Source organism: Streptomyces sp. NBC_01471, assembly GCF_041438865.1.
GTDB lineage: Bacteria > Actinomycetota > Actinomycetes > Streptomycetales > Streptomycetaceae > Streptomyces.
The window spans coordinates 4,230,225-4,284,258 of sequence record NZ_CP109450.1 but is presented as its reverse complement, the minus strand read 5'-3'; the positions used below and the strand labels follow the sequence as shown (position 1 = coordinate 4,284,258).

60 protein-coding genes and 3 pseudogenes (2 of these 63 only partly in view) are annotated in these 54,034 nt (G+C 71.0%); 24 read left to right on the top strand and 39 right to left on the bottom strand.

Features of this window, described 5'->3' with window-relative positions; all coding sequences use genetic code 11:
- Nucleotides 1-680, bottom strand: the 5' portion of a protein-coding gene (locus OG285_RS19000) for a phosphoglyceromutase (protein ID WP_356827645.1). 82 nt of this gene lie to the left of the window's left edge; the window shows 680 of its 762 coding nt (coding positions 1-680); it begins with the start codon at nt 678-680; the stop codon falls past the left edge of the window.
- Nucleotides 681-863: 183 nt separating this feature from the next.
- On the opposite strand from OG285_RS19000, the gene OG285_RS18995 reads away from it, so the two are divergent.
- Nucleotides 864-2,297, top strand: a complete 1,434-nt coding sequence (locus OG285_RS18995) for an MDR family MFS transporter (RefSeq protein WP_371791639.1) — start codon at nt 864-866, stop codon at nt 2,295-2,297.
- Here OG285_RS18995 and OG285_RS18990 read toward each other — a convergent pair.
- The 4 genes from OG285_RS18990 to mshA all read right to left on the bottom strand — a co-directional run bounded on the left by OG285_RS18990 (nt 2,197) and on the right by mshA (nt 7,734).
- Nucleotides 2,197-3,837, bottom strand: a complete 1,641-nt coding sequence (locus OG285_RS18990; protein ID WP_356827643.1) for an MFS transporter — start codon at nt 3,835-3,837, stop codon at nt 2,197-2,199. The two genes, OG285_RS18995 and OG285_RS18990, sit on opposite strands and share 101 nt — an antisense overlap.
- Before the next feature lie 84 nt (nt 3,838-3,921).
- Entirely contained in the window at nt 3,922-5,634 is a 1,713-nt protein-coding gene (locus OG285_RS18985; protein ID WP_371791638.1) for a glycosyl hydrolase family 28-related protein, read from the bottom strand.
- 248 nt (nt 5,635-5,882) lie between these two features.
- Nucleotides 5,883-6,392, bottom strand: a complete 510-nt coding sequence (locus OG285_RS18980) for a YbjN domain-containing protein (protein ID WP_371791637.1) — start codon at nt 6,390-6,392, stop codon at nt 5,883-5,885.
- Complete coding sequence (gene mshA, locus OG285_RS18975) at nt 6,385-7,734, bottom strand: D-inositol-3-phosphate glycosyltransferase (protein ID WP_356827637.1); 1,350 nt, start codon at nt 7,732-7,734, stop codon at nt 6,385-6,387. Before mshA ends, OG285_RS18980 begins: the two co-directional genes overlap by 8 nt.
- Nucleotides 7,735-8,006: 272 nt before the next feature.
- On the opposite strand from mshA, the gene OG285_RS18970 reads away from it, so the two are divergent.
- The 3 genes from OG285_RS18970 (at nt 8,007) to OG285_RS18960 (ending at nt 11,614) form a co-directional block, all read left to right on the top strand.
- A complete protein-coding gene (locus OG285_RS18970) occupies nt 8,007-8,741 on the top strand; it encodes a class I SAM-dependent methyltransferase (protein WP_371793566.1) in 735 nt (244 codons plus the stop codon).
- A gap of 163 nt (nt 8,742-8,904) precedes the next feature.
- On the top strand, nt 8,905-10,059 hold the full coding sequence (locus OG285_RS18965) for an NlpC/P60 family protein (protein ID WP_371791636.1): 1,155 nt from the start codon (nt 8,905-8,907) through the stop codon (nt 10,057-10,059).
- Nucleotides 10,060-10,381: 322 nt separating this feature from the next.
- Nucleotides 10,382-11,614, top strand: a complete 1,233-nt coding sequence (locus tag OG285_RS18960; protein WP_356827633.1) for a fused response regulator/phosphatase — start codon at nt 10,382-10,384, stop codon at nt 11,612-11,614.
- Nucleotides 11,615-11,698: 84 nt separating this feature from the next.
- Here OG285_RS18960 and OG285_RS18955 read toward each other — a convergent pair whose 3' ends face one another.
- From OG285_RS18955 to OG285_RS18945, 3 genes are all read right to left on the bottom strand, one after another.
- Nucleotides 11,699-12,043 (bottom strand): DUF2516 family protein, encoded by a 345-nt coding sequence (locus OG285_RS18955; RefSeq protein WP_356827631.1) that lies wholly within the window; start codon nt 12,041-12,043, stop codon nt 11,699-11,701.
- Between the two features lie 180 nt (nt 12,044-12,223).
- A complete protein-coding gene (locus OG285_RS18950; protein ID WP_356827629.1) occupies nt 12,224-12,994 on the bottom strand; it encodes a hypothetical protein in 771 nt (256 codons plus the stop codon).
- Nucleotides 12,995-13,012: 18 nt separating this feature from the next.
- Nucleotides 13,013-13,441: a helix-turn-helix transcriptional regulator gene (locus tag OG285_RS18945; RefSeq protein ID WP_356827627.1), complete on the bottom strand. Its 429-nt coding sequence runs from the start codon at nt 13,439-13,441 to the stop codon at nt 13,013-13,015.
- 142 nt (nt 13,442-13,583) lie between these two features.
- On the opposite strand from OG285_RS18945, the gene OG285_RS18940 reads away from it, so the two are divergent.
- Nucleotides 13,584-13,886: a metalloregulator ArsR/SmtB family transcription factor gene (locus OG285_RS18940; protein WP_356827617.1), complete on the top strand. Its 303-nt coding sequence runs from the start codon at nt 13,584-13,586 to the stop codon at nt 13,884-13,886.
- Nucleotides 13,883-14,275, top strand: coding sequence for a VOC family protein (locus tag OG285_RS18935; protein WP_356827615.1), 393 nt, complete (start codon nt 13,883-13,885; stop codon nt 14,273-14,275). Before OG285_RS18940 ends, OG285_RS18935 begins: the two co-directional genes overlap by 4 nt.
- A 50-nt stretch (nt 14,276-14,325) precedes the next feature.
- Here the strand turns inward: OG285_RS18935 and OG285_RS18930 are convergent, their stop codons facing one another.
- From OG285_RS18930 to OG285_RS18920, 3 genes are all read right to left on the bottom strand, one after another.
- Nucleotides 14,326-14,808: a hypothetical protein gene (locus tag OG285_RS18930; protein WP_371791635.1), complete on the bottom strand. Its 483-nt coding sequence runs from the start codon at nt 14,806-14,808 to the stop codon at nt 14,326-14,328.
- 287 nt (nt 14,809-15,095) lie between these two features.
- Nucleotides 15,096-15,506 (bottom strand): VOC family protein, encoded by a 411-nt coding sequence (locus OG285_RS18925; protein ID WP_356827611.1) that lies wholly within the window; start codon nt 15,504-15,506, stop codon nt 15,096-15,098.
- 110 nt (nt 15,507-15,616) lie between these two features.
- A complete protein-coding gene (locus OG285_RS18920; protein WP_356827609.1) occupies nt 15,617-16,555 on the bottom strand; it encodes an alpha/beta hydrolase in 939 nt (312 codons plus the stop codon).
- Nucleotides 16,556-16,686: 131 nt separating this feature from the next.
- Here OG285_RS18920 and OG285_RS18915 point away from each other — a divergent pair, with 131 nt between their 5' ends.
- Together OG285_RS18915 and OG285_RS18910 are read left to right on the top strand one after the other, a co-directional pair.
- The gene (locus tag OG285_RS18915; RefSeq protein WP_371791634.1) at nt 16,687-17,718 is read left to right on the top strand and encodes a GlxA family transcriptional regulator; all 1,032 of its coding nucleotides are present in this window, start codon (nt 16,687-16,689) and stop codon (nt 17,716-17,718) included.
- 26 nt (nt 17,719-17,744) lie between these two features.
- Nucleotides 17,745-17,893 (top strand): annotated as a pseudogene (locus OG285_RS18910) (IS5/IS1182 family transposase); the annotation flags it as partial.
- A 1-nt stretch (nt 17,894) separates the two neighbouring features.
- Here OG285_RS18910 and OG285_RS18905 read toward each other — a convergent pair.
- Nucleotides 17,895-18,344 (bottom strand): helix-turn-helix transcriptional regulator, encoded by a 450-nt coding sequence (locus tag OG285_RS18905; RefSeq protein ID WP_371791633.1) that lies wholly within the window; start codon nt 18,342-18,344, stop codon nt 17,895-17,897.
- Nucleotides 18,345-18,446: 102 nt separating this feature from the next.
- Nucleotides 18,447-19,439 (bottom strand): GlxA family transcriptional regulator, encoded by a 993-nt coding sequence (locus OG285_RS18900; protein ID WP_371791632.1) that lies wholly within the window; start codon nt 19,437-19,439, stop codon nt 18,447-18,449.
- A gap of 190 nt (nt 19,440-19,629) precedes the next feature.
- Between OG285_RS18900 and OG285_RS18895 the strand changes: the two genes are divergently transcribed.
- Together OG285_RS18895 and OG285_RS18890 are read left to right on the top strand one after the other, a co-directional pair.
- Nucleotides 19,630-20,226, top strand: coding sequence for a cysteine hydrolase family protein (locus tag OG285_RS18895; protein ID WP_371791631.1), 597 nt, complete (start codon nt 19,630-19,632; stop codon nt 20,224-20,226).
- A gap of 126 nt (nt 20,227-20,352) precedes the next feature.
- Entirely contained in the window at nt 20,353-20,904 is a 552-nt protein-coding gene (locus OG285_RS18890; protein WP_371793565.1) for a sugar O-acetyltransferase, read from the top strand.
- Between the two features lie 75 nt (nt 20,905-20,979).
- Here OG285_RS18890 and OG285_RS18885 read toward each other — a convergent pair whose 3' ends face one another.
- From OG285_RS18885 to OG285_RS18865, 5 genes and pseudogenes are all read right to left on the bottom strand, one after another.
- Nucleotides 20,980-21,801 carry a hypothetical protein gene (locus OG285_RS18885; RefSeq protein ID WP_371791630.1) on the bottom strand — a complete coding sequence of 274 codons (822 nt, stop codon included), beginning with the start codon at nt 21,799-21,801 and terminating at the stop codon, nt 20,980-20,982.
- Nucleotides 21,802-22,009: 208 nt separating this feature from the next.
- Nucleotides 22,010-24,255: pseudogene (locus OG285_RS18880) on the bottom strand (AAA family ATPase).
- Between the two features lie 39 nt (nt 24,256-24,294).
- Nucleotides 24,295-25,029: a TetR/AcrR family transcriptional regulator gene (locus tag OG285_RS18875; protein WP_371791629.1), complete on the bottom strand. Its 735-nt coding sequence runs from the start codon at nt 25,027-25,029 to the stop codon at nt 24,295-24,297.
- Between the two features lie 71 nt (nt 25,030-25,100).
- Entirely contained in the window at nt 25,101-25,805 is a 705-nt protein-coding gene (locus tag OG285_RS18870) for an HAD family hydrolase (protein WP_371791628.1), read from the bottom strand.
- 346 nt (nt 25,806-26,151) lie between these two features.
- Nucleotides 26,152-26,430: a muconolactone Delta-isomerase family protein gene (locus tag OG285_RS18865; protein ID WP_371791627.1), complete on the bottom strand. Its 279-nt coding sequence runs from the start codon at nt 26,428-26,430 to the stop codon at nt 26,152-26,154.
- A 76-nt stretch (nt 26,431-26,506) separates the two neighbouring features.
- Here OG285_RS18865 and OG285_RS18860 point away from each other — a divergent pair, with 76 nt between their 5' ends.
- Nucleotides 26,507-26,824, top strand: a complete 318-nt coding sequence (locus OG285_RS18860) for an ArsR/SmtB family transcription factor (protein ID WP_371791626.1) — start codon at nt 26,507-26,509, stop codon at nt 26,822-26,824.
- A 579-nt stretch (nt 26,825-27,403) separates the two neighbouring features.
- Nucleotides 27,404-28,196, top strand: a pseudogene (locus OG285_RS18855) (IS5 family transposase).
- Nucleotides 28,197-28,215: 19 nt separating this feature from the next.
- Here the strand turns inward: OG285_RS18855 and OG285_RS18850 are convergent.
- From OG285_RS18850 to OG285_RS18840, 3 genes are all read right to left on the bottom strand, one after another.
- The gene (locus tag OG285_RS18850) at nt 28,216-29,466 is read right to left on the bottom strand and encodes a GNAT family N-acetyltransferase (protein ID WP_371791625.1); all 1,251 of its coding nucleotides are present in this window, start codon (nt 29,464-29,466) and stop codon (nt 28,216-28,218) included.
- A 128-nt stretch (nt 29,467-29,594) separates the two neighbouring features.
- A complete protein-coding gene (locus OG285_RS18845) occupies nt 29,595-30,557 on the bottom strand; it encodes an asparaginase (RefSeq protein ID WP_371791624.1) in 963 nt (320 codons plus the stop codon).
- 45 nt (nt 30,558-30,602) lie between these two features.
- Nucleotides 30,603-31,190 (bottom strand): ABC transporter substrate-binding protein, encoded by a 588-nt coding sequence (locus tag OG285_RS18840; protein WP_356827587.1) that lies wholly within the window; start codon nt 31,188-31,190, stop codon nt 30,603-30,605.
- 116 nt (nt 31,191-31,306) lie between these two features.
- Here OG285_RS18840 and dtd point away from each other — a divergent pair, with 116 nt between their 5' ends.
- Entirely contained in the window at nt 31,307-31,732 is a 426-nt protein-coding gene (gene dtd / locus OG285_RS18835) for a D-aminoacyl-tRNA deacylase (RefSeq protein ID WP_356827585.1), read from the top strand.
- Nucleotides 31,733-31,826: 94 nt separating this feature from the next.
- Here dtd and OG285_RS18830 read toward each other — a convergent pair whose 3' ends face one another.
- From OG285_RS18830 to OG285_RS18805, 6 genes are all read right to left on the bottom strand, one after another.
- Nucleotides 31,827-32,792: a folate-binding protein gene (locus OG285_RS18830; protein WP_356827583.1), complete on the bottom strand. Its 966-nt coding sequence runs from the start codon at nt 32,790-32,792 to the stop codon at nt 31,827-31,829.
- 31 nt (nt 32,793-32,823) lie between these two features.
- Nucleotides 32,824-33,276, bottom strand: a complete 453-nt coding sequence (locus tag OG285_RS18825; protein WP_356827581.1) for a transcriptional repressor — start codon at nt 33,274-33,276, stop codon at nt 32,824-32,826.
- A 20-nt stretch (nt 33,277-33,296) separates the two neighbouring features.
- Complete coding sequence (locus tag OG285_RS18820) at nt 33,297-33,860, bottom strand: FABP family protein (RefSeq protein ID WP_356827579.1); 564 nt, start codon at nt 33,858-33,860, stop codon at nt 33,297-33,299.
- Between the two features lie 301 nt (nt 33,861-34,161).
- Nucleotides 34,162-35,004: a hypothetical protein gene (locus OG285_RS18815; RefSeq protein ID WP_356827577.1), complete on the bottom strand. Its 843-nt coding sequence runs from the start codon at nt 35,002-35,004 to the stop codon at nt 34,162-34,164.
- Nucleotides 35,001-35,885: a hypothetical protein gene (locus OG285_RS18810; RefSeq protein ID WP_371791623.1), complete on the bottom strand. Its 885-nt coding sequence runs from the start codon at nt 35,883-35,885 to the stop codon at nt 35,001-35,003. Before OG285_RS18810 ends, OG285_RS18815 begins: the two co-directional genes overlap by 4 nt.
- Entirely contained in the window at nt 35,882-36,754 is an 873-nt protein-coding gene (locus OG285_RS18805; protein WP_371791622.1) for a hypothetical protein, read from the bottom strand. Before OG285_RS18805 ends, OG285_RS18810 begins: the two co-directional genes overlap by 4 nt.
- Before the next feature lie 103 nt (nt 36,755-36,857).
- Between OG285_RS18805 and OG285_RS18800 the strand changes: the two genes are divergently transcribed.
- Nucleotides 36,858-37,223, top strand: a complete 366-nt coding sequence (locus tag OG285_RS18800; protein WP_164259682.1) for a DsrE family protein — start codon at nt 36,858-36,860, stop codon at nt 37,221-37,223.
- Between the two features lie 37 nt (nt 37,224-37,260).
- On the opposite strand, the gene OG285_RS18795 is transcribed toward OG285_RS18800, so the two are convergent.
- The 8 genes from OG285_RS18795 to OG285_RS18760 form a co-directional block, all read right to left on the bottom strand.
- Nucleotides 37,261-37,578: a DUF3099 domain-containing protein gene (locus tag OG285_RS18795; protein WP_356827571.1), complete on the bottom strand. Its 318-nt coding sequence runs from the start codon at nt 37,576-37,578 to the stop codon at nt 37,261-37,263.
- Between the two features lie 150 nt (nt 37,579-37,728).
- Entirely contained in the window at nt 37,729-38,016 is a 288-nt protein-coding gene (locus tag OG285_RS18790) for a DUF1416 domain-containing protein (protein WP_164259678.1), read from the bottom strand.
- 42 nt (nt 38,017-38,058) lie between these two features.
- Nucleotides 38,059-38,898 carry a sulfurtransferase gene (locus tag OG285_RS18785; RefSeq protein ID WP_266855492.1) on the bottom strand — a complete coding sequence of 280 codons (840 nt, stop codon included), beginning with the start codon at nt 38,896-38,898 and terminating at the stop codon, nt 38,059-38,061.
- Between the two features lie 190 nt (nt 38,899-39,088).
- Nucleotides 39,089-39,169 carry an Ms5788A family Cys-rich leader peptide gene (locus OG285_RS18780; RefSeq protein ID WP_356828304.1) on the bottom strand — a complete coding sequence of 27 codons (81 nt, stop codon included), beginning with the start codon at nt 39,167-39,169 and terminating at the stop codon, nt 39,089-39,091.
- 242 nt (nt 39,170-39,411) lie between these two features.
- Nucleotides 39,412-40,104, bottom strand: a complete 693-nt coding sequence (locus tag OG285_RS18775; protein WP_371791621.1) for a DUF2993 domain-containing protein — start codon at nt 40,102-40,104, stop codon at nt 39,412-39,414.
- 73 nt (nt 40,105-40,177) lie between these two features.
- Nucleotides 40,178-41,551 (bottom strand): hypothetical protein, encoded by a 1,374-nt coding sequence (locus OG285_RS18770; protein ID WP_371791620.1) that lies wholly within the window; start codon nt 41,549-41,551, stop codon nt 40,178-40,180.
- An 8-nt stretch (nt 41,552-41,559) separates the two neighbouring features.
- Nucleotides 41,560-41,814, bottom strand: a complete 255-nt coding sequence (locus tag OG285_RS18765) for a MoaD/ThiS family protein (protein WP_266855489.1) — start codon at nt 41,812-41,814, stop codon at nt 41,560-41,562.
- Between the two features lie 93 nt (nt 41,815-41,907).
- A complete protein-coding gene (locus OG285_RS18760) occupies nt 41,908-42,738 on the bottom strand; it encodes an alpha/beta fold hydrolase (protein WP_356827564.1) in 831 nt (276 codons plus the stop codon).
- Between the two features lie 262 nt (nt 42,739-43,000).
- Between OG285_RS18760 and OG285_RS18755 the strand changes: the two genes are divergently transcribed.
- The 8 genes from OG285_RS18755 to OG285_RS18720 all read left to right on the top strand — a co-directional run bounded on the left by OG285_RS18755 (nt 43,001) and on the right by OG285_RS18720 (nt 50,610).
- On the top strand, nt 43,001-43,792 hold the full coding sequence (locus OG285_RS18755; RefSeq protein WP_356827562.1) for a response regulator transcription factor: 792 nt from the start codon (nt 43,001-43,003) through the stop codon (nt 43,790-43,792).
- 36 nt (nt 43,793-43,828) lie between these two features.
- Nucleotides 43,829-44,851, top strand: coding sequence for a LacI family DNA-binding transcriptional regulator (locus OG285_RS18750; protein ID WP_356827560.1), 1,023 nt, complete (start codon nt 43,829-43,831; stop codon nt 44,849-44,851).
- A gap of 247 nt (nt 44,852-45,098) precedes the next feature.
- A complete protein-coding gene (locus tag OG285_RS18745; RefSeq protein ID WP_371791619.1) occupies nt 45,099-46,190 on the top strand; it encodes a S1C family serine protease in 1,092 nt (363 codons plus the stop codon).
- Between the two features lie 49 nt (nt 46,191-46,239).
- Nucleotides 46,240-46,464: a hypothetical protein gene (locus OG285_RS18740; RefSeq protein ID WP_356827557.1), complete on the top strand. Its 225-nt coding sequence runs from the start codon at nt 46,240-46,242 to the stop codon at nt 46,462-46,464.
- A gap of 52 nt (nt 46,465-46,516) precedes the next feature.
- On the top strand, nt 46,517-47,248 hold the full coding sequence (locus OG285_RS18735; protein ID WP_356827555.1) for a response regulator transcription factor: 732 nt from the start codon (nt 46,517-46,519) through the stop codon (nt 47,246-47,248).
- A 56-nt stretch (nt 47,249-47,304) separates the two neighbouring features.
- Complete coding sequence (locus OG285_RS18730) at nt 47,305-48,708, top strand: sensor histidine kinase (protein WP_371793564.1); 1,404 nt, start codon at nt 47,305-47,307, stop codon at nt 48,706-48,708.
- 291 nt (nt 48,709-48,999) lie between these two features.
- Nucleotides 49,000-49,779: an SDR family oxidoreductase gene (locus tag OG285_RS18725; RefSeq protein WP_356827553.1), complete on the top strand. Its 780-nt coding sequence runs from the start codon at nt 49,000-49,002 to the stop codon at nt 49,777-49,779.
- Between the two features lie 72 nt (nt 49,780-49,851).
- Nucleotides 49,852-50,610, top strand: a complete 759-nt coding sequence (locus tag OG285_RS18720) for a glucose 1-dehydrogenase (protein ID WP_356827551.1) — start codon at nt 49,852-49,854, stop codon at nt 50,608-50,610.
- A gap of 35 nt (nt 50,611-50,645) precedes the next feature.
- On the opposite strand, the gene OG285_RS18715 is transcribed toward OG285_RS18720, so the two are convergent.
- The 3 genes from OG285_RS18715 to OG285_RS18705 all read right to left on the bottom strand — a co-directional run bounded on the left by OG285_RS18715 (nt 50,646) and on the right by OG285_RS18705 (nt 52,779).
- On the bottom strand, nt 50,646-51,926 hold the full coding sequence (locus OG285_RS18715; RefSeq protein ID WP_371791618.1) for a DUF2993 domain-containing protein: 1,281 nt from the start codon (nt 51,924-51,926) through the stop codon (nt 50,646-50,648).
- Nucleotides 51,927-52,109: 183 nt separating this feature from the next.
- Nucleotides 52,110-52,463, bottom strand: a complete 354-nt coding sequence (locus tag OG285_RS18710) for a PRC-barrel domain-containing protein (RefSeq protein WP_356827547.1) — start codon at nt 52,461-52,463, stop codon at nt 52,110-52,112.
- A 145-nt stretch (nt 52,464-52,608) separates the two neighbouring features.
- On the bottom strand, nt 52,609-52,779 hold the full coding sequence (locus OG285_RS18705; protein ID WP_356827545.1) for a hydrophobic protein: 171 nt from the start codon (nt 52,777-52,779) through the stop codon (nt 52,609-52,611).
- Nucleotides 52,780-52,979: 200 nt separating this feature from the next.
- Here OG285_RS18705 and OG285_RS18700 point away from each other — a divergent pair, with 200 nt between their 5' ends.
- On the top strand, nt 52,980-53,156 hold the full coding sequence (locus tag OG285_RS18700; RefSeq protein ID WP_356827543.1) for a CsbD family protein: 177 nt from the start codon (nt 52,980-52,982) through the stop codon (nt 53,154-53,156).
- A gap of 163 nt (nt 53,157-53,319) precedes the next feature.
- Nucleotides 53,320-53,625, top strand: coding sequence for a DUF5133 domain-containing protein (locus OG285_RS18695; protein WP_371791617.1), 306 nt, complete (start codon nt 53,320-53,322; stop codon nt 53,623-53,625).
- Nucleotides 53,626-53,631: 6 nt separating this feature from the next.
- On the opposite strand, the gene OG285_RS18690 is transcribed toward OG285_RS18695, so the two are convergent.
- Nucleotides 53,632-54,034: the 3' portion of a DUF4190 domain-containing protein gene (locus OG285_RS18690; protein ID WP_371791616.1), read on the bottom strand. Its footprint extends 23 nt past the window's final position; only the last 403 of its 426 coding nucleotides appear in the window; the start codon falls outside the window, past its right edge — the gene reads right to left on this strand; the stop codon is at nt 53,632-53,634.

The following is a 54,034-nucleotide window of genomic DNA, read 5'->3' as shown; positions in this document are numbered from 1 at the left end:
ACCGGCTTGAAGTCGGCGTCCAGCTCGTAGGCGAGCGGGATGCCCGTCGGGATGTTGAGGCCCGCGATGTCCTCGTCCGAGATGCCGTCGAGGTGCTTGACCAGGGCGCGCAGCGAGTTGCCGTGTGCGGCGACCAGCACCGTGTGGCCGGCGAGCAGGTCCGGGACGATGCCGTCGTACCAGTACGGCAGCATGCGGACGACGACGTCCTTGAGGCACTCGGTGCGCGGGCGCAGCTCCGGCGGGATCGTCGCGTACCGCGCGTCGCCGCTCTGCGAGTACGGCGCGCCGTCCTCCAGGACCGGCGGCGGCGTGTCGTACGAACGGCGCCACAGCATGAACTGCTCCTCGCCGAACTCGGCGAGCGTCTGCGCCTTGTCCTTGCCCTGGAGCGCGCCGTAGTGCCGCTCGTTCAGCCGCCAGGAGCGGTGCACGGGGATCCAGTGGCGGTCCGCCGCCTCCAGCGAGAGCTGGGCGGTGCGGATGGCGCGCTTCTGGAGCGAGGTGTGCACGACATCGGGGAGCAGACCGGCGTCCGTGAGCAGCTCACCGCCGCGGACCGCCTCCTTCTCGCCCTTCTGCGTCAGGTTGACGTCCACCCATCCGGTGAACTGATTCGTAGCGTTCCATTCGCTCTCGCCGTGGCGGAGGAGGATCAGCTTGTACGGTGCGTCGGCCATGTCCCCGAGCCTAATCGACGGCGGGACGGCCGCTGATTGACGCCCTCGGTCAATTGAGTGGCGGCCCGGGACCGGCCACCCGTAACGTCCGTGCGTCGGAAGCACCACTTACATTCGGACCACGCGGCGCTCACCCGTACACCCGTCCGCTCGCGTGCGCGCCCGCGCCGGTCCACTTCAGCCATGGGGGAACTCACGATGTCCGCAGCCGGTTCCACTGGGCTCAGACGCGCCGCACGGGAGAGTGTCTCGGGTCTACCCCGGGAGTTCTGGTGGCTGTGGACCAGCACCCTGATCAACCGGCTCGGTGCGTTCGTCGCCACCTTCATGGCGCTCTATCTGACGCTGGACCGCGGGTACTCCGCCTCGTACGCGGGCCTCGTCGCCTCCCTCCACGGCCTCGGCGGTGTCCTCTCCTCGCTCGGCGCCGGTGTCATGACCGACCGCCTCGGCCGGCGGCCCACGCTGCTCGTCGCGCAGGTGTCGACCGCGTGCTCGGTGGCGCTGCTCGGCTTCATGCGGGACCCGGGCGCCATCGCCGCCGTCGCCTTCCTCGTCGGGATGGCCTCCAACGCCTCGCGCCCCGCTGCGCAGGCGATGATGGCCGACATTGTGAAGCCCGAGGACCGGGTGCGTGCCTTCTCCCTCAACTACTGGGCGATCAACCTGGGGTTCGCGGTCTCGTCGGCGGGCGCGGGCTTCGTCGCGCAGTACAGCTATCTCGCGGGCTTCCTGGGCGAGGCGGCCCTGACCCTGGTCTGCGCGGTGGTGGTCTTCCGCAAGCTGCCCGAGTCCCGTCCGGTGCGGACGGCCGTGGAGCAGGCGACCGAATCGGCGGTCCGGCTGGGGACGGTCCTGCGCGACGGCCGGTTCATGAGCGTCGTCGGGCTCTCCTTCGTGGTCGCGCTGATCTTCCAGCAGGCGTCGGTCGGCCTGCCGGTGGCCATGGGCCAGGACGGTTTCAGCAGCGCCGACTACGGCATGGCCGTCGCGGTCAACGGCGTGCTGATCGTCGTGCTCCAGATCCCGGTGACCCGGTTCATCGAGCACCGCGACCCGCGCCGCCTGCTGATCATCTCGTCGGTGGTGGCGGGGTACGGGTTCGGGCTCACGGCGTTCGCCGGTTCGATCGGGCTCTACGCGCTGACGGTCTGTGTCTGGACCCTCGCCGAAATCGTCAACGCACCCACCCAGACGGGGCTGGTGGTCCGCCTCTCACCCGTCCATGGCCGGGGCCGCTACCAGGGGATGTACACGATGTCCTGGGCGGTGGCCGCGCTGGTCGCCCCGCTGATGTCCGGGGTGATCATCGACCGGTTCGGGGCGGAGTGGCTGTGGGGGACGTGCGGGGTGCTGGGCACGGTGGCGGCACTGGGTTACGCGGTGCTGATGCGGGGGCTGCCCCCGCAGGGCGGATCCCTAAACGGACCCGTACACGGACCCGTACGCGGTGCGACACCGTCGTCCGCCGACCAGACGGTGCCGCACCGCCCGTCCGTCACACCCGTCCTGCCCGTCACGCCCTCGCGTCACCCCCGGGCCGCTGTGGCAGCGGGGTCTGCGGGCCCTTCGGTTCCGCCGTCACCCGGGTGCCCGGATGGAAGTACGAGCAGATGAAGGCGATGGCGAGCGCGCCGGCCATCCCGTAGAAGACCGCCCGGTTCGCCTCGGCGAAGTCCAGCCGGATCGAGCCCATCGCGTGCCGGGTCGCGGTCGCGACCGGGCCGCTGCCCGTCGGCCCGCTCGTATCGCCCTGACCGGTCACCGCCTCGGCGATGCTGTGCGCCGTGCTCTTCGCGGCCCGGTCCGGCAGGCCTCTGGCGCGGAGGGTGTCGGCGACCCGGTCGGTGGTGACATGGGTGAGGACCGTGCCGAACACGGCGAGGCCCACGCTCGCCGCGTAGTTGCGCACCGTCTGCGTGATGCCGGTGACCTCGCCGTACGACGCGTCGATCGCGCGGTTCACCGCGTCCGTCGACGCGGGGGCGAGCAGGAATCCGATGCCCGCGCCCGCCAGGGCGGCGTACGGCCACTGGTCGTGCATCGACAGTGTCGTCATCTTGTTCGCCCACAGGGCGAATCCGATGGCGCCCACCGCGCAGCCCAGCTTCAGGGCCGGCCGGGCGCCGCGCCGGTCCAGGATGCGCCCGCCCCACTGGGAGGCGATGGCGAAGCCGATGAAGAAATACAGCAGGTACAGGGCCGCCTGGTTCGGCGACGCGCTCAGCGACACCTGCGCGTACACCGAGGCGAAGAAGAACACCGGTACGAACGCGATCATCGCGAAGAACAGCACCACGACATCGACGGTGAAGGCCCGGTCCCGGAACACCCGGAGCCTGATGAGCGGGGACCCGGTACGGAGTTCGAGTGCGCCGAAGACCACCAGGACGAGCAGGCCGCCCACGATGCAGAGCCAGGTGGCGGCGCTGCCCCAGCCCCATGCGGACGCCTGCTGGAGGCCGAAGACACTCAGCCCCATCCCCACGGCCACCAGCACCGCGCCCGGCACGTCGAGCCGCTCGCGGGTCGCGTTGCGGGGGATGCGGGCCTTCGCGGTCAGAGCCAGGGCGATGACGGCGACGGGCACGTTGACCCAGAAGATCGCCCGCCAGGTCCAGTCGGTGAGCCAGCCGCCCAGCAGCGGACCGACGCACGTCAGACCGCCGGACAGTCCGAAGAACAGCGCCAGGGCGCGTCCCCGGCGCTCCACGGGGAAGACCGCGACCACCACGGCGAGCGCCGCCGGGAACATCAGCGCCGCACCCAAACCCTGGACCGCCCGGAACGCGATCAGCCAGGTCTGGGCGCCGCCGCCCTTGGGCACCGCACCGCACAGCGCCGACGCGATGACGAAGACCAGCGTGCCGATCACCATGATCCGGCGGTGTCCGAAGATGTCGGAGAGCCGTCCGCCCAGCGCGAAGAACGCCGCCAGGGTCAGCAGGTAGGCGTTGACCACCCACTGCATCCCGGACGCGGAGAGCCCGAGCTCACGGATGATGTCCGGTGCCGCGATGGCCACGATCGTCTGGTCGATGAACGTCATCGACACGGCGAACAGCATCGCCGCCAGCGTCACCGTCTGGTTCGGCGCGAATTTGCCGGCGGCGGCCGCAGGAGAGGCAGAAGGACCGGGATCCCCTTTGTCGCTCATGGAGGAAATGTTCCACCGGAGCCGGGGATCCCGCACGCGGGGACGCCCCGGCCCCGGAGGGGGCGCACGGGTCGCTACGGGTCGCTACGGGTTCAGCGCCCGCTGGGCGTCGTGCAGATTGGCGGGGCGTACGGACTCCGGCGCTCCGTACGCCTCAAGGCGCGTGTGCAGATCACCCGGGAAGTCCGGCACGTCGATCTGCCCGAACGGCCTGACCGTGCTGATCCCGACGCTCGCGCTGTACGGGGCGAGGCCGTCGATCTTCATCAGGCCCTCGCGGCCGTTGGTGACCCGGATGTTCCAGTGGGTGAACCGGGCGCCGAAGAGCGGGCCGGCCGAGGCGTCCCCGCCGTGCTGCCCGTCGTTGTTGACGGTGATGTCGGTCCGCACATTGGCGAACGGCAGCCCCCGGTGCGAGTCGAAGGTGCCCATCTCCATCACCCCGCGCGACCAGACGTTGTGGCTGGAGAGCCCCTCGACGTTGATGCCGTGCAGCTGGGTGCCCGCCGGGGCGGGCACGGTGCGCTCGGCGATCGTGAACTCCTCGACGAGGTTGTCGTGCGACCCCTCCCGGCAGAAGTACGGATGGTGCGAGCCCCGGCCCTCGACGCGGGTGCGGCGCAGGGTGGTGGCGGACGCGGCGACCAGTCCGAAGCCGTTGTCGACGTTCCGTACGACGACGTCGTCGGCCCAGCAGTCGTACGCGCACTGGAACGCGACGCCGTTGTACCCCTTGTCGAGCAGGTGCGGCGACTGCGGGGTGAGTACCGCTTCGAGCGTGAGCCCCTCCACGGCGGACCCGGTCAGCGGCGCGACGTGTGTGGTGAGCCGGGGGTCCCATTCGGGGCGGATGTCGAGCGGAAGGGGGCGTTCCAGGGTGAGCCGGCGGCCGCGTACCGCTGTGATGCGTACGGGCCACTCATAGGGGACGTACGAGGTCAGCTTGGTCTTGTCGTCCCACTCGTACGCCTCGGGGCCCGGTCCGCCGCCCGCCATGTGCTCCAGGAGCGTGTGCCCCGCGTCGTCCGCGAGCCGGAGCAGCACGAGATCGCCGGGGTGGAGCTTCGCGGTGTCCGCGACGGTGACCGTGCGGTCGCCCTGCCGGGCCGGGGCGACGGTGGTGAGGGTGTGCCACTCGTCGCGTCTGTTGCCCGTCCACCCCTCGAAGGGCCAGGCAGCGGAGGTGATGGCGGCCGTCAGGCTCGCGAACCGCGCCTCGGGGCAGAGCCAGATGAGCCCGCCCGCCCAGGACCACGAGGACTTGTTGCCGCCGTACCGGGATCCGTAGGGGCCGATCAGCTCGGTGAGGCTCTTCGTCGCGTGGAGGGTGGTGCGCCCGCTGCCCGCGCCGCGCAGTACGACGTCGCTGTGCCCGATACGGATGAGGTCGTCGATACGGAAGGTTCCCGGCGGGACGAGGACCGTGCCACCGCCGCGCCGGCCGGCGGCGGCGATGGCGCGGTTGATCGCGGGCGCCGAGTCGGCGGAGCCGTCCGGGACCGCGCCGTACTCCCGGACGTCGGCCACGACGGGGAGCCGGGGGAAGCGGCGCTCCCCCGTGCGGCGGCCGGCTCCGCCGATGTACGGGATCTGGGGGTGCGTGTACGGGGTCCGCGCGAACTCCCGCCAGAGCGGGGTGGTGGCGGGGGCCCGTCCGCCGGCCCGCTCCGGCGGACGGGCGGCGGGCGTCCGTCCGCGCGGTGCGGCAACGGATCCCCCTCCCGACACGACGACGGCCGCGACGGCCGCGACGGCCGTGGCGCTGCCGAGCAGTGCGCGTCTGCTGATGTTCCCCATGGGACCCGCCCCTTTCATGGGTGGACATGCATATGAACTGCGTTCACGAGTGAGTCGGTCGTGAGCATGCCATGAGGGTCGGTGGGCGGGGAAGAGGCAGGCAGGGAGCCGCACAGAAACGCCGAGACCGGCACCGGCGCCGACACACCCTCGCGGCGGCGTCGGCCGGGGGCACGGGGCCGACCGGGCATGCAGCACCGGCCGGGGGTGCACCCGTCACGGGGGGGGGATCCCTATAGGGGCGGGTGTCAGCTACTCGACTCGCGGGTCAGATGCGTGAACGCGTCCAGGTTCCGGGTCGGTTCGCCCCGCGACACCCGCCACGCGTACTCCCGCTTGATCGCACTGGCGAAGCCCAGTTCGAGCAGCGTGTTGAAGGGCCCGTCGGCCGCCTCCAGGACCGATCCCAGCAGCCGGTCGATCTCGTCCGGCGTGACCACGGACAGCGGCAGCTTCCCGGCGAGATAGATGTCGCCGAGCGAATCGATCGCGTAACTCACCCCGTACAGACGGAGGTTGCGCTCCAGCAGCCATCGGTGCACTGCCGCGTCGTTCTCGTCGGGGTGCCGGATCACGAACGCGTTGACCGAGAGCGAGTGCTTCCCGACGATCAGCGAGCAGGTGGTGGAGAGCTTCCGGGTGCCGGGGAGCTTCACCACGTAGGAGCCGGGTTCCGGGCTCTCCCACTCCAGCTCGGCGTCCTTGAACGCCTGTTCCAGGACCTCGCGTACGTCGGCGTCGCCAGCCTGATCAGCCATGGTGCGAGCGTACGCGACGGCGGTGTTCGTGCACCGCTGCCGTGTAGACGTCCGCGGTCGCCGACGCGGCCGTGTCCCAGCCGAACCGGCCGGCATGGAGCGCGGCGGCCCCGCCCATCTCGTCCACCAGCCGCGGGTTCTCGATGAACCGGCGCAGCGCCTCCGCGTACCGCGCCGGGTCGTGGCCGGGGATGAGGAATCCGGTCGACCCCTCGCGTACGGCGACGGGCAGCCCGCCGACCTCGGCGGCCACCACCGGCGTTCCGGCCGCCTGGGCCTCGATGGCGACCAGCCCGAAGGATTCGTTGTACGAGGGCATGACCAGCACGGACGCGGCCCGGAACCAGTCGGCGAGCTGGTCCTGGCCGACCGGCGGATTGAACCGGACGATGTCCGCGATACCGAGCCGGGCGGCCAGCTTCTGCAGGCCCTCCGGCTTGGCGAGCCCGCTGCCGCTGGGGCCGCCGACCACCGGCACCACCATGCGCTTGCGCAGCGAGGGGTCCTGGTCGAGCAGGACCGCCGCCGCGCGCAGCAGGATGTCGGGCGCCTTGAGCGGCTGGATGCGGCCGGCGAAGAGCGGTACGAAGGCGTCCTGCGGCAGCCCGAGGCGGGCCCGGGCGGCGGACCGCCCGTCCGCGGGCCGGAAGCGGTCGAGATTCACGCCGGGGTGGACGACGGCGACCTTGCCGGAGTCGGCCTCGTAATGGCGTACCAGCTCGTCGGCCTCCTCCTCGGTGTTGGCGATGAGCCGGTCGGACGCCCGCACGATCTGCGTCTCGCCGATGACCCGCGCGGGGGGCTCGGGGGTGTCACCGTCGGCCAGCGCGGCGTTCTTGACCTTCGCCATGGTGTGCATGGCGTGGACGAGCGGCGCGCCCCAGCGCTCGGCGGCGAGCCAGCCGACGTGGCCGGAGAGCCAGTAGTGGGAGTGGACCAGGTCGTAGTAGCCGGGCCGGTGTCCGGCCCAGGCCTGCATCACACCGTGGGTGAAGGCGCAGAGCTGGGCGGGCAGCTCCTCCTTGGCCAGGCCCTCGTAGGGGCCGGCGTCCACATGGCGTACGAGCACGCCGGGCGCCAGCTCGACGAGCGGCGGGAGGCCGCCCGTCGTGGCGCGGGTGAAGATCTCCACCTCGATGTTGATCGCGGCCAGCCGCTTCGCCAGCTCCACGATGTAGACGTTCATGCCGCCCGCGTCGCCGGTGCCCGGCTGGTGCAGGGGCGAGGTGTGCACGCTGAGCATGGCGACCCTGCGCGGCCTGCGGTGCCCGGCGAACTTCAGCCTGGGCGGCCGTGCGGGTCCCGTGATCCGGCCGCCGAGCCGGGACACGTACTGGCTCACGTGGACGGTCCTCTCCTCGCGCGGGCACGCTCGACTCCAGGGCAGGCGTACCCCGTCAGACCTCTGGAACAGCGGGACGCCCTGTCGCATTTCCGCTTTGCCTAATAATTACCTCGACACGCCTCACATACCCTTCGGGCATGGTCCAGCCCTCCCCCCGCCGCCCCGGCGGTGCCCCCTCAGCCGGAGTCCGTACGACGGTCCGTACGACGGGCGCCCGTCCGGTGGGGGCCGTGACCCGCGGGACCACCAACCCGAACCGGCTGCGCCGGATGGACCGCTGGATCGCCGCCGTGCACGGGCCCGCCCTGCGGCGCTCGGCCGACCCCCTCGCGGTGGACCTCGGGTACGGAGCGGCCCCCTGGACCGCCGTGGAGCTGCTCCAGCGGCTGCGTACGGCCGCGCCTGCCGCCGAGGTCGTCGGCATCGAGATCGAGCCGGCCCGGGTCGCGGCCGCGAAGCCGTACGAGCGGCCGGGCCTCGCCTTCCGGCACGGCGGTTTCGAAGTGCCGCTGGACGGCCGCAGCCCCTCGCTGATCCGGGCGGCCAATGTGCTGCGCCAGTACGACGAGGAGCAGGTCGCCGCCGTCTGGCAGCGGCTGTGCGCGCGGCTCGCGCCGGACGGGCTGCTGGTCGAGGGCACCTGCGACGAGATCGGGCGGCGGCATGTGTGGGTCGCGCTGGGGCCCGGCGGGCCGCGCACGGTGACGTTCGCGACCCGGCTCGGCTCGCTGCACCAGCCGTCCGACCTGGCGGAACGGCTGCCGAAGGCACTGATCCACCGGAACGTACCCGGAGAGCCGGTGCACGCCTTTCTGCGGGACTTCGACCGCGCCTGGGCCGCGGCGGCCCCGTACGCCTCGCTCGGCGCCCGGCAGCGCTGGATCAACACCGTGCGCTCGCTCGCGGCCGACTGGCCGCTGGCCGACGACGTCCGCAGGTGGCGGCAGGGTGAAGTCACCGTGAACTGGGCGGCCCTGGCGCCGCTGGCGGGAACTCGGAGCTGATTCCGTTCGTCCGACCGGGCAGGGAGTGACGCGGGGCACGGGTGGGGCCGGGGAGTTGTTGTACACCTCTGTCGCATTCGCGCAGGGCATGGCACTATCGCGCCAACGCCACCTAAGTTACTGACGGTAAATCAGGTCTGTTTCAGCTCTGGAGGGGGAGCTCGTGAACCGACGCCGCTGCGCCGCCGCGATCACGCTGGTCTGCGCACTGACCGTGCTGACCGTGCCGACTGCCGCGTACGCCGATCCCAGGCCGCCGCACTCCGGGGCTGCGGATTCCGGGGCTGCGGACTCCGGGTCCAAGGGGTCCGGATCCAAGGGGTCCGGATCCGACGGCTCGCCAGCCGACGGCTCGGGATCCGACGGCTCACGATCAGCTGATACCGACCGCCTCCAAGCCGTCCGCCAGAAGATCGACGACCTCTACCGTCAGGCCGGCTCCGCCACGGACGCGTACAACCTGGCCAAGGAGCAGTCCGAGAAGCAGTCGTCCGAGATCGTGAAACTGGCCCAGCGCATCGTCAGGGGCCAGTCGAAGATCTCCGCCCTGAAGAAGGCGGCAGGCGCCGAGGCGCGCGCCCAGTACCGGGACAGCGGCCTGCCGCCCGCCGCGCAGCTGATGCTCAGCGGTGACCCGGACAGCTTCCTCGACGGCGCCGACCGGCTGCGCTCGGGCCAGCAGGCACAGAAGAACCTGCTGGCCGAAATGGACCAGACGCAGAAGGACTTGACGGCATACACCCAGGACGCCGCCGACCAGTGGCAGAAGCTGGAGTCCAACCGGAAGAAGCAGGCCAAGAACAAGAAGGACATCGAGCAGAAGATCGAGGCGGCCAAGAAGCTCGAATCGGGCCTGGCCAAGAAGGAACGCGCACGGCTCAAGAAGCTTGAGGAGGAGCAGGAGTTCAAGGCCCAGACGGCCTGGCTCAGCTCCGGAATCCTCAAGGAGATCAACAACAAGGCGAGCGCCGAGGGCAAGAAGGCCGTCAAGTTCGCCACGGACCAGATCGGCAAGCCGTACGTGTGGGGCGCGACGGGGCCGAAGTCGTACGACTGCTCCGGCCTGACCTCCCAGGCGTGGGCGGCGGCGGGGAACCCCATCCCCCGCACCTCGCAGGAGCAGTGGAAGCAGCTGCCGCACGTCCCGGTGAAGGACATGCGCCCCGGGGACCTGATCATCTACTTCTCGGACGCGACCCATGTCGGGATGTACATAGGCGACGGGGCGATGGTGAACGCCCCACGGCCCGGCAGGGACGTCACGATCGGCGGCGCGGGCTCGATGCCGATCCTCGGCGTGGTCCGGCCGGACAAGTAACCGCTCTGTCCTGATCCCGGGCCCGCCAGGTCCGGCCTCTGCCCGGCCCCGCCGCCCGCCCTCGCGCTCTCCCTCCCCGCCGCTCCGCGGGCGGCCGTCCCGTGGCGTGCGTCACCCGGGGTCCGGCGGGCCCCCGAGTGACCTTCGTCATGGGGCCGCACACCGTCAAACCGCCGGATGCGGGCCCGGAGAGGGCATATGACCCCGGCGGTTTCTCCGGTGCCATTCCGCTGGGGCCCCGGCAACCGCTAAGGTCCCCGTCTGGTGGTGCGTCGACTGGCGTTCCACCGCGCCCTCGGGGGGAGGGAAGGAAACCGAAGCGATGGAGAACGGTCAGACCGTTCTGCCCCACCAGACCAGGGGACCGGACTCCACCGGCAGCACCGACCTGACGCTGCTGGTGATCGAGAACGATCCAGCGGGCACTTTCACGGTTCCGGAGCTGCTCGACGCCTCCGGGACGCGGGTACGCGTCCGTACCGCGCGGAACCTCACCGAGGCCGAGCGGCTGCTCACGGACGACGTGCACTGCATCCTGCTCGACCTGGCACTGCCGGGCGCGGACGCGGACGACGAGCTGTCCGTACTCCGCCATGTCCTGAAGCTGGCGCCGGGCCACGCCGTACTGGCGCTGGCCACGTCGGGCCGCGTGGAGAGCGCGGCGGACGCGGTCCGGGTCGGAGCGCAGGACTACCTGCTCCGCGAGGAGCTGGACGGCAGGCTGCTGAACCGTGCCGTCCGGTACGCGGTGGAGCGCAAGCGCGCCGACACCGCGCACTACAAGCTGGCCGAGTCCCGGCTGCGAGCCCAGGAGAACGCCCGCCTGGAGCGCGGCCTGCTCCCGACGCCGCTCCTGGAGGGCTCGGACCTGCGCTTCGCCGCGCGCTACCGCCCGGGCCGCTCGCGCGCGCTGCTCGGGGGCGACTTCTACGACGTGGTGCGGACCCCCGACGGAACCGTGCACGCGATGATCGGCGACGTCTGCGGGCACGGACCCGACGAAGCCGCGCTGGGGGTGGAACTGCGCATCGCCTGGCGGGCGTTGACCTTCGCCGGGCTCTGCGGGGACCAACTGCTCTCCACGCTCCAGCGGGTTCTGGAGCACGAGCGGGAGAGCGAGGAGCTGTTCGCCACGCTCTGCACGGTCGACATCGCCCCGGACGGCCGCCGCGCCGGGCTCTGCCTGGCGGGCCATCCCGCCCCGCTGGTCTCCCGCGACGGCGGGACCGCACAACTCCTCCCGCAGGAGGACGGCGGGCCGGCGCTCGGACTGCTCCCGCAGGCCCGCTGGCCCCGGCGCCAGGTCGAACTCGGCGCTGCCTGGAACCTGTTGATGTACACGGACGGCCTGATCGAGGGCCGGGTCGGCGCGGGTACGCAGCGGCTCGGCCAGGAGGGCATGGTCGAGATGATCGACCGCCAGCTGACGGCGGGCCTGCGCGGCGAGAGCCTGCTGGAAGCGGCGGTGGCAGAGGTCCGCGACCTGAACCGCGGCGAACTGACCGACGACGTGGCGGTGCTTCTGCTGGAGCGCCGACGGGGTAACGGCCAGTAGGCATCCGGGACGGGGAACGCCCCGGATGCCATGGCGTCCGGGGCGTTCCGTGCAGCGTGCCGGTGGTCGGGAGGAGCGGCGGGGCTATCGCCCGCCGTTGTACGGGCCGTACGGTCCGTCGCTGCTGGAGCCGCCGCCTCTGCGGCCGCGGCCCCCGCCCGCGATCTGCCGGACCGCCGGACGCACGTCCACCATGTAGACGATCGTCGCGACCAGCCCGATGACGGGCAGGAACGACATGATCGGGAACAGCAGGTTCACCACGAACGCGATGGCCAGGATGATCAGCCAGAACGGCTTCGTCTGCTTGCTCGCGGCGCGGTAGGCGTCCTCCCGGCGGATCGCCGCGTCCACCACCGCGAAGCCACTGAAGAGGATCAGCGCCAGACTCAACAGCGACATCAACCCTGCGAAACCCTGCATCAACACTGCGCAACACCGCCTGTTCGACCGGCCAACAACACGGCCAAGCTACCGGGAGAACGGGCCGGGCACCCAGGAGGTGCCCGGCCCGGCCTGATCCATCCGAATCCGCCCGCATCCGTACGACGCGAACGGAAGCTCTTGCTTCCCGAGGTTCTGCTTCCCGGGGCCCTGCTTCCCGAGGTGCTACTTCCCGGCCGGCGGCGTGGTCTTCTTCGCCGTCGTGCTGCGCGGGGCGGCGCTCTTCTTCGCGGCGGCCGGCTTGGCCTCGGCCTTCACGTCGGACTTCGAAGCGGACGACGCCGACGACGCGGACGCCGAGGGGGACGCGGGCTTGGCGGCGGTCCGGGGCTGAGCGATCCGCGACTCGGTCCTGGCCCCCGGCTTCGGCGCGGTCTTGGCCTCGGTCTTGGCCTCGGTCTTGGTCTCGGTCCTGGACTTGGGCGTGGTCCTGGGCGTGGCCTTGCCGGCCGTCCTGGTCCCGGACTTCGGCTTGGCCGGGGCGTCCGGCTCGACGACCGTGCCGAACACGACGATGTCGTCGGCGGCCTCGCCCCTCCACTGGCGTACGGACTGCTCACCGCGCTCGGCGACCTTCTCGTACGTCTCACGGGCCCGGACCGCGTACTCCGCGGCCACGCCCACGCTGCGCAGCGCCAGGTCCTGGGCGGTCTCACCGAGCTTCTTCAGGTCGGTGTCGAACGCCCCGATCACCTCGCTGACCTTCGCGGTGACGGTGGCCTGGGCCTCCTTGGCCTGCGTGGTCACGCGGTCCTGGACGTCCTTGGGGTCGGTGTTGCGCACCGCGTCGATACGGGCGGGCGCCTCGGCCTGGAACTTCTCCAGCAGCGCGGGCACCTTCCTGGCCTGCTGCACGGCGAGGTCGGCCGTACCGGCCGCGAAGTAGAGGGGGGTCGGGTCGGTGAGGGTCTTGCGCAGGTCATCGGTGATGGCCATGACTGTGGTCCTCCCGGATCAGTTCTGTTCGTGGTCGTCGCGTACATCGCGTACGTCGCGTACTTCTTTGCCGGTGTCCGCCGTGCGGGGCGCATCCGGTTCGAGCCCGTTCTCCTTGCGGAAGGACTCGTAGATCTGGAGCAGCACCTGCTTCTGGCGCTCGGATATGGAGGGGTCGGCCAGAATGACGGCGCGCGTCTCCAGCTCGTCCCGCTCCCGCTCATCAAGGATCCCGGCCTGGACGTACAGGGTCTCCGCGGAGATCCGGAGCGCCTTCGCCAGCTGCTGGAGAATGTCCGCGCTGGGCTTGCGCAGGCCGCGCTCGATCTGACTCAGATACGGATTCGACACCCCGGCCGCGTCGGCAAGCTGGCGCAGGGAGAGCTGCGCGGTGCGCCGCTGCTCGCGCAGGTACTCCCCGAGATTGCCGACGTTGAGTGATGCCATAGGACGACTCTGCACCCATGTCGCTAACTTTTGCAAGCAGGCGCTTGCAAAAGTGTGCCATGACACTGGCGCGGCCGGTTCGGGCCGGCGCGCCCTCGCCCTTGGCTTGATAGGCAAGTAATGACTTGCCTATCCTGTGGAGGTGGCCGACGACCTTTTCAAAGCCCTGGCCGACTCCACCCGCCGCATCATCCTCGACGAGCTCGCGGAGAAGTCCGGGCAGACACTGTTCGAGATCTGCTCGCGGCTGAGCATGAAGCATGGACTCGGGATCTCGCGCCAGGGGATCTCCCAGCACCTCGCCGTACTGGAGGCCGCCGGACTCGTCGAGACCAGGCGGGAGGGCCGCTACAAGTTCCACGACCTCAGTACAGCCCCGCTGCGGCAGATCGCCGAGCGATGGCCCCTGCCCGACACGTCCGGACCGGAAGAGAGCACCCCATGAAGATCCATCTGACCAGCGTCTTCGTCGACGACCAGGCCAAGGCCCTGCGCTTCTACACCGAGATCCTCGGCTTCGTGAAGAAGCACGACGTCCCGGTGGGCGGGGAGGACCGGTGGCTGACCGTCGTCTCGGCCGCCGAGCCCGGCGGCACCGAACTCCTCCTGGAGCCCGCCGGCCACCCGGCCGTCAAGCCCTACCGCGACGCGCTCGTCACGGACGGCGTCCCGATCCACCAGTTCGCCGTCGACGACGTACAGGCGGAGTACGAGCGGCTGCGCGGCCTCGGCGTCGTCTTCACCCAGGAACCCCTGGAGATGGGCCCCGTCACCACCGCCGTCTTCGACGACACCTGCGGCAATCTGATCCAGATCGCGACGCAGCCGGAGTAGGCGGCCGGCCGCGTGCGGGGCCCGGCCGCGAGTGCTCTCGCGCTTGGGGGTCAACGGCCGGTCCGGCGGCGCTCGCCGCGTTCAAGCGAGCGTTCTCCGCCGACCTCACCGTCCTCAAGGAACGAGTGGTGGAGCGTGTAGCGCTTGAAGGGCGCTGCTCCAAGGGCGGCCTCGTCATGGGATGCGGCATCGGCCCACTCGGCGATCACGATCGCGCGCTCCTCACCGGAGGTCAGGTGGACGTGTGCCCCGAGCAGCCCCGGGGCCGGCCGCACCACGCTCTGTACGTCGGTGGCTGCCATGGTGCTGACCACGAAGATGCCAGTGGGGTGCACCGCGTCATGAACGACGCTGCGGTGGCGGCGGGTCCGGTTGAGTCCGGGGCGCTCGATCCCCGGTACGAGCGTGTCGACGCGGCTGACCATGTCGCCGCGATGGGCGCGGGCCCACGCCAGGTGGTCTTCATCGCTGGTCCACTGAGCGTAGAAGAGCAGGCCCGCGCCGTCCGTGGAGAGGAAGACGTGTTGCGCCAAGCGCCCTGTGGGCGTCTCGGCTGCCGCCCATTCGCCGATCACAGCATCGGCGGCGGTGCGCGAACGCTCGGAGGTACCAGTGAGCCATTCACTGATCAGAGCGGTATGGGCTGCAGGATGAACGAGATCGAGGAAACGTGTCATGGTCGTCGACCCTCGTACATCAACTGCACTTGAGGTCAAGGGGTGCGCACATCGAGGGCGCCCGGACGGCCGGCGACGGCAGCGGCATGGACCGGCCCGCGGGCAGCGCCGCGCCTGACGTCCCGGTGTGGCGTCCCGCGCGGCTACTCCTTCGGCGCCTGGGCGATCCGCACCATGTTGCCGGAGGGGTCACGGAACGCGCAGTCGCGTGGGCCCCAGGGCTGGTCGATGGGCTCCTGGAGCACCTCGGCGCCGGACGCGAGCATCTTCTCGAAGGTCGCGTCGAGATCGTCGGAGCGGAAGACGATGTTCGGCAGGACGCCCTTCGTGAGGAGTTCCTGAAGAGCGTCGCCGTCGGCCTGGGACCGGCCCGCGTGCGGTTCCGAGATCACGATCTCCAGGCCCGGCTGGGACGCGCTGCCGAGGGTGACCCAGCGGAATCCCCCCGACGCCACGTCGTTGCGCACCTCAAGGCCGAGCGCGTCGCGGTAGAAGGTGAGTGCCTCGTCCGGGTCGTTGACGGTGATGTGGCAGTACTGGAGCGCGATGGTCATGGGGCCAACGCTAGGCCCTGTCCGGCCGATCTTCGTGGATCGGCCGGACAGGGCCCAGCCAGGCCGTGCCTGCGACGTGGAGTCCGCCCAGGCAGACGGTCGAGGTCCTCTCAGGGGTGGAGGGCCTGGCGCAGGGTGCGCACCTGGTCGGTGAGGCTGTGTTCGCTGATGCGGGCCTGGGGGAAGAGGAGGTCGAAGCCGTGGACGGCGCCGGGGACCTGGACGAGTTCGGTGGTGACGCCGGCGGCGGACAGGCGTGCGGCGTAGTCGCGGCCCTCGTCGCGCAGCGGGTCGATCTCGGCCACGGCGATGTAGGTGGGCGGCAGGCCGCTGAGATCGGTGGCGCGGATCGGGAAGGCGTACGGGTCGGCGTGGCCGTCCTTCGCGTAGTACTGCACGGCCAGTTCCAGCGCCGCCCGGTTGAAGACCGGGGTATCGGTGAACTCCCGTGCCGAGGCGCTGGTGAGACTGCCGTCCACGCTGGGGTAGGTCAGGGACTGGAAGAGCAGGTGCGGGCCCGCCTGGTCGCGGGCGCGGAGCACGGTGGAGGCTGCGATGTTCCCGCCGGCGCTGCCGCCGGCCACCGCGATGCGTGTGCGGTCTCCGCCGAGTTCGGCCGGGTTGTCGGCGATCCAGGTCAGGGCGGCGTAGGCGTCGTCGGCTGCGGCCGGGTAGGGGTGTTCGGGGGCGAGGCGGTAGTCGACGGAGACGACGACGGCGTGGGCGTCGCGGGCGTAGCGCAGGGAGCGTCCCTCTTCGGCCTCGGGGGATCCGTAGGTGAAGGCGCCGCCGTGTATGTAGAGGATCATCGGCAGGTCTTCGGTGGTGTCGGGGCGGTAGACGCGCAGTCGCAGTTGTCCTGCGGGGCCGGGGATGTACAGGTCTCGCACCTTGACCTGGTCGTCGACGGGGGCGTCGGGGCGTGCGCGCAGCAGTGCGTAGCGCTGGGGGTCGGCGAGGACGGCGTCCAGGCCATGGACGGGGAAGACGCCGGTGTCGGCGGTGTCGAGCAGGGTCTGGATCTCGGGATCTACAGCGGGGACAGTCATGACTGGATGGTCACCTTCCGGGTGATTCGACCGGGTGCTGCCCGGTCTGTTGTGCGGAACTGACCTCAGTCTCTGCCGATCACGAGCGGCACAGAAGTGGCCCGCGAGTCACTATGTGCAACTATTGGGCCATGACTGTTGCAACACCGCATCATGTGGCCGTCCTGGCCCTCGCACCGGTGGTGGCCTTCGACCTGAGCATCCCGGCCCAGATGCTTGCCGCGGTCGAAACCCGCGCGGGCACCGCGGCCTACGAGGTACGCACCCTCACCCCGGACGGCTCCCCAGTACCGACGGTGAACGGGTACGGCGTCACGCCGCAGGGCGACCTGTCCCTGCTGGAGCACGCCGACACGGTGATCGTCGCCGGCACCCGCTGCCCGGAGGTACTGGACGCCGGCGCGGTGGACGCCTCCGTCGCCGAAGCGCTGCGCCGTGCGGTCCGGCGCCGCGCCCGGGTGGTGTCCCTGTGCACCGGCTCGTTCGTACTCGCGGCCGCCGGCCTGCTGGAAAACCGCCGGGCCGCGACCCACTGGCGCTACGCGCAGCAGTTCAGGCGGCTCTTTCCCGCAGTCGACCTCGACACCGACCCGCTCTACATCGCCGATCGCGGGATCCTGACGTCGGCCGGCGGCGCGGCCGCCATCGACCTGTGCCTGCACCTGGTCCGGGAGGACCACGGCAGTTCCGTGGCGAACCGGGTGGCGCGGTACAACGTCGTCGCGCCCATGAGAGACGGAGGGCAGGCACAGTACATCGAGCACCCGGTCCGGGAGGACGCGGGCACCTCGACGACCGGGGCGCGGACGCTGATGACGGAACACCTGGATCGGCGGCTGTCCCTCAGAGACCTCGCGGCCCACTGCCACATGAGCGTACGGACCTTCACCAGGCGCTTCCGGCAGGAGACCGGACTCTCCCCGGCCGAATGGCTCGCCTCGGCCCGCTTGGCACACGTACGCCATCTGCTGGAGTCGACCGAACTGCCTGTTGACGACATCGCCGCCAGGGCCGGCCTGGGCAGCGGCACCAACCTGCGGCAGCATATGCGCACTGCCCTGGACATCACCCCGTCCGCCTACCGGAGGGCATTCCGCTCGGCCGCCACTGCCTTCGCACCGCCCCTCTCCGAGGGCCAGCGGGTCCGGTCCGCAGGCACATGACGCCGTTCGGCGCGGGTGACCCGGGAAAGAGCCGCCTCGCGGCCGACGGCCGGTGCCGACCACTGGCATTCGTCCTCACCGCGGGGGAGGCCGGCGATGCACCCGTCCTCACGGACGTGATGGCCCGCCTGCGCGTTCCCGCCGCCGTGGACGACCCCGCACCAGAACGAAACCGCCTAGGTGGTTCCGGCCGCTGTGTCCTTCGCTGTGTCCTTGGCTCCAGCCGCTGCGCCCCTGGTCGGCCGGGTGCGCACCTTCGCCACGCACGCCGGCATCGCCGTGACGGCGCCGTGTCCGCGGGCGCGGTACGCGGTCGGCGGCTCCCCCACGAGTTCGCTGAACCGCGAGCTGAACGAGCCCAGCGACGTACAGCCGACCTCCATGCACGCGTCGGTCACGCTCGTACCGCCGCGCAGCAGCGCCATCGCCCGCTCGATGCGACGGGTCATGAGGTAGCTGTACGGCGTCTCGCCGTAGGCCGCCCGGAACTGCCGCGAGAAGTGTCCCGGCGACATGAGTGCGTGCCGGGCCATCGTCGGTACGTCGAGTGGACGCGCGTACTCCCGGTCGATCAGATCCCGGGCCCGGCGCAGGTGCGCGAGGTTCTCAAGATCACGCGGTTTCATGGGTTCCAGATTACCGCTCAACGCCGTCCGCACCGCCCGAGAAGCTCTTAAAAAGCGGCTCTGACCTGCCTGAACGTGTTTTCTGGACGGCGCATCCCGCAGTCAGCGCGCCATCGCGCGGAACCGGAGCCGGTACTCCGTCGGTGTCGTGTCGAGCCTCCGGCGGAACGCCCGTACCAAGGTGTCGGTCGTGCCGAAGCCGCACAGGGACACGATGCGTTCGAGGGTCGCATCGGTGGATTCGAGCTGGTTGCGCGCCACCTCGACGCGGGCCGACTCGACGTAGGCGCTCGGGGTCATGCCGAGTTCGGCCTTGAAGATCCGGGTGAGCTGGCGCTCGCCGACATGGGCGTACGCGGCGAGGTCCGCGACGGTGAGCTGTTCGCCGATGTTGCGCATGATGTGGTGACGGAGGTCTTCCACGCGCCGTGTCGTGGAGACGGGTTCGAGGGGAACGCTGAACTGGCTCTGCCCGCCCGGCCGTTTGAGATACATCACGAGCTGGCGGGCGACGCGGAGCGCGACGGCCTCGCCGAAGTCGTCGGCGACCAGGGCGAGCGCCAGGTCCAGGCAGGCGCTGATGCCCGCGCCGGTCCACACGTCGCCTTCGCGGATGAAGATCGGGTCGGCGTCGACCTCGACCCCGGGGTGATCGGCGGCCAGTTGCTGCGCGGTCGACCAGTGGGTGGTGGCACGCCTGCCGTCCAGCAGACCGGCCGCGGCGAGGAGATGCGCCCCGACACACACGGACGTGACCCGCCGCGTCCTGGCCGCGAGCGTCCGCACCCAGCCGACCACCACGGGGTCGGCGAGTGCGTGGACACGGCGGTGGCTGTCGACTTCGACCGCGCCGGGCACCAGAAGAGTGTCGATGCTCCTCGTGGACACCTCGTGGAAGGTGCGGTCGGGGAGGACGCGCACACCGGCCGAGGTGGTGACGGGGTCCATGGTCTCGGCCGCGAGGACGACCTCGTACCCCGTCGCACCGTCCGTCTCCCGCCGCACGAGGGAGAACACCTCCGGTGGCCCGGTGATGTCGAGCAGGTCGACGCCCTCGAAGAGCACGATGACGACGAGCCGTTCGACGGTACTCATGGGTCTCCCCCCCCCCCGGTCAGCCGGCCCAGCCCGTGACGGCGACGGCAATGGCAATGGCGGACGCGATGTCTGGATCTGCATGTTAGACGACATTGCCGACACGCTCCGGCGGCCATAGCTTTCTGGAGGCAGCTCACCGAGCGTGCGACATCCGATCCGACATGACGACACCTGAGGCGGCACTTCCATGGCTACGACGACCCTGCGCGAGCTCAACGGCTTCGACGAGACCCCCGCGTCGCTCGCCGGCGCGACCCTGATCCTCGTCGACTACCAGAACACCTACGTCGGTGGCGTGATGGAGCTGGACGGCTGGCAGGCCGCGCTCGACTCCGCCTCCGCACTGCTGGGACGGGCCAGGGAGGCCGGGGCCAAGGTCATCCACGTCATCAACGACGGCGGCGAGGGCACCCCGTACGACATCCGAGCGGAGATCGGCCGGATCCACCCGTCCGTGGCGGCGATCGAGGGCGAGCCCGTCGTCGTCAAGACGGCCCCGAACGCCTTCGTCGGCACCGATCTGGGCGAGCACGTCGACGCCGCGGGCCACAAGGACGTCATCATCGCCGGGTTCATGACACACATGTGCGTGACGTTCACCGCGGAGGGCGCCTTCCTGCGCGGGAACAGGCCCACCGTGGTCGCCGACGCCTGCGCGACCCGCCCGCTGCGCTCCGCGGGCACCGAGGGGGGCACCGATCTGAGCGCCGACCAGATCCACCACAGCGCGCTCGCGACGATCAGCGACCTCTACGGCGTCGTCGTCACGTCGAAGAACCTCTGAGCCCTGCCGGTCCTGCCGGTCCTGCCGGTCCTGCCGTGGAGATGGTGCATCGTGGCGGGGGCGCACCGTGCGGCCGAGTGGGACGAGTACCGGAGGAAGCCCGTCGTGACCAGTCAGAAGGAACGCATGCTCGCCGGGGAGCTCTACCTCGCCGACGATCCCGAGCTGGTCGCGGACGCACTGCGCGCGGCCGTGCTGAGTGAACGGTTCAACAGCAGTCCGCCCACCGACCCGGCGGGCCGCCGGGCCGCGCTCGCCGAACTGCTCGGCTCCCTGGGCGAGGACGTGGAGGTCCGGCCGCCGCTGCGGGTGGACTACGGCAGCCACATCACCATCGGGCCGCGTACCTTCGTCAACTTCGGCGCCGTCCTTCTCGACGTGGGCGCGATCGTCATCGGCGCCGACGTCCAGATCGGCCCGAACGTCCAGCTCCTCACCCCGACCCACCCGATCGATCCCGAGCAGCGCCGCGCCAAGTGGGAGGCGGCGCAGCCGATCACCGTCGGCGACAACGTCTGGCTCGGTGGCGGCGTCATCGTCTGCCCGGGCGTGACGATCGGCGAGAACACCGTGGTCGGGGCGGGCTCGGTCGTCACCAGGGACCTGCCCGCGAACGTCGTCGCCGTCGGCAATCCGGCCCGCGTGATCCGCACCGTCGGCCAGGTCCACGAGGTCTGAACCCGGCGGCGGTGCGGAGCCGCGCCGCGGAGAGGAGGAGTGTCAGAGAGGCCGGCCGTCAGAGGGGCAGGCGGTTCAGAGGGGCAGGCGGTACTCCCACCAGCGGTGACTGATGCGCAGCTTGGCCGACTTGAGCGCCACACCCAGCACCTCGTCGTCCAGCTCGCGCACCCGGAAGGACTCCACCGAGGGGTGGTCCTCGCGGATCTGCTCGACGAAGTCCGCCACCAGGGAGCCCAGTTCGGGTGCCTCCACGCCGTGGTGGGCGACCCTCTCGACGTACACCTCGGGGCCCGCGACCACAGCGGCGATCCGGGCCGCCGTACGTCCGTCGGCGGCCAGCAGTTCCAGTCCCTGCCACCCCGTGCCCCGGGGCGCCCGGCGGGTCCGTACGGCGGGCAGGCCGTCGGGGCGCTGCCAGCGGGCCAGCGCCGAGACGCCCCACTTGCGGCCCAGCTCCCGGTGGATGGAGGCCTCCAGCTCGGCCGCCGCCCGGGCGTCCAGCTCCGCGCCGGTGTCGCCCCGGTCCAGCCAGTCCAGCGCCCGGAGTCCGGCCGCACGGGCCACGTCGGCCGCCGCACGGATGAGGGCGACCAGGACGGCTTCCTCGTCCCCCGTACCGTCCGGCTCGGCGACACTGCCGTGGACGATGCGCTCGCGCTCCAGGGCCACCAGCACCCACTCGACGGTCGCCGCATCCGCGTCCTGGCCGGTGAACACCGGTGCCCACCCGAGCAGTGCGCCGTCGCCGGAGCGGGCGGTCGCGACCCCCAGCGTCCCGGGGTGCGAGCCGCTCCCGGCGGGCGCCGGGGTACCGGCGGGCAGCCCCGCACACAGTTCCTGCCACAACAGGTGCTCCGCCCGGGGGGCCCGGTCGAACTCCACCACGATTTCCATGTCGTCCCCACTCACGCAGCCAACAGGTGGCCGTCTCCGGCACCCGCAAGCATCGACGAAGACCGGCGGGCGGGCGGGGACGCGGCCTTCCCGCACCCCTCCTCTGCCTGCTCAACCATGGTCCTCAATATGCGTCATGCCTGCTTCCGGGGGTGCACCCGGCCCCCACGCGAGTGATCGAACGTGCCTCACGCTCCGCCAACAGGCCTCACTCCCGTCCCGGAGAAGCCGTCGGTTCCGCCGTCAGTTCCGCGGGCAGCTCCCCCGTCAGTTCCGCGGGCAGCTCCCGGCAGTGCACCAGGTCCAGCCGGGAGACCGCCCGGGTCAGCACCACGTACAGCCGGTGCAGCCCGCGCTGCTCGGCGGCCACGATGGCGGCCGGTTCGACCACCACCACATGGTCGTACTCCAGGCCCTTCACCATCCCGGCGGCCACCACGCTCACCCTGGGCACACCCGCCCGCACCGGGGCCGCCTCCGCACCCGGCACGCCCTCTTCCGCCGCTCCGGCAGCCGCCAGCCCGGCCCCCGCCCGATCCAGTGCCGCCAGGAGCTCCGGGACCGCGTCCTCCGCCGCGATCACCCCGACCGACCCCTCCTGCGCGAGCGCCGCCCGTACGGACTCCACGACCGCCGCCGTCAGGTCACCGTCCGACGCGACCCGGCGGACGGCCAGCTCGCCGTCCTTCCGCATCGAACGCCCCAGCGGCACCTCCACGCCCAGCGACGCCACCAGCCGGTTCGCCAGTTCCACCATCACCTCCGGCACCCGGAACCCCAGCGTCAGCGGCACCACCGCCGCCCCCGGCTTCCCCAGGTGTGCCAGCTGCTCGGGCCAGCTGCGGGCGGCCCACGGGGTCGTGCCCTGCGCGAGATCGCCGAGCACGGTCACCGAACCGAAATCCACCCGGCGGGCCACCGCCCTGCACTGCATCGGTGACAGGTCCTGCGCCTCGTCGATGACCACGTGCCCGTACCCCTCCGGCCGCTCGATCAGGCCGTTCACCTCGTCGATGAGGACCAGGTCGGCCGCCGACCAGCGCGCACTGCGCCAGGAACGCGGCGGCTTCGGCCAGCGCAGTGCCTCCTGCTCGGCGCCGCTCAGCACCCCGTCCGCCGCCTCCGCGAGCAGCTGTGGCCGGGTCAGCAGCTCCGCCACCACCTCCTCGGCGGACACCTTCGGCCACACCGCGTCCACGAAGGCCGACAGCGCACGGGCCCGGCCCATCCGGCGCAGCCACTCCTGGCTCGGCGGCCCGGCCCTGCGCTCGACCTGGCGCCGGAACACGTTCAGTGCCCGGCTCCGCACCCGCTCGCGCCCCACCGCGTACAGCGGCGACTCCTCCCGAACCCCCGTGACGATCCGGGCCAGTTCCTCCGGCCCGATGCGCCACCGGTACGAGCCGTCGGGCACCGCGAGTCCCCCGGCGGGCGGCGCCGAGACCCGCGCGTAGAGCGCCCGCCGCAGCACCTCGGCCATCCGCGCGTCGTGCTTGAGCGCCGCCGCGGCCGGCGGGTCCTGACCGCGCACCGGGTGGCGGGCCAGTTCGTCGTCCACCGTCGACTGCCGGACCCCGATCTCCCCGAGCGAGGGCAGCACTTCGGAGATGTACGCGAGAAACATCCGGTTCGGGCCCAGCACCAGCAGTCCGCTGCGCCGGATGCGCTGCGGGTAGGTGTAGAGGAGGTACGCGGCACGGTGCAGCCCGACCGCCGTCTTGCCGGTGCCCGGGGCACCCTGCACGCAGACGGAATCGGCGAGTTCGCCCCGTACGAGGTCGTCCTGCTCCGGCTGGATCGTCGCGGCGATGTCCCGCATCGGGCCGACCCGGGGCCGCTCGATCTCGGCGGTGAGGAGGGCGCTTCCCCACCGCCGGGCACACCCGCACCGCCCTCGGCCTGCCCGGGACGCTCGGCGTGCCCCAGACGCTCGGCCTGCCCCGGCCTGTCGGCGCGCTCCGGGCCGGGGGCCGCCTGGAGCAGCTCGTCCTCCATGCCGGTGAGGTCCTCGGACGACCCGTCGCTCCAGGGCGCCCAGCCGAACCGCCGCCGCACCGCGACGCCCTGCGGGTCACCCGCGCTCGCCCGGTAGAAGGCGCGCGAGACCGGCGCACGCCAGTCGACGACCAGGGGCGGCACCGACGGGTGCCGGCTGATCCGGCGGCGGCCGATGTGGTAGCTCTGGCCCCGGTGGTCGCGGGGTGCGTCCGCGCCGAAGGTGAGCCGCCCGAAGAACAGCGGACTGTCCGGCTCCTCCCGCAACTCCTTCGCCTGGCTGCGGAGTTGGTAGCCCAGGACTTCGGCATCGGCACCCGAGGCGAAGGCGTTCTCGCCGGAGACGACCCGTTCCTCCGCGGCCTCGGCCATGCCGGACAGAGCCGCCCGGCAGGCGTCGTGGTAGGTCCGTTCCGCGCTCAGTTCGGCACCGAGGTGCCCGTCGGGTGGCGTCGTCATACGGCCAGCCTACCGAATAACGCAACCGAGTAACATTTTTTACTCTTGGTCCACCGCTCGGCCCGCCGCCTGACTCGGCGAGGGAGCAGACGAGGGAGCAGGCGAGGGAGCAGGCAGGCCCCCGATCCCCTCCCGCAGCTGCGCGAATCCGCCCTCCGCAGCGGTCACCGCGCCGGGATACACCTGGTCCGCGCTCTCCCCCGCTGCGATCCGCCGCCAGTTGTCCATGGCCAGAATCCGCTGCACGGCGACGATCTGCCCGGCCGCCAGCCGCGCCCCGAGCAGGGCCCCCGGCGCCCCGGCCCCCTCCTCCGGGACCGCCTCCCCCGCAGCCTCCGCGAGAGCCTCCGTCAGCGCGTCCTCCGTGCGGCCGGAGTAGGCCCACAGCCGCGCGACGAGGGCGGGCGTCCCGTACAGCAGCCGGTGGAAGGCCAGCACCTCGGCCGCGTCGCTGAGTCCGGTCACCGGGTCGCGCTGCTGAAGGCCGTCGAGGAAGTGCAGCCGCAGCGCGTCGAGCGGCGACCGCCCCGCGGGCCGCCCCGCCACCACGTCGGCCGCCTCCCGCTCGTGATCCGCGAACCGGTGCAGGACCAGGTCCTCCTTGGCCGGGAAGTACCGGAAGAGCGTGGGCTTGGAGATTCCGGCCGCGGCCGCCACCTCCGCCACCGGCACCGCGTCGTACCCCTTCTCCAGGAAGAGCCGGATCGCGGCGTTGGAAATCGCCCAGTAGGTCCGCTGCCGGTTGTGCTCACGCAAGCCCATCTCGCCGTTCATGACGGCCGAGCGTACGCAATGAACGGACGGGCGTACGCCATGGAGCGCGACCGCGGGACCGGCCTACCGGCCTACCGGCCCCACAGGATGTCGAGGACCGGCTCCCAGGTGTTGAGCACCAGGTCGGCGCCCGCCGAGGCGAGTTCGTCGACCGCCGGGTCGTTCGTCGCGTAGCCGAGGAACGGCAGGCCGATCTCCTGGGCCGCCCGCAGGTCCGGCACCGAGTCGCCGATCACCAGGGTCGTCGCGCGGTCCGCACCCAGCCCCGCCAGTGCCTGTTCCAGCGCGTGGGGATGCGGCTTGAGCAACTGGAGGTCCGTCGCACTCCGGCCGTGGATGTGCGGTCCGAAGCACTCGGCGAGCCCCCGGCCCGTCACGTACTCGCGCACCGCCCGGGACGAGTGGTTCGTGGTGACGGCCAGCCGCCCGCCGGTCGCCGACCAGGTGCGGACGACGCCGTCCGCGTACATGGTGGGCCACGCCCCGGCGACGGCCCGCTGCTCCTGGCGCGTCAGCCACTCCTCCAGGTCCGCGACGAGGTCGCTTTCCGGGTGGAGCGCCCCGACCGTACGCAGGATGTCGAGCGGATCGGCGAGCCCGCCGAGGTCCGCGTCCGGGGCGAGCGCGGTGATCCCGCGCTCCTCCAGGAACGTCCGCATCCCGTCGGAAGCCGCCCGCTCGGCGCTCGGGCCGAACAGCCGGCAGAGCGGGCCGTCGAAGCCGAACAGCACATACCGTGTCGCGGTGATCCGGTCTCGGAGGTTCTCACGAATCACGGATACCACCTGTTCGCTTCCCGTCGGGCCGGTCACATCGTCAGTCGCAGCTTCAGCTTCGGGCAGGTCTTCGGTCACGCCTTCAGGCACGTCTTCAGGCCCAGCCGAAGGCACTCGGACAGGCTCCCCCTGCACGAACCCTGTACGGTCCTGACTGCATCGAACCACTTCTGCGGCTCTTCCACCACGTTCCGCTTTCTCCGCGAACGCTTCTGTCCGTACGCCAAGACGCCAGTCTCCGCAGGGCCGTTCCACATTCTGGAGAACTTCTCGCTCGTTCCGCTGCCACACCGCGCACGCTGACGCGGCACGATTCGCGGGGCAGGCCGGGCCGGGTCCTTGGCGCCTACTCGGCGCTCAAGGGGTGGGTGGCGAGCGCGGTGACGTCGATGTCGACATAGGGGCGGATCGGGAGGCTGTTGAGGGCCTCCACCAGGGCGTCCGCGTCGGGGGCCGACCACAGGCCGATGTTGGCGCGCTTGCCGGGCAGGGTCCACAGCTGTCGCAGTACGCCATCGGCCATCAGTTCGCGACCCCGGTCGCGCTCGCGCTTGACCAGTTCGGCGTGGTCGGCCGCGGGGAGTTCGTAGACGCGGGGGGCGTCGATGCGCACCAGAAAGTCCATGGCGGTCTCCGATCAGTATTGGTTGATGTTCGTCGAACATCGACTATAGGGGCAGGGTCGGTCTAGACTCAAGGCCATGCCCCGCCAGCTGCACCACCCCGATCCGCAGGACGTCACGCTCGCCCAGGCGCTGTCGGCGCTGGGTGACCCGGTGCGGCTGCGCATCCTCGCGGTGCTGGCCGACCGGGGTGAGCATCCGCGGGAGGACTTCGATGGTCTGGGCGTGGGCTCCTCGACCGTGAGCCATCACATGCGGACCTTGCGCGAGGCCGGGCTGACCCGGCACCGGCTGGAGGGCACCCGTTGCTTCGTCTCACTGCGGCCGGACGCACTGCGGGCGTGCCCGGAGGTGCTCGACGGAGTGCTGCGTGCGGCGGCGGAAGAGGCCCGGTAGCAAACACGACCAAGCATCACCGGCTCCGACGGGCCACGCGGCGTCGGCCGAGGTACGAGTGGCCAATGCTGGGCAGCACCGGCAGGCACTCCTGCTGCCCGGACGGCGCGAAGTTCCGGCTGGCGCGGAAGGCGGGCCTCGACTGGGGGCCCACGGGGAGCCGAGCGTGTTGTCGGTGCTGTCGTGGATGGGGTTGAGGTTCGAGGCCGGGCCTGTCCGGCGAGCGCGGAGCGGGCGGCGATGCCGGTGTTGTACGCGGAGGCGGTCAGCGCGGAGGCCAGGGTCGGGGCGTCGCCGGCGAAGCGCACGGCGAGAGCGGTGACGACCGGGTTGACCGTGAACCCGGCCGGCGCCATGAGGAAGACCAGGGCGCCGGCACGGGCGGGACGTACCGTCGAAGACGCGCACAACCAAGCAGAGGTTCGCGAGTCCCTGACCGCGCGGCGAGCAAAGATCACCCCCGGGCAGGCGGGCCAAGCCCTCCAGTAACCTCCAAGCTGGAGCGGCAACCTAGCCGGTGGGCCTCTCGTCCTGGGCCTCTCCTACCCAAGCTTTGACGCCACGGAGCCCTCCGGCGGGGTGTCTCGACCTCAACTTACAGATGCTGAGTGGGAGTTCGTCTCTCCCTTCCTGCGGGTCGGTGAGTACGGGCCGTACCGGGAGAACCTGCGGGCGCACTTCGAGGGTGTCGTGTGGCGGTTCAGGAACGGGGCGAAGTGGCGGGAGTTGCCCGAACGGTTCGGGCGCTGGTCCACCGTTTACGGCCGGTTTCGGCAGTGGCGGGATGCCGGGGTGTTCACTGCGGTCTTCCAGGGCGCGATTGCCGGGGCGGCGAAGCGGAGCCGGGTGGACTTGTCGCTGGTCAGCGTGGACCGGACCACGGTCCGGGCCCATCGTGATGCTGCCGGGGCTCGTGGAGCCCGAGGCCCTGGACGCGTTGGAGAAGGCTGCCGCGGAAAAGGGGGCGCCAGTCAGGAACAAGACGGGTAACTGACCCAGGAGCGGGAGGAACGACGACGTGTGAGGCGTCGCCGCAAGGCCCGACTCGTCGCCCGACGCAGTCGCGGGCGACAGGGCGTACTCGTCCCGCCAGAACCGTTGCCGCCTGCGCAGACGCGGGATCAAAGCAGTCACCCCCGAGAAGAAGGACCAGTCCGCCCACCGCAAGAACCGCGGCTCACGCGGCGGATGGCCCGTCACCTGGGGCAAGCAGCTGTACAAACTCCGCAACAGCGTCGAACGCGCCATCAACAAGATCAAAGACTGGCGCGGTCTCGCCGTCCGCTACGACAAAAAGCCTGAAAGCTACCAGGCCGGACTAGAATTATGCGTCGGCCTCCGCTGGATCCGACACCTCGGATCACAGCCTTGATCACAACTCCACACAGGCCCTAGAAGCCGTCCGGGCACCACGGCCGGACCGCCGTACGGAACAGCGCCTCGGCGACGGCGACCGCACCCGCCGTCTCCTCCGAGATCCGGCCCAGCGCGGCGAGCCGGACCGCCGAGGCATCGCCCAGATACAGGGCCCCCAACTCCCCCACATCCAGAGTCACATCGGCCGCTTCCGAGGTCGGCGCGCAGACCGCGCCGTCGGGCGAGGCGTCCAGCCGGTAGCGGCCGGCCGAGAGCCCGTCGTGGTCCCGCACCTCAAGAACCAGGGTGCCGGACCCCTCGTACGTCCGGGTCTCCAGCGCCCGTACGACATCGAGCAGCCGGATCCACAGGAAGTCCGCGTGCTGGGTGATCCTGGCCGCGCGCGGGTCGGGCAGCAGCGACGGCAGCAGATCGTCCGGGCCCCGGTGCGCCGCCTGCACGGTGGTGACCCAGTCCACCGAGCAGAGGAAGTGCCACAGGGCGCGTTCGGCGGCCGGGGAGACGGCGATCAGGTCCTGCACGGTCGCGGTGTTGAGCGGCTGCTTGGCGGGGCCCCAGTGGTCGTCGGCGGTGTACACGAGCAGACCGTCGACCTCACCACGGGGCGAGCGGTAGACCGCGTAGAAGGGTTCGGTCCACGGCGCCCGGCCGCCCGGCATCGGCTCCAGTCCCGTCCTCGTGGCCCACCAGCGCTCGTTCCTGCTGACCGCGCCGGGCTGCGACCGCCGGAAGCGGGCGTGCAGTTCGGGCCCGAGCTTCCGTACGTCCGCCCCGTCGACCAGGTCGATCCGGCCGCCGCACTCAGGGCGGGCCCAGCGCGGGTCGAGTCCGGCGCGCGGCACGTCGACCGTCCAGTCGGTGGCCCAGGCCCCCGGTCCGAAGCCGAACCGGCCGTAGATCGGGTACTCGGCGGCGATCAGCGTCGCCAGCGCTTCCCCGCGCTCCTTCGCCGCCGCCAGGTCCACCGCCATCATCCGGCTGAGCAGGCCGCGCCTGCGGTGCGTCGGGGTGACCGTGACGTTGGTGACCGCGTCCGACGGGAGCGAGGCCCCGCCGACGACAGTGATCTGCTGCGCGAAGGACCGGAAGGTCGCCACACAGCGCCCGCCGTCGAACGCCCCCTGGGTGCGCGCCAGATCCGTGTGCGGACGGCGGCTGCGCACCTCCTCGTCGGAGACCGCCGGCGGGTGGAGAAAGCCGGTGTGACAGGCGCGGAGCCAGTCGGGGTACTCGGACTCGGAGACGGTGCGGATCTCAACTGCCATGGTGGCCACGCTAAACACCCGTCCATCGGACTGTCGCGCGAATTTCGGACCGGCACCTCGGGACCGCGCTTCCGGACCGGTGACCTCGGATCAAGTGCCGGGACACCAGCACGTCTAGACCGGTGTTTTCAGACCGCCGAGCGGATTTCGCCGACCTTCGCGGCGCCGCCGAGCAGCGGCGCGTCCGCCAGCCTGGCCAGCACCGGGCTCTCCACGCCCATCCGCTCCAGGGTCCGCGCCAGCACCGGGCCGAGCACCCGGGTCGCGCCGTCGTCGACCTTGAAGGCGAGCGCCCGGCCGTCCGGGAGCGCCAGCGCCTGGACCGCCTCGGCGCCCATCTTGGAGAGCGTCCCGGGCAGCGCCCGCATCACCCAGGTGTCGGGCCTGCGGGTCCCCGCTACGTACTCGGGGTGGGCGCGCATCGCGTCCGCGACCCGGCGCTCCGGCGAGCCCTCGGGGGCCAGCACGAACGTACGGAACGCACGGGCCAGGCCCACCAGGCTGATCGCCATCAGCGGCGCCCCGCACCCGTCCGTGCCGACCGAGGCCACCGGCTCGCCCGCCGCCTCCTCGATCACCGTCAGGACCAGCCGCTGGAGCGGGTGGGAGGGGTCGAGGTAGGAGTCGGTGGGCCAGCCGTTCAGCTCGCAGACGGCCAGCATGGCGGTGTGCTTGCCCGAGCAGTTCATGGTGACGCGCTCGCGCCCGTGACCCGCGGCGAGATACCCCTCGGCCTCGACCGGGTCCAGCGGCAGGTCGGCCGGGCACTGGAGATCGCTCTCGCTCAGCCCGTACTCACTGAGCATCGTCCGCACGAGCGCCCGCTGGAACTCCTCGCCCGAGTGGCTCGCCGCGGCCAGCGCCAGCCGCTCGCCGGAGAGGTCGAGCCCGGCCCGCAGCACGGCGGCTGCCTGCATCGGCTTGTTGCTGGAGCGCGGGAAGACGGGCAGTGACGGGTCGCCGAGCGCGTGGTCCACGCTCCCGTCCGCCGCGAGCACCACCAGCGAGCCCCGGTGCCTGCCCTCCACGAAGCCGGAGCGCACGACCTCCGCGAGGACCGGGGATACAGGGGCGGTGGAGCTGGCGGTCATCGTCGGCCTTCCGGGAACGGGGCCCCGCCCACCGGAGGGATCGCCTCAGGTGAGCAGGTCGTCTACTTGCGCTTCGCCCTCACGGTACCTGCGGGCGATCTCCGCGCTGCAATCGTCCGCGGTGCGCTGGAGGTGCTGCCTGCGGCTGGAGACCTGCTGTTCGTAGCGGACGAGACGGCCCATGCCGGTGTGCAGCTCTTCGTCCGTACGGGCGCCGAGGTCGGAGAGCTCCACCTCGGCGAGCATGTCGGCGGCCAGCTTGCTGTTCTCCGCGCTGCGCGGCGTCGAGAGCGTCACATGGCGGGCGGACGAGCGGTGCGAGGACGGCACGTCGGCCAGGATCTCGGAGAGCCGCTCCACGACCGGGGACTCCGGACCCGTGCGCCGGGACAGCTCTGCGCGGAGGATGTCGATCCGCCCGTGCAGCATCCGGCGTACGTAACTGAGGTCGGCCTCGTCCCGCTGGGCGTCCCTGCGCAGCGTGCGCAGTTCGGACAGGCGCAGCCCGCCGATGTCGTGCCCGGTGGTCGCCGGGAGCGCGGCGCCCGCGCGCGGCGCGGGTGCCCGTTGTACCGAGCTGATCCGGGTCATGGATACGGGACCGGGCGACTGCCTGGCGCCAGATGTGCTCATATGCGTATTCCGTCCCCTCGACCGGTGCGGTGCACCGCCTCCCGTGCATGGTGCCACTCCGTGTGGTGCCGCTGCTGGCTCTCCGCACCCGTTCGGCCCCGGATAGGTTGGACCGCATGCGTGCAGTGGTGCAGAGGGTGGACGGCGCGAGCGTCGTCGTGGCTGGTGAGACCGTGGGTGAGATCACCGGCGAGGGTCTGTGTGTCCTTGTGGGGGTCACTCATGAGGACACAACGGAAAAAGCGGCGCAGCTAGCCCGAAAGGTCTGGTCGCTGCGGATCCTGTCGGGCGAAAAGTCGTGCTCGGACGTGAATGCACCTTTGCTGGTGATTTCGCAGTTCACGCTGTACGGAGACGCCCGGAAGGGCCGCCGCCCCACCTGGAACGGGGCCGCTCCCGGCGAGGTGGCCGAGCCGCTCGTGGACGAGGTGGTGGCTCAGCTGCGCGCCCTGGGCGCGACGGTCGAAACGGGCCGGTTCGGCGCGAGCATGCGGGTCTCGCTGACGAACGACGGCCCGTTCACGGTCCTGCTGGAGATCTGACTCCGGCCCGACGGGACAGCCTGGCCGGGACACCCGGCCGGGACAGCCCGGCGAGCCCCAAGAGCCCGGCAGCCCGGCAGCCCGGGACAGAGCCCTACGGCTCCACGACGACTTCCTGGGCGGCCGCGGTGTCCCCCGCGAGCAGCTCCGCGTCCAGCGGCACATTGCGCTTCACCAGCGCCAGAGCGATCGGTCCCAGTTCGTGGTGGCGGGCCGACGAGGTGACGAAGCCCAGCTGGCGGCCCTCCGCGCCGTCCGAGGCGAGCCGGACCGGCGTGCCGGGCCCCGGCAGCAGCACCTCGCTGCCGTCCAGATGCAGGAAGACCAGCCGCCGCGGCGGCTTCCCCAGGTTGTGGACACGGGCGACCGTCTCCTGCCCCCGGTAGCAGCCCTTCTCCAGATGGACCGCGGTGCCGATCCACCCCAGCTCGTGCGGGATGGTCCGGTGATCGGTCTCCAGGCCCAGCCGCGGCCGGTGCGCCTCGATCCGCAGCGCCTCGTACGCGAGGAGCCCGGCGGCCGGGCCGTGCTCGGCCGCGTACTCCGCCAACTGTTCCCGGGGCAGGAAGAGATCCCGGCCGTACGCCGTCTCCCGCACGACCACACCGTCCGGCACCCCGGCGATCGAACCGGCCGGGAGATGCACGACGGCGATGTCCGCGCTGCGGTCGGCGACCTCGGCCCGGTAGTAGAACTTCATGCTCTCCAGGTACGCGACCAGCTCCTGCTGCGTGCCCGGCTCGACATGCGCCCACACCGTCTCGCCGTCGTCCACGAGGTAGAGGGCGTGCTCGATGTGGCCGTTGGCCGAGAGGATCAGCGCCTCGGTGGCCACACCCTGCGGCAGCTCGCTGACGTGCTGGGTGAGCAGCAGATGCAGCCAGCTCAGCCGGTCGGGGCCGGAGACCGTGACGACACCGCGCTGCGAGAGGTCCACGAGACCGGCGCCGTCCGTCAGCGCACGCTGTTCGCGGAACGGGTCCCCGTAGTGGGCGGCGACACCTTCGTCCCGGCCTTCGGCGGGGACGGCACCGGGCAGTGACAGCAGCGGACTCTTCATGACCGCAAGCCTACGACCGCCCGCCGGAAGGCTACGAACCGCCGCCGGAAGCCGGCGGCGGGACGGCCTTGGCCGAGCACTTCGCGCACCGCCCGAAGATGGCGAAGTGCTTCATGTCCGTCTCGAAGCCGAACGCTTCGCGGAGCTGCCCGGTGAAGCCCGCGGCCACACTGATGTCGGCCTCGATGACGTCCGTGCAGTCCCGGCAGACAAGGTGGATGTGGTGGTGCCGGTCGGCGAGGTGGTACGTGGGTGCGCCGTGCCCGAGATGGGCGTGGCTCACCAGGCCCAGCTCCTCAAGCAGCTCCAGCGTTCGGTAGACCGTGGAGATGTTCACGCCGCCCGCCGTCTTCCGCACCTCGGTGAGGATGTCGTCGGGCGTCGCGTGCTCCAGTGCGTCCACGGCCTCCAGCACGAGCTGTCGCTGAGGGGTCAGCCGGTAGCCGCGGCTGCGGAGGTCACTCTGCCAGTCAGTGGTCACCACGCCTCCAGTGTAGGAGCGGGTTACTTGAAGAAGGCGATTCCGTCGTCAGGAAGGTCCTTCAGATCCTTCGCCCACTCGCTGGGGTCGACGGACTTCTTCAGATGCGCGGACATGTAGGGCCGCAGCTCGACGTCGGGGGTGGACTTCTCGCCCACCCACATCAGGTCGCTGTTCACATAGCCGTAGAGCCGCTTCCCGCCGCTGTACGGGCCGGACGCCGCGGTCCGTGCGACCGCGTCCGTCACCAGGTCGATCTGCGGCTTCTGGTCGGCGAGCTCGCCGTACCAGATCTCGACGACGCCCTGGTCGCGGACCATCACGACCTCGACCTTGCGGTGCTCGTCGATGCGCCAGTACCCGGACTCGGTCTCCAGCGGCCTGACCTTCGCGCCCTCGGAGTCCAGCACCCAGGTGTGCGAGGTGTACTCCAGGAAGTCGCGGCCGTCGTGGGTGAAGGCGACTTCCTGGCCGAAGTTGCACTTCTCCTCACCGGGGAAGTCCGCGACACCGGCCCCCGTCCAGTTGCCGAGGAGGAAGACCAGCGGGACGAGGCTCGGATGGAGGTCCGACGGAATCTCGATCATGAGGGCTCAGACGATCTGTGAGAGGGGGGTTCGGGCTGCCGGCTGCCGGTTACCGAGGGTCAGCGCTGACCCTGGTAGAGCTTCTTCACGGAAAGACCGGTGAAGGCGATGACGCCGACGCAGACCAGGACCAGCAGGGCGATGTAGAAGGCTTCAAGCACGAGGTGCTCCTTGTATGAGCGACTGCACGGACAAAAGCAGGAAGGGCCGGGTCCCAGCCTAATGGGTGGGGGCCCGGCCCTCTCTGCGAGGTACGGCAGCCGGCCGCGTACCCTTCCCGGCCGCCGGCCGGGAACGGCCGTCAGCCGAGGAGCTGGCTCTGCAGGACGAGCGTCTGGTGGAACGGTACGGCGGGGGCCCCGCCCTTCCGCCTCTCGGTGATCACCGCGAGGGTGTCCCCCGCGACCACCGAGGCCGTCCGGGCCTGGGTCGCGCCGTAGGGCTCCTGCTCGGCGAACACGGACTCCGACAACTCCTTCGGAGCGCCCCTGCCGTCCCAGCTCTCGTCGAGCTCCATCAGGGGCGCGTCCGCCGGCGGCTGGCCCGCGTCGATCCCGGTTCTGATGACGTTGTCCTTGAACGCCTGGGCGAAGGCGTTCGACTCGAAGGTCAGCAGATAGATCCGGGTCGAGGTGCCGTCCGGCATCGTCCAGCCGCGCGCCGCGATGTGCCGTACGACGTAGTCGCGCAGCCCTGTGGTGATGTCGGCCCGGCCGTCCTCGTCGTACTCGGTCACATAGCGGCTGTCCGGCACCCAGCCCCCGGTCAGCTCCGGATCGCCCTTCGCGCCCGCGGGGGCGGGCAGCAGCAGATCGCGGGCGTCCGCATGGTGGATCTGCCCGTCGTTGCCCGCGGTGAAGGGCCGGGGTGCCCCGGCGGGCAGCGCGGGCAGCTTCAGCGCACCGAAGTCCCAGCGGCCGTCGTCCGCGGTCGCCAGTCCGGGGACATCAGTGCGGTCCAGGGCGGTGAGCCCGCAGGCGGTGGCCGCGCCGAGCCCGCCGCAGACCGCGGCGGCCAGCGTCCAGCGCGCCACCGCGCGCAGCACCCGGCGGTCTCCGAGCGGCCTGCGGTCCTCGGGCCGGGGCTGCTCCCGGGGCCCGGCCGGCGCGTCCGTGTTCGGAGGCACGGTCAGAGGCACGGTCATACGGGCTCTCCCGGGGTCTTGAGGTAGTCGAGCTGATGGCCCAGGAGCGCCACGGCGTCGTCCTTGTGGAACGCCTTGGTGAAGGTGGCGCTGGACGTGACCAGCACGTCGCCCCGGTAGCCGAAGCAGTTCATGGTGCGGATACCGGATTTCGGCTCCCTGGGCAGCAGGAAGCAGCCCGTACGGGAACGGTGGCCCTCGACCTTCGGCCCGGGGCTCGCCCCGAGCAGCTTCAGGAGCGCCACCCGGGCCGTGAACTGGTCCCGTACCGCCTTCGTGTCCCTGATCCGGGCCAGCTGGACCTCGACGACCAGCCCGTTGTCGTCGGAGGCGTACGACCGCATTCCCATGCCGCGCACACCCCACCCCTCGACCTTCCGGTTCCACTCGGCACGCCGGGTGCCGGACAGTCCGTTGCCGCTCGTCTTGATCACGGCCTCGGCCTGCTGGGCGGTCAGTTCGGCGTCGTTGCCGTACTCGCCGACGTCGGGGCCGAGCCGGTAGAGCCCGGGGACGGGCAGCAGCAGCTTGCTGAGCTCGGTGTCCTGACGGCCGCCGGCCAGGCCGGTCACCGGGTCCTTGCCCCTGGGCTGCGCGCCCTTGCCCCAGAGCGGGGTCGGGGCCTTCGTGGCGGCGTGCGCGGCGGTGACCGAGACGTACGCGATGCCGCCCGCTGCGGCGCCGAGCACCAGCACCGCGGGGAGGACGGCGGCCGCGATCCGGACGGCACGGGACGCCCGCCAGGAGGGTCGCGCACCGTCCCGGTCGGTCCGTACGTCGTCCACGGGGCTCTTCACCTGATCGTTCACGGTGATGCCGTTCACGGGGGACTCGTTCACGGCGGTGCCGTTGACGGGGGTCTCGTTCATGTCGTCGCTCACAGGCGCTCCAACTGCCGCTCGGCCAACGTCCTGATGTCTTTCTGGCTGATCGGCCGGGAGTCGAAGACGTTGATCTCGAACATCACATCGCCGCGCCAGCCCATCGCCGTGGCCCAGTAGCCGTCGCCGGACATCTCGGTGCTCTCGGGTGCGCGGACCACGTACCTGGCGTTGCCACTGCCCTTGACGGTGCCGCCCCGCTCGCCCTCGTCGGCGTCGGTGTCGGTGTCGGTGTCGGGCAGGTATCTCAGCTGCTCGTCGGCCGTCTCCTGGGCGGCCAGGCCCGATCCGGCCCGGAACTGCACCAGCCGCACGGCCGCCTCCCGGTCCTGGCCCTGCATCCAGTCGTCCGCGGCGATCCGGCGCACGTTCGACTGGATCAGGTCGGTGAATCCGTCGGCGTCGCGCACCAGTTCCATGCCGTACTCGCCCGGCGTGAGCCAGCCGTCCCTGGGCAGCCCGCCCCGGGCGTACACCGGCCGGTCCGCGGTGCGCGCCCCCGGCGGCCGGGGCACGAGCTGCTTGCGGAGGTCGCCGTCGGTGGTGACCCTGCGGTCCTCCGCGGCCGTCAGCGGGCCGCGGCCCGCGCCCTCGGCGAGCGGCTTCGCCGGGTACGCCGGCCCCCGCTGCGCCAGGGCGGGAAGCCGGGTCGGAGGCCGGTCGGCCTGGATGGTGTAGCCGATCGCGCCGCCGCCGACGATGCCGAGCAGGGCGGCGGAGGCCACGATGAGCGTGGTCCGGCCGCGGCGGCGCGACGGTCTCCCGGGCTCCTGCTGCTGTTCCCGTTCGGACTGTTCCTGCTGTTCCTGCTGTTGCTGTTCCTGCTGTTGCTGTTCCTGCTGTTCAGGAACGCCGTGTACCGCTTCCAAAGGGGTCCCCCCACGAGACCAGAGGCGCGGATTCCCTATCCGTGCATCCACCTGACTCGCCGGGACGGAAGGGGGTTGTACGGCCGCCGATTACAGTTCGGGCATGGCGCAGAAGAAGCTAGTGATCAAGGTGACCGCGGGATCCGACGCTCCCGAACGGTGCTCCCAGGCCTTCACCGTGGCGGCGGTCGCGGTGGCCAGCGGGGTGGAGGTCTCGCTCTGGCTCACCGGTGAGTCGTCCTGGTTCGCCCTGCCGGGCCGGGCCGCCGAGTTCGAGCTGCCGCACGCGGCGCCGCTGCCGGATCTGATCGACTCGATCCGGTCGGGCGGACAGATCACCGTCTGCACCCAGTGCGCGGCCCGCCGCGACATCACGGAGCAGGACGTCCTGGACGGCGTACGGATCGCGGGGGCCCAGCTCTTCGTACAGGAAGCGATGGGCGACGGAGTCCAGGCACTCGTCTACTGAGCGGCGCCGACCGGCCGGGCAGCTGTCGACCGGGCCCCTACCGGCGCCGTTTCTTCCCGTCCAGCTCGTCCCACCACTCGTCGGACGTGCGGTCCCCCGACGGCGGCAGATCGGTGTGCTTGTCCGTGCGCGTGTCCGCGGATCCGTGGTCGGGCGGCTGCTCGTCCCACCAGCGGTCCTCCGGGCCGCGCCGGTTGCCGACGATCGCCGCGACCGGCGGGATGACCATCGCCACGAAACACATGCCGATGGCGGCAGGCACCGACCAGAGACGTACGAAGGCCCAGGCGGAGATGAAGAGCAGCAGACAGCCGCCCATCAGCAGGAAATAGCCGCGCCGACGTCGCGAGTACATGCCTCCAGCGTAAGACCGATCGGTAACTCCCCGCCCCCGGACGGCGCTCGGTCCTTCTCCGCATCCGGACGGCACGGAGGGCCGCACCCGGTCCAAGTGGCGTCCAACCCCCTGGGGTGCGGCCCTCCGGCCGGTTCAGGTACCGCTCGATCAGACAGCGATCGCGATCTCCGCGAGGCCGCCGGTCTGCGCGACGACCGTGCGGTCCGCCGTGCCACCCGGGACGAGAGCGCGCAGCGTCCACGTGCCCTCGGCCGCGTAGAACCGGAACTGTCCGGTCGCCGAGGTCGGAACCTCGGCGGTGAACTCGCCGGTCGAGTCCAGCAGCCGCACATAACCGGTGACGGGCTCGCCGTCACGGGTCACGCTGCCCTGGATCGTGGTCTCACCGGGCTTGATCGTCGAGGCGTCCGGGCCGCCGGCCTTCGCTCCGCACATGCTGTTCTCCTGAGGGGCCTGAGAGGTTGGTGAAGGTCGGTACTACTTGTTGGCGCCGAGCTCGATCGGCACGCCCACCAGCGAGCCGTACTCGGTCCACGAGCCGTCGTAGTTCTTGACGTTCTCCTGGCCGAGCAGCTCGTGCAGGACGAACCACGTCAGCGCGGAGCGCTCACCGATGCGGCAGTACGCGATGGTGTCCTTGGCCAGGTCGACCTGCTCGTCCTCATAGAGGGCCTTGAGCTCGTCGTCCGACTTGAAGGTGCCGTCGTCGTTGGCGTTCTTCGACCACGGGATGTTGCGGGCGCTCGGCACGTGGCCGGGGCGCTGCGACTGCTCCTGGGGAAGGTGCGCCGGGGCGAGCAGCTTGCCGCTGAACTCGTCGGGCGACCGGACGTCGACCAGGTTCTTGCTGTTGATCGCGGCCACCACGTCGTCGCGGTAGGCGCGGATCGACTCGTCCTGCGGCTTGGCCTTGTACGTGGTGGCCGGGCGGGACGGCACGGCGTCGACGAGGTCGCGGGAGTCGAGCTCCCACTTCTTGCGGCCGCCGTCGAGCAGCCGGACGTCGCTGTGGCCGTAGAGCTTGAAGTACCAGAAGGCGTACGAGGCGAACCAGTTGTTGTTGCCGCCGTAGAGCACGACGGTCGTGTCGTTGCCGATGCCCTTCTCCGACAGCAGCTTCTCGAAGCCGGCCTGGTCGATGAAGTCACGGCGGACCGGGTCCTGGAGGTCCTTGGTCCAGTCGATCCGGATCGCGTTCCTGATGTGGTTCTTCTCGTACGCAGAGGTGTCCTCGTCCACCTCGACGATGGCGACCTGCGGGTCGTCGATGTGGGCCTCGACCCAGTCGGCGTCTACCAGAACGTCGCTGCGGCTCATGCGGAATCTCCTCCGGGGATGGGGAATCCCCCCTGCTCCTGCGGAGCCTGGGGACGTGCGGCGGGATGGTGCGGTGGTGTCGGCGTACGGATCCACGGAGGCCGGGAGACAGAGCGCGTCCGGCACCGCGGGGGGTGGCCCTGACAGAACGGTCGGGGGACCCGGGGGATTCGGGAGTCGGAGCTCCCGCTCAGAAGGCGCGACAGAGCATGGCGGCGACGCGGCACAGGTCGACTGCCCGCCGCTTCGTGAGATCCGCCTGCTGCTTCATACGGACGATCGTAGGGAAGTACGGGCGGAGATGTCACCGCCGTTTCAGTCAATGAGACACGATCGTCCGCGATGCGGGACGAGGTGTCGATGCGGCGCGCACGGCCCGGGATCCCCACGATTCCGTACCTGCCCACCATCTGCGGACCGGACTCCTCCGTCTCACCATCCGGTCATCTCCGACTGTCCGGCCCCGACCTGCTGCCCCCTGCTGCCGCTACCGCCCCTGCTGCGCCTGCTCCCCTACTGCCCGGCCAGCACGACGTGCGTCCCCGTGACGCCGATGTCGACGCCGTCCGGTGTGGCCCGCAGCTCGCTGAGTTTCAGACCCGCGGGCAGCCCGCCGACCGTGCTCTCGAAGTCCGTCTTCTGCCGGACCAGGCCCTCCAGGCCGGGGATGCCCTCGCCGGGCACCGTGTCCGCGTGCACCTTGATCCGGTTCGTCCCCACCATGGTCACCGTCGAGGTCACACTGCGGCTGACGGTCCGCCCCAGGACGGCGACCGAGCCGGTCACCTTGACCTTGCCGTTTCCCGCGTAGGCGAGCTTGGCGCCGGAGTCGGACGCCCTGGTGAGGTCCGCGTACGAGATGTGCGCGCTGCCGCTGGCGCGCGCCGCCACGGCGCTGCTGAAGGTGCTGGAGACCGTGACGTCGTGCAGTTCGGCCCGTACCTCGGTGATCCGCACGTGGCGGCCGGACGCGCTCGCGTCGACGCCCTTGAGCGTGACGTCGACCCGGCCGAGCTTCTTGTCGAGGACCTGCGTCAGGAACGGGAAGCCCTTGATGTCCACGTCGGGGGAGGCCGACAGGCCCTCGGTGCTGCGTATTCGGTCCGCCGCCTTGTTCTCCGCGACATGGACCGCGATCCGGTCGGCCAGGACGAAGAGCCCGCCCAGCACCACGACGACGATGAGCAGAGTCCGCAGTGCTCGCATGGCCGGTCGTCCCCCTGCTCGTACCCGAGTCCTGATGCGTGCCGGTGGCACGGACCCGAGCCTAACGGGGCGATCAAGCGATCAGTCGGCCGATCAGGTAGACGGCGGGTGCCGCGGCCGAGAGCGGCAGGGCCACTCCGGCCGTCATGTGGACGAACCGGGACGGGTAGTCGTAGCTCGCGACGCGCAGCCCGATCAGAGCGCAGCCGCCGGCCGCGAACCCGAGCAGCGCGCCCTGGATCCCGGGCCCGGTGACACTGCCCGCCAGGGCTCCGGCGGCCGCCGCCGCGACCAGGGCGGCTACGACCCCGGCGGGGCCGGGCAGCGGGAGCGCGCGGACGACGGCTGCGACCGCCACGGCCGTACAGCCGACCGTCACCGCGTCCATGGACGAGGCGAGGATGCCCGTCGCGACGATGGTGAGCGCGGAGGAGGCGATGGTGGCCATCAGTCCGGCCATCCGCTCGTCGGCCGGTGCATGGCTGCGCAGCTGGAGCACGAGCGTGAGCAGCACCCAGACTCCGAGGGTGCCGATGATCGCGGCGGGCCCGTGGTCCGCGCCCGCGACGAGCAGGGCGATGTCCGCGACGACACCGCCGAGGAAGGCGAGCGCGATGCCCTGCCGGGCGGGCCACATGCCGTTCAGCCGGAACCAGCCGGCGGCGGTGACGGCCTGGAGCACCAGCAGCGGCACGACCAGGGCGTACCGCCCGCCGAACGCGGCGACGGCGAGCAGGATCCCGAGCCCGGCCGTCAGTGCGGCGGGCTGCATCCCCGGAGCGATGATCGGCGACCGCCCTTCCGCACGGGCCCGCTGCGCGTCGGTGACCCGCGCCTGACCGACCGTGCTGGGGGCGCTGTACGCGGGGCCGTCGGCGGGCGCCGCCGCTGCGGGCGCCTCGGCGACGGCAGGCGCGGGCGCGGGCCGCGCGGCGTACGGCGCGGGAGCGGGCGCCTCAGGAGGAAGGGGGAGCGACTGCGGGGGGAGGTAAGTGGATTCGGGGCCGGTGTAGGGCTGCTGCGGCTGCTGCGCCTCGTGCTGCTGATACGGCTGATACGGCTGGTTCTGGTGGTTCTGGTGACTCTGCTGGTTCTCGTGACCCTGCTGGTCCTGCTGGTCCTGCTGGTAACCGTGGTTCTGCTGGTACGCAGGCTGCTGGGCGTACGGATCCTGGGCGTACGGATCCTGGCCGTACGAGGCCTGCTGCCGGCCGTACGGGTCCTGCGGCGGGGCCGCGTACGACTGCTGCACGGGCTCCTGCACCGGTTCCCGCACAGGCTGCTGGGCCGGCTCCTGCACCGGCTGGAACTGGGTGTCCCAGGTCTGCGCGCTCCAGGTCTGGGTGAACGGATCGTGCGGGTGCGCGTCCTGGTACCCGTTCGGGTCCTGGGAGGACCGCGGATCGGGCTGCTGCGGCTGCCCGTACGGATATGGCTGATCACTCATGTGGGGGGTCACCCTCCTGCGAACGGCGGGAGCACCTCGACCGTGCCGCCCTCGGCAAGCCGTACCGTCTCATGGCCGCGGGTCCCCACGGGATCACCGTCGACGAGGAACGAACACCGGCGCAGCACCTGCGCCAGCTCACCGGGGTGCCGCTCGCGCGCCGCGTCGAGTGCTTCGGCCAGGGTGGCGCCGCTGTACGGCTCCTCGGCTGTGCCTGCGGCGGCCTTGGCGGCGGCCCAGTAGCGGATGGTTCCCGCGGGCATGGGTACTCCTCATTGGTTTGCGTCGCGCGGGTCCATGATGCCGGGTGCGCGGGCGCCTCCGCGCCCCTGCCCCGTCACCAGCCCCGCAGACCCCTACCGCATCAGCCACTCCCCCACCCGCGCCAGCAACGCGTCCCCGGCCGCGTTCTCCGCGTGCCCCATCCCCGTCTCCACCCAGAGCTCCACGGCCCCCGGCCCCGCGGCCGCGGCCAGCATCCGCGGATGGTCCAGCGGAAAGTAGGGGTCCCGGTCCCCGTGCACGATCAGCAGCGGCGTGGGAGCGATCAGCGGCACCGCGTCCACCGGCGACAGCGGGACCGGATCCCAGTCCTCCGTGTGGATCCGGGTCCGGAGGCCGACCCGCCCCACCAGCCGCCCCAGCGGTCGCGTGACCACCCAGTGCAGCCGCCGCATCGGCGCGGTCCCCCGGTAGTACCACCGTGCGGGAGCGCTCACCGCGGCCACCGCGTCCGTACGTGCTCCCGCGAGCCCCGCGTCACCCCCGGCGGCCCCGTACAGCGCCGCATGCCTCAGCACCACAGAGCCGCCCATCGAGAAGCCGACCGTCACCACCCGGCTGTGCCCGAGGCCGCGGGCCCACTCGACCGCCGCCGCCAGATCGAGCACCTCCCTGTCGCCCACCGTCGAGCGCCCGCCCGACCGCCCGTGCCCCCGGAACGAGAACGTGACCACGGCCGCACGCTGCGCGAACACCCCCGCGGCGCGCCGCACCGCGGGCCGGTCGACGGACCCCGTGAACCCGTGCGCGACCACGATGACCGTGTCGCCCGGACCCTTCACGCACGGCTCGTACAGCGCCTCGATCGGCACCCCGTCCCGGGTACGAAGGATCACCCTCAGGTCGCCCGGAGTGACCAAGGGAACAGAGGCCCTCCGGAAATGGTCTTCTGACGCAGAAGTCATGTGGGCTATTCTGGACGGATGAGGACCTGGGCAAAGTTGCCTGCAGGTCCTTTTGTGCTTTCGGCGCGTTGTATACGAAACGCGCAGGACGGTGCAGCAAGCCCCGGGCCCGGGGTATGCGCAGAAAAAAAGCAGTGCCACATACGCCCCCACTGCCCGAACGGCGTGGGAGGGGCCCCCGTCGCAGGGACCGAGGAGGAACCGACGTAATGGGCGAGCGATATATGCACGACCGTATGACGACCACGGCAGGTGGGGCGCGATGAGTTCTCTGCTGCTCCTGACCAACGCCCTCCAGCCGTCGACGGAGGTGCTACCCGCCCTCGGACTTCTGCTGCACAGTGTGCGGGTCGCTCCCGCCGAAGGCCCGGCTCTCATCGACACCCCGGGTGCCGATGTGATCCTCGTGGACGGGCGCCGCGACCTGCCCCAGGTCCGCAGCCTCTGTCAGCTGCTCCACTCGACGGGGCCCGGCTGTCCGCTGGTCCTCGTCGTCACCGAGGGCGGTCTCGCGGCTGTCACGGCCGACTGGGGCGTGGACGACGTCCTGCTCGACACCGCGGGCCCGGCCGAGGTCGAGGCGCGGCTGCGGCTCGCGATGGGCCGCCAGCAGATCACGTCCGACGACTCCCCCACCGAGATCCGGATCGGCGACCTCTCGGTCGACGAGACGACGTACAGCGCGAAGCTCAAGGGCCGGGTCCTGGACCTGACCTTCAAGGAGTTCGAGCTGATCAAGTACCTCGCGCAGCACCCGGGCCGGGTCTTCACCCGCGCCCAGCTGCTCCAGGAGGTCTGGGGGTACGACTACTTCGGCGGTACGCGCACGGTCGACGTCCACGTACGGCGGCTGCGCGCCAAGCTCGGCCCCGAGCACGAGTCGCTGATCGGCACCGTCCGCAACGTCGGCTACCGCTTCGTCACCCCCGAGAAGGTGGAGCGCGCGGCCGAAGAGGCCCAGGCCAAGGCCGTCGAACGGGCCGCTGAGGCACTGACCCGGACGGAGGACGCGGCGAGCTCCCGGGAGCCTGCGGCCCGGCCCGTAAAACGGTAGGTCCCACGGCAGGTCCATCCGCGTAGACTGCCGCGCGTGGCCAAGGTGACGCGGGACGATGTGGCGCGACTGGCGGGGACTTCGACCGCGGTCGTCAGCTACGTCATCAACAACGGGCCGAGGCCGGTCGCCCCGGCCACGCGCGAGCGGGTAGTCAACGCGATCAAAGAGCTGGGGTACCGGCCGGACCGGGTGGCCCAGGCCATGGCCTCGCGGCGCACCGACCTCATAGGGATGATCGTGCCGGACGCCCGGCAGCCCTTCTTCGCGGAGATGGCGCACGCGGTCGAGCAGGCCGCCGCCGAGCGCGGAAAGATGGTGCTCGTCGGCAATTCCGACTACGTCGACGAGCGCGAGGTCCACTATCTGCGGGCCTTCCTCGGGATGCGGGTCTCCGGCCTGATCCTGGTCAGCCAGGGCATGAGCGAGCGCGCCGCCGCCGAGATAGAGGCGTGGGACGCCCGGGTGGTGCTGCTGCACGAGCGGCCCGAGGCGATCGACGACGTCGCCGTCGTCACGGACGACATCGGCGGCGCCCAGCTCGCCACCCGCCACCTCCTCGAACACGGCTACGCGTACGTCGCCTGCCTGGGCGGCGTCGAGTCGACGCCCGCCGTCGGCGACCCGGTGGCCGACCACGTCGAGGGCTGGCGGCGCGCCATGCAGGAGTCGGGCCGCTCCGTCGACGGCCGGCTCTTCCAGGCCCCGTACAACCGCTACGACGCGTACCAGGTGGCGCTGAAGCTGCTCGCGGGTCCCGACCGGCCGCCGGCGATCTTCTGCTCGACCGACGACCAGGCGATCGGTGTCCTGCGGGCCGCCCGTGAGCTGCGGATCGACGTGCCCACCGAGCTGGCGGTGGCCGGCTTCGACGACGTCAAGGAAGCGGCCCTGACGGACCCCCCGCTGACGACGGTGTACTCGGACCGCCCGGCGATGGCGCGCTCCGCGGTCGATCTCGTACTGGACGACGCGCTGCGGGTGGCGGGGTCGCGGCGGGAGCGGCTGAAGCAGTTCCCGTCGGCGCTGGTCGTGCGCCGTTCCTGCGGCTGCGGCTGACCCGCGCGTCTCCTTCTCCTTCTCCTTCTCCTTCTCCTTCTCCTTCTCCTTCTCCTTCTCCTTCTCCTCGCCCTCGCCCGCGCGCCTCACCCTCCCCCCGGCTGCGCGTCACACCTTCGCGGGGCCCCCGGGTCAACCCCGCCCGGCCGCAGGGCCGTCGGGCCTTTATATCGGGCATACGGGGTTCTGTCGGGCTTCTCAGCGGGCACTCAGGAAACTCTCATGGTCGGTGGCAAGGCTGTGAGACATGACCGAGAACCCGGAGCAGTACCCCAACCCGCAGCAGGACGATGCGTACACGGCCCGGTCCTACCCGCCGCCGCCCGCACACCAGCCGACAGCGGCCTGGCCGCCGCCGGCTCCGGCCGCCCCGGCGGATCACGCCGCGTCCAAGCGCGCCAAACGGCCGGTCGCCCTCCTCGCCGCTGTCGCCATTGTCGCGGCAGTCATCGGCGGCGGTTCGGCGGCGCTCGCCGAGTCCCTGATGGACAACGGTGGCAACGGCGGGAACCCCGCGGGCACCGTCAGCGGCACCACCGTCTCGCAGTCGAGCAAGGGCACGGTCTCCGGTGTCGCCCAGGCCGTCTCGCCGAGCATCGTGGAGGTCAAGGCGACCTCCACGGCGGGACAGTCCACCGGCGCGGGCGTGATCGTCACCGCCGCCGGTGAGATCGTCACCAACAACCACGTCATCTCCGGTGCCGACTCGGTCAAGGTCGCGCTGAGCGACGGCAAGACGTACACGGCGAAGGTGGTCGGCACCGATCCCGACAAGGACCTCGCCCTCATCAAGGTGGACGGCGCGTCCGGCCTCAAGCCCGCCTCGCTCGGCGATTCGTCCCATGTCGCCGTCGGCGACCAGGTCGTGGCGATCGGCTCCCCCGAGGGCCTGACCGGCACCGTCACCAGCGGCATCATCTCGGCGCTGAACCGGGACGTCACCGTCGCCAAGGACGAGGGCCAGGGACAGAGCCAGGGTCAGGGACAGGGCCAGGGACAGGGTGAAGGCCAGGAGCAGGGCCAGGGCCAGGGCGGCGGCGACGGCAACTGGCCGTTCCAGTTCGGCGGTCGGCAGTTCAACGGCGACACCGGCTCCTCCACCACCACGTACAAGGCGCTCCAGACCGACGCCTCGCTCAACCCCGGCAACTCCGGTGGTGCCCTGATCAACATGAACGGCGAGATCGTCGGCATCAACTCCGCCATGTACTCGGCCAGTTCGCAGAGCAGCGACAGTTCGAGCGACGCCGGGAGCGTGGGCCTCGGCTTCGCCATCCCCATCAACACGGTCAAGGCCGACCTCGCCCACCTGCGCGCGGGCGGCAGCAACAGCAACTAGCACGACCCGCCGGCACGCACCGCGCCGGCCATCACCCCCGGAGGGCCCCGTGACCGTCAACGTCACCGTCAACCGAGCCAGGCACGCCCTGCTCACCGCGGTCTCCTGGACCGACCCGGCCGATCTCGGGCTCCCCCTGGCACTGGCCCAGTCGCAGGCCGACCGGGGAGGAGCGGCAGCCGTGCGGGCCCCCGAGGTGCGGGCCGCCGCCACCTCCGCCGCCGGCTCCAAGGGGCGTGCCGCACGCCGCCGCCGGTCCGCCGTGCGAGGCTGAGGGACGCCACGCCGAAGACCGACGCCCCCCAGTAAACGAGGACAGAGAGCCGATGAGCCCCGCCGAGGACGGTCACGACCAGCAGCGCATCCTGATCGTCGACGACGAGCCCGCCGTACGCGAGGCGCTGCGCCGCAGTCTCGCCTTCGAGGGGTACGGGACGGAGGTCGCCGTCGACGGTCTGGACGCGCTGACGAAGGCGGCCCCGTACGAGCCGGATCTCATCGTCCTCGACATCCAGATGCCCCGCATGGACGGTCTGACGGCGGCCCGCAGGCTCCGCGCTTCCGGGTCGACCACCCCGATCCTGATGCTCACCGCCCGCGACACGGTCGGGGACCGGGTGACCGGGCTCGACGCGGGCGCCGACGACTATCTGGTGAAGCCGTTCGAACTGGACGAGCTGTTCGCCCGCATCCGCGCACTGCTGCGCCGCAGTTCGTACGCGGCGACCGCGGGCGAGGTCCCCGACGACAACGTGCTGTCCTTCGCCGACCTGCGGATGGACCTCTCGACGCGTGATGTGGTGCGCGGGGAGCGGCGGGTGGAGCTGACCCGTACCGAGTTCACCCTGCTTGAGATGTTCCTGGCGCATCCGCGCCAGGTACTCACCCGGGAGCAGATCCTCAAGGCGGTGTGGGGCTTCGACTTCGAGCCGTCGTCCAACTCGCTGGACGTGTACGTGATGTACCTCCGGCGCAAGACCGAGGCGGGCGGCGAACCGCGCCTCGTGCACACGGTGCGGGGTGTGGGATACGCGCTGCGGACCGGGAGCGCGGAGTGACGTCCCCCCGGCCCGTGCGCTGGTTCCAGCGGCTTCCGCTGCGCTCCCGGTTGGCGATGCTGACGGCCGCCGCGGTGGCGTTCGCGGTGGCCGTGGTCTCGGTGATCTGCTGGTTCCTGGTGCAGGGGAAGCTGTACGACGAGATCGACTCGAAGCTCAAGGGGCAGATCTACACCCAGCCCGTCGACCCCGCCACACTGCGCAACAACCTCAACGACTGCCGCGCACCGGCGCGGCCCGGCACCTTCGGCCAGCAGACGTCCCCGTACTACGCGCAGCTCGTCCAGTCGGACGGCACCACCTGTGTGCGCAGCGGCGCGGGCACCATCAAGGTCACCGGCAGCGACCGTTCGCTGGCCAAGTCCGGCACCGCCGAGCTGGCCAAGTACCGCAACGGCACCGACTCGGACGGGCACGCCGTCCGGATCCTGACGGCGCACGTGCTCTATCAGGCGGGCGTCCCCTACCCGGACATCGCGCAGATGGTCGCGTACCCGCTGGCGGACACCCGCAGCACCCTCAGCGAACTGGCCCTGCTCCTCCTCGGCGTCTCCGGGCTCGGTGTCATCGGCGCGGGCGCCGCCGGGCTGTGGATCGCGCGGGCCGGACTGAAACCGGTCGACGAACTCACCGAGGCCGTCGAGCACGTGGCCCGTACGGAGGACCTCACCGTCCGGATCCCGGTCGAGGGCGAGGACGAGATCGCCCGGCTCTCCCGGTCCTTCAACTCGATGACCGCCGCGCTCGGCGAGTCCCGTGACCGTCAGGCGCAGCTCATCGCGGACGCCGGGCACGAGCTGCGCACCCCGCTCACCTCGCTCCGCACCAACGTCGAGCTGCTCGCCCGCAGCGAGGAGACCGGCCGCCCCATCCCGCCCGACGACCGCAAGGCCCTGATGGCGTCGGTCAAGGCCCAGATGACCGAACTGGCCGCGCTCATCGGCGACTTGCAGGAACTCTCGCGCTCGGACGCCACCCACGCCCCGGACACCCTCGGCGTCGTCGCGCTGCACGACATCGCCCAGTCCGCACTGGACCGGGCCCGGCTGCGCGGCCCCGAGCTGACCATCACGGCCGAGCTCCGGCCCTGGTACGTACGGGCCGAACCGGCCGCGCTGGAGCGGGCCGTGATCAACGTCCTGGACAACGCGGTGAAGTTCAGCCCGCCCGGCGGCACCATCGACGTCGCGCTGGGCGAGGGCCGGCTGACGGTACGGGACCACGGACCCGGCATCCCGGCCGACGACCTCCCATACGTCTTCGAGCGGTTCTGGCGGTCCCCGACGGCCCGTTCCCTCCCCGGCTCGGGCCTCGGGCTCTCCATCGTGGCCCGTACGGTCCAGCAGTCCGGCGGCGACATCGCGCTCAACCCCGCGCCGGGCGGCGGCACGGAGGCGGTCATGCGGATCCCGGGCGCCGCGACCCCGCCACCGGAGGAACCCCCGGCGCCCCGGGAGTGAGCGGCTCGCGCGGGCGCCCCGGGAGTGAGCGGCTCGCGCGGGCGCCCCGGGAGTGAGCGGCTCGGCGTTGTCACGCGTGTCTCCAGGCCAGACCGTGTCCGCGAGGTGCCGCCTGGGTGCGCGGTACCCAGGCACCGCACGTCCTGGTCGGCGGCCGGCGGGGCGCCCAGACTCGGGTGACGGGACGGCTCGCAATGCCGCCAGGGCATTGCCACCGTCCACCCGCCCACCTCAGTGGGGCCCTGAACGTGGAGCCCCTGAGCGTGGAGCCCCTGAGCAGGGAGAGCAGAGATGACGACAGACACCGGACGGCTCACCACCCCGGCGGACGACGCCATGAGCGGCACGGTGGCGGTGGTGACCGGTGCCGCGCGTGGCGTCGGCAGAGCCACTGTGGCGTGGCTGCACACCCGGGGGGTGCGGGTTCTGGCCGAGGACATCCGGCCCGAAGTGGAGCACCTGAAAGCGGAGTTCGACGGTGTGGCCACCCTGATCGGCGACGTCTCCCGGGAGGAGACGGCCCTGCGGGCGGTGGAACTGGCCCGGAAGCGTTTCGGCAGGCTGGACATTCTGGTCAACAACGCGGGGCGGACACTGAACAGGCCGTTCACCGAGACCACCGCGGAGGACTGGGACTCCCTGATGGCCGTCAACGCCCGCGGCGCGTTCCTTCATGCGCGGGAGGCGTTCCGCGCCATGCGCGAGAACGCACGGGGCGGGGCGATCGTCAACGTCGGCTCCTACACCTGCACGGTCGGGTTGCCCGAGGGATCGGCCTACAGCGCGTCGAAGGGAGCCCTGGCCCAGCTGACGAAGGTCATCGCCCTGGAAGGCGGCCCCCACAACATCCGGGCCAACGCCGTGGCACCGGGCGTGATCGAGACCGACATGCTCGACAACATCCGCGACGACAGCCGCGCCTACCTGCGCTCCTTTGCCGCCGCACACCCGTTGGGCCGCGTCGCGCAGCCGGAGGAGATCGCCGAGATCATCGGGTTCCTCGCCTCGGCCCGCTCCAGCTTCATGACCGGCGCGGTGGTCGCCGCCGACGGCGGATTCACGGCGGCCTGACCGCACATCTCACCGGCCGCGCCGCATCGCGAGCGCGATCGAAGAGGAATCGAAGAGGAAGAGCGCACCACCATGACTGGACAACGGCTTGACGGCAAGGTCGCGCTGATCACCGGCGCGACGGGCGGAATCGGCGTCGCGACCGCCGAGCTGTTCGCCCGCGAAGGCGCACACCTGGTCATCACCGATGTGGCCGGAGCACCCCTCGGCGCCCTGGCCCGGCGGATCGAGAAGACCGGTGGCACGGTGATGACCGCGGTACTGGACGTCTCCTCCGCCCGGGAATGGGACGACGTGATCCGCACCGTACGCGAGCGGTTCGGCACCATGGACGTTCTCGTCAACCTCGCGGGCATCGTGGACTGGCCTGGCATCGAGGGCACCCGGGAAGACATGTGGGACCGCGTCATCGACGTCAACCAGAAAGGGACCTGGCTCGGGATGAGGGCAGCCATGCCCCTGCTCCGCGCCACCGGCAACGCCTCGGTGATCAACACCTCGTCCGTCCTGGGGATCGTGGGCAGCGGAGCAGCCGCCGCCTACCAGGCGTCCAAGGGCGCCGTGCGCCTGCTGAGCAAGACCGCCGCCGTCGAATACGCCCGCCAGGGCGTACGGGTCAACTCCATCCACCCCGGTGTCATCGCCACGCCCATGATCCAGGAGCTCCTCGACGAGCAGGGCGACCAGCAGCCGGACATCGTGCGCACCCCCATGCGCCGTGCGGGCCGCGCCGAGGAGATCGCCTCGGCCATGCTTTTCCTCGCCTGCGACGAGTCCTCGTTCGTCACCGGCTCCGAACTCGTGGTCGACGGCGGCCTCACCGCCCACTGACCCCTGCCCCCGCCGTCCGCCTCGACCCTGCTCGCTCAGCCCTGCTTGCCCAGACGCAGGCCGGAGCCCGCCAGGTCGGCCCTGATCCCGTCCTTGTCCACCACCACATGGCGCAGGCTGATGTCGCCGGGAGCCTTGGGCAGCTTGAAGGACAGCGAGAACTGGCTGGACAGCTCCGGCGGGCGCAGGTTCATCACAGCGGAGATCAGCTTGGGGTCGATGCCGGCCTTCTGCAGCAGCCAGGGGTGGGCGGCGACCTCGTCGACCAGGTTGACCCGCATCAGCTGGTGGGCGAAGCGCGGTGTGCCGGCCAGCCGGTGCAGCTCGTCGTCACTGTGCAGCGCCTGCTGCACCCGCTTCTGCGGTACGCCGATCCGGTCGACCACGGACGGCACGGAGAGCAGCGCCTTGATGTGGTTCTTCTCGCGGGCGATCCGGGCGGCCGCCTCGGGGGCGAGCCGCAGACCGGAGTGCGCGCGGTCCCGGCCGGGCGTGTACGTCGCGATACCGGGGACCTCGACCCGCATGTGGTCGACGGTCGTGGAGACCGCACGGCCGCCGTCCCGCTGGACGTGCGCCTTGGCCTGGAGCCGCACCTGGGTACCCGCAACGGGCAGGCCGCCACGGACGTCGATCGAGTCGTGGCCCTGGTCGGTGAACTTGACCTGCGAGGCGCCGAGCTCGCGGTTCATGTCCGCGAAGGAGAGAAAGACGTCGCCGTCCATCGAGCCGACCACGGCGCCCTTGATGGAGCTGGGGAGGTCTCCGTTGATCCGGATGTCCTTGGCGGTGGCGTGCACCTCCGCGAGCGAGACCCGGTCGGCCGGGACGTCGGGTACGGACACGTCGACCCGGGAGAGGTGCTTGTCCAGCACCTGGGTGAGGAACGGGAATCCGTGGATGTCGACCTCCGGCCTGGTCACCAGGTGCAGCGACTGCTGGAGTTTCTCGGCGGCCTTGTTCTGCGCGTACAGCTCGGCGAAGCGGTCGGCGAGGAAGAGGAAGCCCGTGCAGACCAGGGCGGCGATGGCGACCTTGGCCACGGTGGACACGGCGGCGAACCGGCTCCGGGCCCGGTGGTTGGGCGGCGACCAGGCGTCGTCGGCGTCATCTCGTCCGTCGCCGGGGACGGCACCCGTCTCGTCGTGGTCGGACCTCAGGCCCAGGCCGAGGGGGTCGCGCTCGTCGTAACGGCGCTCGTCGGGGCGGCGCTGGTCATAGCCGTACGGCTCGAAGCCCGGCTCCGGGTCGCTGAGTTGTGCCAGCTCGTCGTAGGGATTGGGCGGATGCGAGGGTATGCGTGTGGGGGGTCGCATCGGCTCATCCCACCACGTGTGCGCCCCCCGAACGCAAGTCGTACCGGGGGTAGCCCCTGGTTTCGTGCCATTTGTCGACCGGTGTTCAGCTGCGTCCCGCGTTCAGCGGCTGCGTCACGGCATGAAGCGGGGCCGTCCAGAAGGTATCTGGACGGCCCCGCTTCATGGCGTGGTGCGGTGGTATCAGGGGCGGCGGTGGCTCTGGTAATAGCCGCCGACCTGCTCGTGGTAGCCCGCGTCACCCACATGCTTGTCCTTGTCGAACTCGGGGGAGTTCTTGATCTGGTCCTTGGTGAGGTCGACGATGATCTTCCGCTCCGCCGCGTCGATCGTGCGTACGGTACCGGCCGGCAGCAGTACGTGCTTACCGAAGATCCATACACCGGTGTCGACCACCAGATATGCGGAGTTGACGTCGTCCGAGTGCTTGTCGACCTTGCCGATGCTGCCGTCGGTCGCCTCGACCTTGTACCCGGTCAGGTCGGTGCCCGTGGTGTGGCCGGTGGTCGGCTGGTAGCCCCAGATGCTGTCACTCATATGACTCCCTCATTTTTGCTCTCGTAGCGATTCGCTGCGATCCGCAGCCAGAACACCGAATGCCCCGGTGTCCCGTGCCCACACATTTCCATGCGGGGGAATTATCATTTCGATTTTTCTGTTCCGTGCGACCGGTACGCGCTGACTACCAGCGGTACCAGCGACCACGCTTCCCGCCACTCGCCGCCGGGCGGACGACGAAGCCGAGCAGCCACACCACCAGCACGATGGCAGCGATCCACCACAGGGCCTGCACCGCAAAACCGGCGCCGAAAAGGATCAGGGCAAGGACCAGAACAAGAAGAATAGGAACCATGATTATCAACCTCCAAAGCAACGACTGCCCCACCCCTCTCGCTTCACTCTCCGTCTCCGCAAAAAGTTTCCGCACAGCAACTGTCCCGGCCGCCTGAGCCTGCGATTCCCTGCGTAAATAACAGCCGGTGTTTGAAGGAGAGTCCTGCGGAAAGGAACTGCGATGACACTGTTTTCGAGTAGGTCAGGACGTGAGTGATCGTGACTGCGGACGAGAAGGCACAGGCCAAGGGCGAGCAGGTCAAGGGCAAGGTCAAGAAGACCGTCGGTGATGCCGTGGGCAACGAGTCGCTGCAGGCCGAGGGCCGCGCCGAGGAGACCAAGGGTGACGCCCGCAAGGCCAAGGAAGCCATCAAGGACGTGTTCAAGGACAAGTAGTGCGCGGACGGCGTTGAGCCCGGCAGCCCTGAGGGCTGCCGGGCTCAACGCCGTCCGGCGGGTACGGACAACGCCCCGCCGGACGTGTACGGAGCGGGATGACGTGTACGGAGCGGGATCGCGGGCACGCGGTGGGTAACCAACCCGAGGAGGGTTTCTCTCGATGCTGACCCCCGATCCTCAAGTGCTGAGGATGCTCCTGGCCCGTTACGCGACAGCGCGCATCGCACTGCTCGAACAGGACACCGCCGCCGGACGGCGCGCGCTGGAAGACGTCACCCACACCCTGTGCGCCGCGACCTCCACCCGGTCCGTCGAGGACGCCGTCCTGGCCGCGGACGGCGTCCTCGAAGCCTGCCGGTCCACCGCCACCGCCACGGGCACCGCCCAGCCGGCGGCCGGCGGGGAACGTCCGGCCCGGGTGGAACGGGCCGACTCCCGCAAGGTCGGCGCAGACCTCCACAGGTGAAGCTGATCAGTTGCCGGTGTGGTCCTTGAAGTCACGTGCGCATTTTTCCTTGGCCGACTGGGAGTGCGCGTGCTGTACGCAATCCGAGTAGTTCTTGAACGAGTCGGAGTTCAGGATGGAGACTCCGGCGATCAGAATGCCCGCACCGCCAATGATCCCCAGGGCCGAAAGCACCGTGCCGACGACCGCCATGGACCGCTTGGGAGCTCTTCCGGCGCGCGCCCTGCGTATTCCGATGATGCCAAGAACCAGCCCGATCAGGCCGAGCAGAATGCCCCCGACCACGGTCCAGAAGAAGACCACGGCGAGGATTCCCAGCACCAGTGCGGCGACGGCGACGCCGTTGGTGTTCGGTAAGAAATTCTGGTTCTGGTCCTGGTTCTGCTGGTCCTGCGGCCAGCCCTGCGAG

Excerpts from the sequence above, each read along its gene's own strand:
- OG285_RS18705 (WP_356827545.1), bottom strand. The coding sequence starts at position 52,779 with ATGGTTCCTATTCTTCTTGTTCTGGTCCTTGCCCTGATCCTTTTCGGC.
- OG285_RS18845 (WP_371791624.1), bottom strand. The coding sequence starts at position 30,557 with ATGACCGCCAGCTCCACCGCCCCTGTATCCCCGGTCCTCGCGGAGGTC.
- OG285_RS18925 (WP_356827611.1), bottom strand. The coding sequence starts at position 15,506 with ATGACCATCGCGCTCCAGTACTGCCACATCACCGTCAACGACCCGGAC.
- OG285_RS18990 (WP_356827643.1), bottom strand. The coding sequence starts at position 3,837 with ATGAGCGACAAAGGGGATCCCGGTCCTTCTGCCTCTCCTGCGGCCGCC.
- OG285_RS18995 (WP_371791639.1), top strand. The coding sequence starts at position 864 with ATGGGGGAACTCACGATGTCCGCAGCCGGTTCCACTGGGCTCAGACGC.
- OG285_RS18765 (WP_266855489.1), bottom strand. The coding sequence starts at position 41,814 with ATGCCCGCGGGAACCATCCGCTACTGGGCCGCCGCCAAGGCCGCCGCA.
- OG285_RS18780 (WP_356828304.1), bottom strand. The coding sequence starts at position 39,169 with ATGAAGCAGCAGGCGGATCTCACGAAGCGGCGGGCAGTCGACCTGTGC.
- OG285_RS18905 (WP_371791633.1), bottom strand. The coding sequence starts at position 18,344 with ATGAAACCGCGTGATCTTGAGAACCTCGCGCACCTGCGCCGGGCCCGG.
- OG285_RS18985 (WP_371791638.1), bottom strand. The coding sequence starts at position 5,634 with ATGGGGAACATCAGCAGACGCGCACTGCTCGGCAGCGCCACGGCCGTC.
- OG285_RS18710 (WP_356827547.1), bottom strand. The coding sequence starts at position 52,463 with ATGAGTGACAGCATCTGGGGCTACCAGCCGACCACCGGCCACACCACG.
- OG285_RS18890 (WP_371793565.1), top strand. The coding sequence starts at position 20,353 with ATGCTCGCCGGGGAGCTCTACCTCGCCGACGATCCCGAGCTGGTCGCG.
- OG285_RS18820 (WP_356827579.1), bottom strand. The coding sequence starts at position 33,860 with ATGATCGAGATTCCGTCGGACCTCCATCCGAGCCTCGTCCCGCTGGTC.
- OG285_RS18885 (WP_371791630.1), bottom strand. The coding sequence starts at position 21,801 with ATGGAAATCGTGGTGGAGTTCGACCGGGCCCCCCGGGCGGAGCACCTG.
- OG285_RS18970 (WP_371793566.1), top strand. The coding sequence starts at position 8,007 with ATGGACCGCTGGATCGCCGCCGTGCACGGGCCCGCCCTGCGGCGCTCG.
- OG285_RS18950 (WP_356827629.1), bottom strand. The coding sequence starts at position 12,994 with ATGGCCATCACCGATGACCTGCGCAAGACCCTCACCGACCCGACCCCC.
- OG285_RS18725 (WP_356827553.1), top strand. The coding sequence starts at position 49,000 with ATGACGACAGACACCGGACGGCTCACCACCCCGGCGGACGACGCCATG.
- OG285_RS18785 (WP_266855492.1), bottom strand. The coding sequence starts at position 38,898 with ATGAGCCGCAGCGACGTTCTGGTAGACGCCGACTGGGTCGAGGCCCAC.
- OG285_RS18935 (WP_356827615.1), top strand. The coding sequence starts at position 13,883 with ATGAAGATCCATCTGACCAGCGTCTTCGTCGACGACCAGGCCAAGGCC.
- OG285_RS18960 (WP_356827633.1), top strand. The coding sequence starts at position 10,382 with ATGGAGAACGGTCAGACCGTTCTGCCCCACCAGACCAGGGGACCGGAC.
- OG285_RS18860 (WP_371791626.1), top strand. The coding sequence starts at position 26,507 with ATGCCCCGCCAGCTGCACCACCCCGATCCGCAGGACGTCACGCTCGCC.
- OG285_RS18760 (WP_356827564.1), bottom strand. The coding sequence starts at position 42,738 with ATGACTTCTGCGTCAGAAGACCATTTCCGGAGGGCCTCTGTTCCCTTG.
- OG285_RS18715 (WP_371791618.1), bottom strand. The coding sequence starts at position 51,926 with ATGCGACCCCCCACACGCATACCCTCGCATCCGCCCAATCCCTACGAC.
- OG285_RS18755 (WP_356827562.1), top strand. The coding sequence starts at position 43,001 with ATGAGTTCTCTGCTGCTCCTGACCAACGCCCTCCAGCCGTCGACGGAG.
- OG285_RS18895 (WP_371791631.1), top strand. The coding sequence starts at position 19,630 with ATGGCTACGACGACCCTGCGCGAGCTCAACGGCTTCGACGAGACCCCC.
- OG285_RS18730 (WP_371793564.1), top strand. The coding sequence starts at position 47,305 with ATGCTGACGGCCGCCGCGGTGGCGTTCGCGGTGGCCGTGGTCTCGGTG.
- OG285_RS18770 (WP_371791620.1), bottom strand. The coding sequence starts at position 41,551 with ATGAGTGATCAGCCATATCCGTACGGGCAGCCGCAGCAGCCCGATCCG.
- OG285_RS18795 (WP_356827571.1), bottom strand. The coding sequence starts at position 37,578 with ATGTACTCGCGACGTCGGCGCGGCTATTTCCTGCTGATGGGCGGCTGT.
- OG285_RS18790 (WP_164259678.1), bottom strand. The coding sequence starts at position 38,016 with ATGTGCGGAGCGAAGGCCGGCGGCCCGGACGCCTCGACGATCAAGCCC.
- OG285_RS18840 (WP_356827587.1), bottom strand. The coding sequence starts at position 31,190 with ATGAGCACATCTGGCGCCAGGCAGTCGCCCGGTCCCGTATCCATGACC.
- OG285_RS18775 (WP_371791621.1), bottom strand. The coding sequence starts at position 40,104 with ATGCGAGCACTGCGGACTCTGCTCATCGTCGTCGTGGTGCTGGGCGGG.
- OG285_RS18695 (WP_371791617.1), top strand. The coding sequence starts at position 53,320 with ATGCTGACCCCCGATCCTCAAGTGCTGAGGATGCTCCTGGCCCGTTAC.
- OG285_RS18900 (WP_371791632.1), bottom strand. The coding sequence starts at position 19,439 with ATGAGTACCGTCGAACGGCTCGTCGTCATCGTGCTCTTCGAGGGCGTC.
- dtd (WP_356827585.1), top strand. The coding sequence starts at position 31,307 with ATGCGTGCAGTGGTGCAGAGGGTGGACGGCGCGAGCGTCGTCGTGGCT.
- OG285_RS18745 (WP_371791619.1), top strand. The coding sequence starts at position 45,099 with ATGACCGAGAACCCGGAGCAGTACCCCAACCCGCAGCAGGACGATGCG.
- OG285_RS18915 (WP_371791634.1), top strand. The coding sequence starts at position 16,687 with ATGACTGTTGCAACACCGCATCATGTGGCCGTCCTGGCCCTCGCACCG.
- OG285_RS18850 (WP_371791625.1), bottom strand. The coding sequence starts at position 29,466 with ATGGCAGTTGAGATCCGCACCGTCTCCGAGTCCGAGTACCCCGACTGG.
- OG285_RS18735 (WP_356827555.1), top strand. The coding sequence starts at position 46,517 with ATGAGCCCCGCCGAGGACGGTCACGACCAGCAGCGCATCCTGATCGTC.
- OG285_RS18815 (WP_356827577.1), bottom strand. The coding sequence starts at position 35,004 with ATGACCGTGCCTCTGACCGTGCCTCCGAACACGGACGCGCCGGCCGGG.
- OG285_RS18865 (WP_371791627.1), bottom strand. The coding sequence starts at position 26,430 with ATGGACTTTCTGGTGCGCATCGACGCCCCCCGCGTCTACGAACTCCCC.
- OG285_RS18720 (WP_356827551.1), top strand. The coding sequence starts at position 49,852 with ATGACTGGACAACGGCTTGACGGCAAGGTCGCGCTGATCACCGGCGCG.
- OG285_RS18980 (WP_371791637.1), bottom strand. The coding sequence starts at position 6,392 with ATGGCTGATCAGGCTGGCGACGCCGACGTACGCGAGGTCCTGGAACAG.
- OG285_RS18830 (WP_356827583.1), bottom strand. The coding sequence starts at position 32,792 with ATGAAGAGTCCGCTGCTGTCACTGCCCGGTGCCGTCCCCGCCGAAGGC.
- OG285_RS18920 (WP_356827609.1), bottom strand. The coding sequence starts at position 16,555 with ATGACTGTCCCCGCTGTAGATCCCGAGATCCAGACCCTGCTCGACACC.
- OG285_RS18875 (WP_371791629.1), bottom strand. The coding sequence starts at position 25,029 with ATGAACGGCGAGATGGGCTTGCGTGAGCACAACCGGCAGCGGACCTAC.
- OG285_RS18800 (WP_164259682.1), top strand. The coding sequence starts at position 36,858 with ATGGCGCAGAAGAAGCTAGTGATCAAGGTGACCGCGGGATCCGACGCT.
- OG285_RS18945 (WP_356827627.1), bottom strand. The coding sequence starts at position 13,441 with ATGGCATCACTCAACGTCGGCAATCTCGGGGAGTACCTGCGCGAGCAG.